The organism is Romboutsia sp. MSSM.1001216sp_RTP31141st1_G3_RTP31141_220114 (genome assembly GCF_039031195.1).
GTDB lineage: Bacteria > Bacillota > Clostridia > Peptostreptococcales > Peptostreptococcaceae > Romboutsia_C > Romboutsia_C hominis.
In genome coordinates this window covers 484,339-542,009 of the sequence record NZ_JBCIUO010000001.1, presented here as the reverse complement: position 1 = coordinate 542,009, position 57,671 = coordinate 484,339, and the positions used below count along the sequence as shown (strand labels likewise).

The 57,671-nt window shown below is 26.4% G+C and carries 65 protein-coding genes, 1 tRNA gene and 1 pseudogene; 15 read left to right on the top strand and 52 right to left on the bottom strand.

Annotated elements, in window-relative coordinates:
- Positions 1–154: 154 nt before the first annotated feature.
- A complete protein-coding gene (locus tag ABCP60_RS02820) occupies positions 155–826 on the bottom strand; it encodes a DUF4956 domain-containing protein (RefSeq protein WP_195581007.1) in 672 nt (223 codons plus the stop codon).
- A 15-nt stretch (positions 827–841) separates the two neighbouring features.
- On the bottom strand, positions 842–1,555 hold the full coding sequence (locus ABCP60_RS02815) for a polyphosphate polymerase domain-containing protein (RefSeq protein WP_240275970.1): 714 nt from the start codon (positions 1,553–1,555) through the stop codon (positions 842–844).
- Between the two features lie 359 nt (positions 1,556–1,914).
- Here ABCP60_RS02815 and ABCP60_RS02810 point away from each other — a divergent pair, with 359 nt between their 5' ends.
- The 3 genes from ABCP60_RS02810 to ABCP60_RS02800 all read left to right on the top strand — a co-directional run bounded on the left by ABCP60_RS02810 (position 1,915) and on the right by ABCP60_RS02800 (position 3,522).
- The gene (locus ABCP60_RS02810; RefSeq protein WP_330615387.1) at positions 1,915–2,304 is read left to right on the top strand and encodes a DUF2500 domain-containing protein; all 390 of its coding nucleotides are present in this window, start codon (positions 1,915–1,917) and stop codon (positions 2,302–2,304) included.
- A 106-nt stretch (positions 2,305–2,410) separates the two neighbouring features.
- A complete protein-coding gene (locus ABCP60_RS02805) occupies positions 2,411–2,854 on the top strand; it encodes a hypothetical protein (protein WP_195581006.1) in 444 nt (147 codons plus the stop codon).
- A 53-nt stretch (positions 2,855–2,907) separates the two neighbouring features.
- Positions 2,908–3,522 carry a hypothetical protein gene (locus ABCP60_RS02800; RefSeq protein WP_092926379.1) on the top strand — a complete coding sequence of 205 codons (615 nt, stop codon included), beginning with the start codon at positions 2,908–2,910 and terminating at the stop codon, positions 3,520–3,522.
- Positions 3,523–3,861: 339 nt separating this feature from the next.
- Here ABCP60_RS02800 and ABCP60_RS02795 read toward each other — a convergent pair whose 3' ends face one another.
- From ABCP60_RS02795 to ABCP60_RS02780, 4 genes are all read right to left on the bottom strand, one after another.
- Positions 3,862–4,275 (bottom strand): universal stress protein, encoded by a 414-nt coding sequence (locus ABCP60_RS02795; RefSeq protein WP_195237047.1) that lies wholly within the window; start codon positions 4,273–4,275, stop codon positions 3,862–3,864.
- Positions 4,276–4,726: 451 nt separating this feature from the next.
- Positions 4,727–5,254, bottom strand: coding sequence for an MBL fold metallo-hydrolase (locus tag ABCP60_RS02790; protein WP_343101193.1), 528 nt, complete (start codon positions 5,252–5,254; stop codon positions 4,727–4,729).
- A gap of 57 nt (positions 5,255–5,311) precedes the next feature.
- A complete protein-coding gene (locus tag ABCP60_RS02785; protein ID WP_243239967.1) occupies positions 5,312–5,461 on the bottom strand; it encodes a hypothetical protein in 150 nt (49 codons plus the stop codon).
- Between the two features lie 114 nt (positions 5,462–5,575).
- Positions 5,576–6,223: a VanZ family protein gene (locus ABCP60_RS02780; protein WP_207733510.1), complete on the bottom strand. Its 648-nt coding sequence runs from the start codon at positions 6,221–6,223 to the stop codon at positions 5,576–5,578.
- 238 nt (positions 6,224–6,461) lie between these two features.
- Between ABCP60_RS02780 and ABCP60_RS02775 the strand changes: the two are divergent.
- Positions 6,462–6,665, top strand: a pseudogene (locus tag ABCP60_RS02775) (helix-turn-helix domain-containing protein).
- Positions 6,666–6,927: 262 nt separating this feature from the next.
- Entirely contained in the window at positions 6,928–7,401 is a 474-nt protein-coding gene (locus tag ABCP60_RS02770; RefSeq protein ID WP_343101192.1) for a GNAT family N-acetyltransferase, read from the top strand.
- 107 nt (positions 7,402–7,508) lie between these two features.
- On the opposite strand, the gene ABCP60_RS02765 is transcribed toward ABCP60_RS02770, so the two are convergent.
- From ABCP60_RS02765 to ABCP60_RS02735, 7 genes are all read right to left on the bottom strand, one after another.
- Positions 7,509–8,144 (bottom strand): hypothetical protein, encoded by a 636-nt coding sequence (locus tag ABCP60_RS02765; RefSeq protein WP_092926391.1) that lies wholly within the window; start codon positions 8,142–8,144, stop codon positions 7,509–7,511.
- A gap of 48 nt (positions 8,145–8,192) precedes the next feature.
- Positions 8,193–8,552: a PH domain-containing protein gene (locus ABCP60_RS02760; protein ID WP_092926393.1), complete on the bottom strand. Its 360-nt coding sequence runs from the start codon at positions 8,550–8,552 to the stop codon at positions 8,193–8,195.
- A 311-nt stretch (positions 8,553–8,863) separates the two neighbouring features.
- Positions 8,864–9,220: a hypothetical protein gene (locus ABCP60_RS02755; RefSeq protein WP_092926395.1), complete on the bottom strand. Its 357-nt coding sequence runs from the start codon at positions 9,218–9,220 to the stop codon at positions 8,864–8,866.
- A gap of 258 nt (positions 9,221–9,478) precedes the next feature.
- Positions 9,479–9,805 (bottom strand): arsenic metallochaperone ArsD family protein, encoded by a 327-nt coding sequence (locus ABCP60_RS02750; RefSeq protein ID WP_092926397.1) that lies wholly within the window; start codon positions 9,803–9,805, stop codon positions 9,479–9,481.
- A 151-nt stretch (positions 9,806–9,956) separates the two neighbouring features.
- Complete coding sequence (locus ABCP60_RS02745; protein WP_195581001.1) at positions 9,957–10,700, bottom strand: metallophosphoesterase family protein; 744 nt, start codon at positions 10,698–10,700, stop codon at positions 9,957–9,959.
- Positions 10,701–10,711: 11 nt separating this feature from the next.
- The gene (locus ABCP60_RS02740) at positions 10,712–11,104 is read right to left on the bottom strand and encodes a metalloregulator ArsR/SmtB family transcription factor (RefSeq protein ID WP_092926401.1); all 393 of its coding nucleotides are present in this window, start codon (positions 11,102–11,104) and stop codon (positions 10,712–10,714) included.
- A 161-nt stretch (positions 11,105–11,265) separates the two neighbouring features.
- The gene (locus tag ABCP60_RS02735; protein WP_343101191.1) at positions 11,266–11,778 is read right to left on the bottom strand and encodes an ECF transporter S component; all 513 of its coding nucleotides are present in this window, start codon (positions 11,776–11,778) and stop codon (positions 11,266–11,268) included.
- A gap of 178 nt (positions 11,779–11,956) precedes the next feature.
- Between ABCP60_RS02735 and ABCP60_RS02730 the strand changes: the two genes are divergently transcribed.
- Positions 11,957–12,607 (top strand): N-acetylmuramoyl-L-alanine amidase, encoded by a 651-nt coding sequence (locus tag ABCP60_RS02730; protein ID WP_343101190.1) that lies wholly within the window; start codon positions 11,957–11,959, stop codon positions 12,605–12,607.
- Positions 12,608–12,816: 209 nt separating this feature from the next.
- Here ABCP60_RS02730 and ABCP60_RS02725 read toward each other — a convergent pair whose 3' ends face one another.
- From ABCP60_RS02725 to ABCP60_RS02705, 5 genes are all read right to left on the bottom strand, one after another.
- Positions 12,817–13,659 carry an SH3 domain-containing protein gene (locus tag ABCP60_RS02725; protein WP_195928418.1) on the bottom strand — a complete coding sequence of 281 codons (843 nt, stop codon included), beginning with the start codon at positions 13,657–13,659 and terminating at the stop codon, positions 12,817–12,819.
- A 146-nt stretch (positions 13,660–13,805) separates the two neighbouring features.
- On the bottom strand, positions 13,806–15,107 hold the full coding sequence (locus tag ABCP60_RS02720; RefSeq protein ID WP_343101189.1) for a serine hydrolase: 1,302 nt from the start codon (positions 15,105–15,107) through the stop codon (positions 13,806–13,808).
- Between the two features lie 345 nt (positions 15,108–15,452).
- Complete coding sequence (locus ABCP60_RS02715; protein WP_343101188.1) at positions 15,453–18,338, bottom strand: cell wall-binding repeat-containing protein; 2,886 nt, start codon at positions 18,336–18,338, stop codon at positions 15,453–15,455.
- A gap of 216 nt (positions 18,339–18,554) precedes the next feature.
- Positions 18,555–19,058, bottom strand: a complete 504-nt coding sequence (locus ABCP60_RS02710) for a CarD family transcriptional regulator (RefSeq protein ID WP_092926411.1) — start codon at positions 19,056–19,058, stop codon at positions 18,555–18,557.
- A 244-nt stretch (positions 19,059–19,302) separates the two neighbouring features.
- Positions 19,303–19,503: a cold-shock protein gene (locus ABCP60_RS02705; RefSeq protein ID WP_343101187.1), complete on the bottom strand. Its 201-nt coding sequence runs from the start codon at positions 19,501–19,503 to the stop codon at positions 19,303–19,305.
- 424 nt (positions 19,504–19,927) lie between these two features.
- On the opposite strand from ABCP60_RS02705, the gene ABCP60_RS02700 reads away from it, so the two are divergent.
- Positions 19,928–20,098: a flavodoxin domain-containing protein gene (locus tag ABCP60_RS02700; protein WP_334293981.1), complete on the top strand. Its 171-nt coding sequence runs from the start codon at positions 19,928–19,930 to the stop codon at positions 20,096–20,098.
- Positions 20,099–20,390: 292 nt separating this feature from the next.
- On the opposite strand, the gene ABCP60_RS02695 is transcribed toward ABCP60_RS02700, so the two are convergent.
- Entirely contained in the window at positions 20,391–20,771 is a 381-nt protein-coding gene (locus tag ABCP60_RS02695; RefSeq protein WP_166505179.1) for a DUF1540 domain-containing protein, read from the bottom strand.
- A gap of 241 nt (positions 20,772–21,012) precedes the next feature.
- Between ABCP60_RS02695 and ABCP60_RS02690 the strand changes: the two genes are divergently transcribed.
- Positions 21,013–22,197: a M20 family metallopeptidase gene (locus ABCP60_RS02690; RefSeq protein ID WP_195237037.1), complete on the top strand. Its 1,185-nt coding sequence runs from the start codon at positions 21,013–21,015 to the stop codon at positions 22,195–22,197.
- A 20-nt stretch (positions 22,198–22,217) separates the two neighbouring features.
- Positions 22,218–22,877: an HTH domain-containing protein gene (locus ABCP60_RS02685; RefSeq protein WP_343101186.1), complete on the top strand. Its 660-nt coding sequence runs from the start codon at positions 22,218–22,220 to the stop codon at positions 22,875–22,877.
- A gap of 247 nt (positions 22,878–23,124) precedes the next feature.
- On the opposite strand, the gene ABCP60_RS02680 is transcribed toward ABCP60_RS02685, so the two are convergent.
- Positions 23,125–23,937 carry an alpha/beta hydrolase gene (locus ABCP60_RS02680; RefSeq protein WP_343101185.1) on the bottom strand — a complete coding sequence of 271 codons (813 nt, stop codon included), beginning with the start codon at positions 23,935–23,937 and terminating at the stop codon, positions 23,125–23,127.
- A gap of 231 nt (positions 23,938–24,168) precedes the next feature.
- Here ABCP60_RS02680 and ABCP60_RS02675 point away from each other — a divergent pair, with 231 nt between their 5' ends.
- A complete protein-coding gene (locus ABCP60_RS02675) occupies positions 24,169–24,858 on the top strand; it encodes a YoaK family protein (protein WP_343101184.1) in 690 nt (229 codons plus the stop codon).
- A 175-nt stretch (positions 24,859–25,033) separates the two neighbouring features.
- Here ABCP60_RS02675 and ABCP60_RS02670 read toward each other — a convergent pair whose 3' ends face one another.
- The 24 genes from ABCP60_RS02670 to ABCP60_RS02555 all read right to left on the bottom strand — a co-directional run bounded on the left by ABCP60_RS02670 (position 25,034) and on the right by ABCP60_RS02555 (position 49,599).
- Positions 25,034–26,038 (bottom strand): sugar kinase, encoded by a 1,005-nt coding sequence (locus tag ABCP60_RS02670; RefSeq protein ID WP_092926424.1) that lies wholly within the window; start codon positions 26,036–26,038, stop codon positions 25,034–25,036.
- Positions 26,039–26,042: 4 nt separating this feature from the next.
- Positions 26,043–26,687 (bottom strand): bifunctional 2-keto-4-hydroxyglutarate aldolase/2-keto-3-deoxy-6-phosphogluconate aldolase, encoded by a 645-nt coding sequence (locus ABCP60_RS02665; RefSeq protein ID WP_092926426.1) that lies wholly within the window; start codon positions 26,685–26,687, stop codon positions 26,043–26,045.
- A gap of 92 nt (positions 26,688–26,779) precedes the next feature.
- Complete coding sequence (locus ABCP60_RS02660; protein WP_343101183.1) at positions 26,780–28,153, bottom strand: gluconate:H+ symporter; 1,374 nt, start codon at positions 28,151–28,153, stop codon at positions 26,780–26,782.
- A gap of 31 nt (positions 28,154–28,184) precedes the next feature.
- Positions 28,185–29,900, bottom strand: a complete 1,716-nt coding sequence (gene ilvD / locus ABCP60_RS02655; protein WP_195237023.1) for a dihydroxy-acid dehydratase — start codon at positions 29,898–29,900, stop codon at positions 28,185–28,187.
- 206 nt (positions 29,901–30,106) lie between these two features.
- Positions 30,107–30,793 (bottom strand): FadR/GntR family transcriptional regulator, encoded by a 687-nt coding sequence (locus ABCP60_RS02650; RefSeq protein WP_166505173.1) that lies wholly within the window; start codon positions 30,791–30,793, stop codon positions 30,107–30,109.
- Positions 30,794–31,652: 859 nt separating this feature from the next.
- Complete coding sequence (locus ABCP60_RS02645) at positions 31,653–32,030, bottom strand: hypothetical protein (RefSeq protein ID WP_195237022.1); 378 nt, start codon at positions 32,028–32,030, stop codon at positions 31,653–31,655.
- A gap of 23 nt (positions 32,031–32,053) precedes the next feature.
- Positions 32,054–32,683 (bottom strand): ABC transporter ATP-binding protein, encoded by a 630-nt coding sequence (locus ABCP60_RS02640; protein ID WP_343101182.1) that lies wholly within the window; start codon positions 32,681–32,683, stop codon positions 32,054–32,056.
- A gap of 11 nt (positions 32,684–32,694) precedes the next feature.
- A complete protein-coding gene (locus ABCP60_RS02635; RefSeq protein ID WP_343101181.1) occupies positions 32,695–34,038 on the bottom strand; it encodes an FtsX-like permease family protein in 1,344 nt (447 codons plus the stop codon).
- A 171-nt stretch (positions 34,039–34,209) separates the two neighbouring features.
- On the bottom strand, positions 34,210–35,661 hold the full coding sequence (locus ABCP60_RS02630) for a HAMP domain-containing sensor histidine kinase (protein WP_343101180.1): 1,452 nt from the start codon (positions 35,659–35,661) through the stop codon (positions 34,210–34,212).
- Positions 35,658–36,341, bottom strand: a complete 684-nt coding sequence (locus ABCP60_RS02625) for a response regulator transcription factor (RefSeq protein WP_166506232.1) — start codon at positions 36,339–36,341, stop codon at positions 35,658–35,660. Before ABCP60_RS02625 ends, ABCP60_RS02630 begins: the two co-directional genes overlap by 4 nt.
- A 62-nt stretch (positions 36,342–36,403) precedes the next feature.
- On the bottom strand, positions 36,404–37,288 hold the full coding sequence (locus tag ABCP60_RS02620; protein WP_195237017.1) for a 4Fe-4S binding protein: 885 nt from the start codon (positions 37,286–37,288) through the stop codon (positions 36,404–36,406).
- A gap of 9 nt (positions 37,289–37,297) precedes the next feature.
- On the bottom strand, positions 37,298–37,447 hold the full coding sequence (locus tag ABCP60_RS02615; protein WP_275890807.1) for a CD1871A family CXXC motif-containing protein: 150 nt from the start codon (positions 37,445–37,447) through the stop codon (positions 37,298–37,300).
- Positions 37,440–38,009, bottom strand: a complete 570-nt coding sequence (locus tag ABCP60_RS02610) for a TlpA disulfide reductase family protein (protein WP_195237016.1) — start codon at positions 38,007–38,009, stop codon at positions 37,440–37,442. The genes ABCP60_RS02615 and ABCP60_RS02610 overlap by 8 nt, the downstream gene beginning before the upstream one ends.
- A 426-nt stretch (positions 38,010–38,435) precedes the next feature.
- Positions 38,436–38,798 carry a hypothetical protein gene (locus ABCP60_RS02605; RefSeq protein ID WP_343101179.1) on the bottom strand — a complete coding sequence of 121 codons (363 nt, stop codon included), beginning with the start codon at positions 38,796–38,798 and terminating at the stop codon, positions 38,436–38,438.
- 356 nt (positions 38,799–39,154) lie between these two features.
- Positions 39,155–40,546, bottom strand: coding sequence for a PH domain-containing protein (locus ABCP60_RS02600; protein ID WP_343101178.1), 1,392 nt, complete (start codon positions 40,544–40,546; stop codon positions 39,155–39,157).
- Positions 40,547–40,561: 15 nt separating this feature from the next.
- Positions 40,562–40,954, bottom strand: coding sequence for a GntR family transcriptional regulator (locus tag ABCP60_RS02595; protein ID WP_343101433.1), 393 nt, complete (start codon positions 40,952–40,954; stop codon positions 40,562–40,564).
- A 281-nt stretch (positions 40,955–41,235) separates the two neighbouring features.
- Positions 41,236–44,349, bottom strand: coding sequence for an ATP-binding protein (locus tag ABCP60_RS02590; protein WP_343101177.1), 3,114 nt, complete (start codon positions 44,347–44,349; stop codon positions 41,236–41,238).
- A 79-nt stretch (positions 44,350–44,428) separates the two neighbouring features.
- A complete protein-coding gene (locus tag ABCP60_RS02585; protein WP_343101176.1) occupies positions 44,429–44,893 on the bottom strand; it encodes a DUF4231 domain-containing protein in 465 nt (154 codons plus the stop codon).
- A gap of 297 nt (positions 44,894–45,190) precedes the next feature.
- Positions 45,191–46,267, bottom strand: coding sequence for a hypothetical protein (locus ABCP60_RS02580; RefSeq protein WP_343101175.1), 1,077 nt, complete (start codon positions 46,265–46,267; stop codon positions 45,191–45,193).
- Positions 46,268–46,621: 354 nt separating this feature from the next.
- Positions 46,622–47,389, bottom strand: coding sequence for an ATP-binding protein (locus ABCP60_RS02575; RefSeq protein WP_343101174.1), 768 nt, complete (start codon positions 47,387–47,389; stop codon positions 46,622–46,624).
- Positions 47,292–48,164: a DnaD domain protein gene (locus ABCP60_RS02570; protein ID WP_343101173.1), complete on the bottom strand. Its 873-nt coding sequence runs from the start codon at positions 48,162–48,164 to the stop codon at positions 47,292–47,294. The genes ABCP60_RS02575 and ABCP60_RS02570 overlap by 98 nt, the downstream gene beginning before the upstream one ends.
- A gap of 8 nt (positions 48,165–48,172) precedes the next feature.
- Positions 48,173–48,562, bottom strand: coding sequence for a hypothetical protein (locus tag ABCP60_RS02565; protein ID WP_343101172.1), 390 nt, complete (start codon positions 48,560–48,562; stop codon positions 48,173–48,175).
- Positions 48,537–49,352, bottom strand: coding sequence for a phage antirepressor KilAC domain-containing protein (locus tag ABCP60_RS02560; protein ID WP_343101171.1), 816 nt, complete (start codon positions 49,350–49,352; stop codon positions 48,537–48,539). The genes ABCP60_RS02565 and ABCP60_RS02560 overlap by 26 nt, the downstream gene beginning before the upstream one ends.
- A 46-nt stretch (positions 49,353–49,398) precedes the next feature.
- Positions 49,399–49,599 carry a helix-turn-helix domain-containing protein gene (locus tag ABCP60_RS02555; protein ID WP_092926452.1) on the bottom strand — a complete coding sequence of 67 codons (201 nt, stop codon included), beginning with the start codon at positions 49,597–49,599 and terminating at the stop codon, positions 49,399–49,401.
- Between the two features lie 203 nt (positions 49,600–49,802).
- Between ABCP60_RS02555 and ABCP60_RS02550 the strand changes: the two genes are divergently transcribed.
- Together ABCP60_RS02550 and ABCP60_RS02545 are read left to right on the top strand one after the other, a co-directional pair.
- Entirely contained in the window at positions 49,803–50,207 is a 405-nt protein-coding gene (locus tag ABCP60_RS02550) for a helix-turn-helix transcriptional regulator (RefSeq protein ID WP_166505153.1), read from the top strand.
- Between the two features lie 22 nt (positions 50,208–50,229).
- Positions 50,230–50,667 (top strand): ImmA/IrrE family metallo-endopeptidase, encoded by a 438-nt coding sequence (locus ABCP60_RS02545; protein WP_092926456.1) that lies wholly within the window; start codon positions 50,230–50,232, stop codon positions 50,665–50,667.
- Positions 50,668–50,831: 164 nt separating this feature from the next.
- Here ABCP60_RS02545 and ABCP60_RS02540 read toward each other — a convergent pair whose 3' ends face one another.
- The 8 genes from ABCP60_RS02540 to ABCP60_RS02505 form a co-directional block, all read right to left on the bottom strand.
- Positions 50,832–51,272, bottom strand: a complete 441-nt coding sequence (locus ABCP60_RS02540) for an ASCH domain-containing protein (RefSeq protein ID WP_343101170.1) — start codon at positions 51,270–51,272, stop codon at positions 50,832–50,834.
- Between the two features lie 153 nt (positions 51,273–51,425).
- Entirely contained in the window at positions 51,426–51,905 is a 480-nt protein-coding gene (locus tag ABCP60_RS02535) for a GNAT family N-acetyltransferase (protein WP_343101169.1), read from the bottom strand.
- Between the two features lie 209 nt (positions 51,906–52,114).
- Positions 52,115–53,305, bottom strand: coding sequence for a dicarboxylate/amino acid:cation symporter (locus tag ABCP60_RS02530; protein ID WP_343101168.1), 1,191 nt, complete (start codon positions 53,303–53,305; stop codon positions 52,115–52,117).
- 209 nt (positions 53,306–53,514) lie between these two features.
- A complete protein-coding gene (locus ABCP60_RS02525) occupies positions 53,515–53,715 on the bottom strand; it encodes a hypothetical protein (RefSeq protein ID WP_166505150.1) in 201 nt (66 codons plus the stop codon).
- Between the two features lie 356 nt (positions 53,716–54,071).
- Entirely contained in the window at positions 54,072–54,710 is a 639-nt protein-coding gene (locus ABCP60_RS02520) for a hypothetical protein (RefSeq protein WP_343101167.1), read from the bottom strand.
- Positions 54,711–54,935: 225 nt separating this feature from the next.
- Positions 54,936–55,154 carry a hypothetical protein gene (locus ABCP60_RS02515; protein ID WP_242871338.1) on the bottom strand — a complete coding sequence of 73 codons (219 nt, stop codon included), beginning with the start codon at positions 55,152–55,154 and terminating at the stop codon, positions 54,936–54,938.
- A 141-nt stretch (positions 55,155–55,295) separates the two neighbouring features.
- The gene (locus tag ABCP60_RS02510; RefSeq protein WP_343101166.1) at positions 55,296–55,427 is read right to left on the bottom strand and encodes a hypothetical protein; all 132 of its coding nucleotides are present in this window, start codon (positions 55,425–55,427) and stop codon (positions 55,296–55,298) included.
- Between the two features lie 63 nt (positions 55,428–55,490).
- On the bottom strand, positions 55,491–56,111 hold the full coding sequence (locus tag ABCP60_RS02505) for a hypothetical protein (protein WP_343101165.1): 621 nt from the start codon (positions 56,109–56,111) through the stop codon (positions 55,491–55,493).
- Between the two features lie 270 nt (positions 56,112–56,381).
- Here ABCP60_RS02505 and ABCP60_RS02500 point away from each other — a divergent pair, with 270 nt between their 5' ends.
- The 3 genes from ABCP60_RS02500 (at position 56,382) to ABCP60_RS02490 (ending at position 57,671) form a co-directional block, all read left to right on the top strand.
- Positions 56,382–56,711, top strand: a complete 330-nt coding sequence (locus tag ABCP60_RS02500) for a helix-turn-helix transcriptional regulator (protein ID WP_092926477.1) — start codon at positions 56,382–56,384, stop codon at positions 56,709–56,711.
- Positions 56,708–57,328: a DUF2812 domain-containing protein gene (locus tag ABCP60_RS02495; protein WP_343101164.1), complete on the top strand. Its 621-nt coding sequence runs from the start codon at positions 56,708–56,710 to the stop codon at positions 57,326–57,328. Before ABCP60_RS02500 ends, ABCP60_RS02495 begins: the two co-directional genes overlap by 4 nt.
- Positions 57,329–57,601: 273 nt before the next feature.
- A tRNA-Asn gene (locus ABCP60_RS02490) sits at positions 57,602–57,671 on the top strand.

Genomic DNA, 57,671 nt, shown 5'->3' with positions numbered 1-57,671 from the left:
ATTTAATTAACTATATACTTTTTGTTATTGATAAAATGAATTTTGATAATGTCCCATTACATTACTAATAGAAGTTTCTTGATTTAATTTATTAATTTGTATATCATCCAATAAGTAAAAGCAGATATTTTAATAAACTATCTGCTTTTGTTCTTTATATAACTTCTGTACTTGGTGCTAATACATTTACACTATCTATTTTTTCAAACTTTAGTAAGTCATCTATCAATAAATTATCTTGATTATTTGATACCTTTATCTCGTAAACTAGTTCAAAGGAATCACTTAATATATTTTTGGCTTTTATATTATTTTTAATTTTATATTTATCAAGTATCTCTTGAATTGTATTTAAATTAACTTCTTTACCTCTTATTACTAGCAATAATTTATTTCCACACTTGCTTTCTTTTCCCGTAATAATCATAAATAAAGCTATTAAACAAGAGCTTATTAGACATAAAAAAAGATTTTGTGTGGCTGATGCAAGACCTACTGACATACTCCAAAAAATAAATCCTATATCTCTATAATCTTTTATATTTGTTCTAAATCTTACTATTGATAATGACCCTAGCATTCCTAGAGATATGGCTAAATTACTTTGAATTAAATCCATAAGAACAGTACTTAGAAAAGCTATCATAACAAGTGTTATATTAAATTTCTTGTTATAATTTAGCGTATCATATGAAAGCTTATATGTATAATAAATTATTGCAGAAAAAACAATAGTCATGATAATACTTTGTATAATAAATTTTGGTGTTTGTGCATTTTGAATTATTGAGTTTATATCTATATTTCCTTTTAAAATTTGATTCATAATATCATCTCCTGTCTAATAATAATATCTATTTAATAATTGTCTTGATGTTCCATACTTGCTTGGAGGCTTCCCAATAAAATTACATTTTGATAAAATTTCTTGTATCTGATAAAACAAGAATCTATCATATTTAACTTCAAGAATAGTTTGATCCTTAGGCATAGCTTGTTTGAAGTTTATATCTTCATCAAATAAATTATAATTAAAGTTTGTATACCTTAAATTGTTATCAAGAGTTATTCTTGTATTAAAGCTTTCATGTGTGAATGCTCTCCTATCATACTCAACCATAGAAACTGGTCTATAATTATGAGTTTTCATTAGATTAAATGCATAATGTGAAAGAGGATTATTATTATATTTTAATAGTACAGAATAATCTCCATTTATTAACTTTATTGCATCTTCTTTAGAAATTGTTATACTTTCTTTTAATTCTCTGTCTAAATGTTTTCGCTTAATTTCAAACTTAGCAAAAGTATCCGTAGTGTTGTATATTCTTAGTCTTACACGCTTTCTTTTTTCAGTTTTTACTAACTTTTGTGTAAAATCTTCATTATCAATACTATCAAAATATACACTTCTTGTTTTATAGCCATTATAATCACCATATTTATCTGGAGTTAATACTTTACTTAAATAATTTAACAAGTAAATTCTATCTATAAGAGAAACTAAAAACTTTACTTCTTTTCTTGATACAGATAACATGTCAATATTACTCATATTTTCACCTCCTAAATTATCTTTCGATATATAATACAATTTTTTTTAAATATTTAGGGACTTTTTTCTAATATTAAAGAAATTTTTAAATAAAAATATAATTAATTTAGAATATACTGATACTATGAATGCTCATTTAAGATTTATCAAATAAATATATTTATAGATTTTACATAAAGTTAAAGCCCTTAGAATCTATTTATTTAGATTTTAAGGGCTTTTTTACTATATTTCTTTAGGATGTATTTTTTAAGAATAATCAAAAATGTATCTCTTTTGTTACCACATAAATGAATCTATAGTTTAAAATTAGCATAAATTACATTTTTAAAATATATACGAAATGAGGGGTATCTATTATGGATATGTATTTTTTTGATCCAACTTTTGACTTATTTAATGTCATGTTTTTTATAATCTTTTTTATTATTTTAGGTACAATTCTAATTAATACTATTAAAGGTGTTAATCAATGGTCTTACAATAATAAACAACCTATATTAGATGTAAAAAGTAAAGTTGTTTCTAAAAGAAGTGAAGTTATAAGACACGCTGGACATGTTGACTCAAATGGAGTACATCATAACGGAGGTTCATCTACAAACTATTATATTACATTTGAGTTTGAAAGTACTGATAGAATGGAGTTTAGTGTTTCAGGAAAAGAATTTGGTATGATTGTTGAAGGAGATGTAGGGACTTTGAAATTTCAAGGGAGTAGATATCTAGAGTTTAAAAGAGATATTTAATCTCCAGAATATGTTTATTTATAAATTTTTATACAGGTTTTATTGAATAGTATTTTTTTATAACAGCAACGAAAACATCTGTTTTAAAGGAGTGGGGGTAAGTTATATGAAAAAGTATATTATAATATTATGCTGTATTATATTTGGTTCTGTATTAATAATAGGATGTAGTAAAAATGAACAAGATGTAAAAAATAATTCTCCTATAATTAAAACATCTACGGCTAATAAAACAGAGATAGGGGAATTATTATTTGAGAAATATCTAAAAGATAGTTATGAGAATTATGTAAATGATGAAGGTGAAACTATAAATATACTTAATGACTATAATATAATTAGTTCTGAATTAACAGATACCCAAGGAAATGATACATTTTTGGTTGGAATACACTATGAAGTTCAAAGTATTGACGGATACTCAACTGTATTTATTACAGGCAATGGTGTTGAATATGAAGATAACTGGATAAAAGAAAAATATCAAATTGTAGAAGTTAAGAAAATAAGAAAAGATAAATATACGATAGTAGGTGTATATACTGGATAATAGGATTGGTGTTAATATCTACTTTATTCGATTATATATTGGGAGGTTATCACATGATAAAAACTAAAAACAAATTATTTGCTTTTTTACTAGGGTTATCAATTATTCTTGTTTTTAGTATATATATATATATGCACACTATATTTGAAAAAGATTCTATAAAAGAAGTATTAGAAACGTTCATCAAAGATGATTACAACTATAGTGGCGGAAAGAATGATTTTTCAACAGTTGGCAATGAAAATTTTAAAAAATATCTAATAGCAAGAAATACAGCAAAATCTACTAATTATAAAAGAAATTACACAAAAGTTCTTTCACAAAATTTTGAATTTGACTATAAAGTTTTTGTGAGGTCTGGTGATTGTGTAAAAGTTAATGTTTATATGCTTGAAAATTGTTCATATGAAGATGAAGATACTGGAGAAATATATGATGCTGGAGCAGGAAATGATTATGTAGTATATCTTTCCAAAATAAATGGAAAATGGAAGGTTATGTCTGCAACAATTAAAGTTGATGCTGATGCAGTAGATGATGAATTTGATGTAAATAAAGAATTAGGTTATGAAGGAAAAGAAACACATGAAAGTGTTGATAAAAACTTAAATAAAATGCTTAATAGACTTAATTATTTAAAAGAAGTGTATTCTAAGCCTCTAAAATAGAATATCTAATTATAAGTTAGATAATATATAGCTTTAACTCTTGGAATTTTAGTAGTAAGCTTTTGTTCACTTACTTTATTTATAAAAACTCTAAAGATATATATAATAATTCTTCATACATAAAGTTTATAACAAGTTTCTAAATTTAAATTCTCAAAAATAGTAAAAAAAGAGTGTATCTATTGAAATTGCTACATTTTAGTAAATACGCTCTTTTTTCTTTTTTATGAAATTTTATTTATTAATTATTATACTACTTTTGATTTATTTTTATCTATATTATTTGCATTTATTATATATTTTCTTTAATTATATAATCTTTAAAATTTAATCCTCTTACTATTCAGGTACTATAGTAACTGTACATTTAGATTTTTTTACCACATATAAAGTTACAGAACCTATAGAATCAATAAAGTTCTTTTTAGTAGATTTGGTCATTATTATTTCATCAAATTTACCATCTATTGATTTTGATATAATTTCTTTGCCTGGATCTCCCAATATCCAATATTTTTCTACTTTATATCCTTGCAATTTATTCTTAAACTTTTCTAACATAATACCTGCTTCTTTTTGAGATTTTTCTATCTTCATGTCTATAATCATTGGATTTGTAATATTAGTTAAGCTAATATCACTAACAGTTATCAATACTATTTCAACTTCATCTTTAGAAAAATTATTTGATACAAAATCTAAAGATTTTTGGCTTCTTTCTGTTCCATCAATAGGAATTAATATTTTTTTCATTTCTCAACACATCCTTTTTAAGAAATATTAACTGTATAATTAATATATTATCAGAAAATATTGTAGAAAAATAGTCTTTTTTGGAAAACATTTCCCAAATTATTATAAAAATTTAAAAATTAAAAGGAATGGTTATTATGCCAATGATTGAACTTATTGATTCTATTATAACTTCTAGAATAGGAGGATTTAGCTCATTGTTTTATAAGTATTTTATAAATAATAAAAATGATAAAATTTAAGAATGCAAATTTCAACTATTACTTAATTTTGTATTTAGGTAATAGTTTTAAAAAAATCTAATATCTTCAACCCTTGTAAAGCCTCTCAGAATAAAGAAATGTCAAACTTAATTTTATTAATTCATCTCTAAATGTATTTAAACCATTTTTAACTATATATATAGTATGCATACATTTAATAAAAATACCTATCCCATTACAATTACTAATTAGATTTCAATTTCTTGACCTGTTGATAAATATTTAATTTGATTTTTAAGGCGTTGTTTTAATATATTAAATGGCTTTATACCTGTACAGTGGTAAGTATAAAAATCCATATTTTTATTTGATAGTTTCTCGCTCATTAACTCAATAAATTCAAATCTCTCACTTTTCATTGATACAGGATTGAACAAGTGAAATCCAGCAATAGTCATATCTAAATTGTTACCAATTATCTTCTCTGCTGTTTCTATAATATTAGTTATACCACGATGAGAACAATCTGCAATAAGTGTATATTTATTGTTTTCTTTTAAAATAAGATTTTGCTCATGATTAAAATTATCTTGAACATATCTATCTTCTTCTTTTTTTAGTAGTGATTTATTTGAATTTGGAATTAAATTATTTCCTTTAACATTTGAAAATAAACATATACTATCATCTAATTTATAATTACCATCAATTAAAACAATTCTATGATTATTCTTAATTTTAGCATCTAGCCCTACATAATATTTTGCAAACTTCATTATTGAAGTATAGCCCGTGAGAAATAATAACTATATCAACATCAGAAATATCAATGTTTAGCTTTCTAGCGTTTTTATAAATGTATCATCTGGACCTACATCAAACAAAATACTATGTTCTCTAGTTTTAATATGTAAGCACAATCCATGTTTTTTCTTATATTCTTTTGATATTGTAGTATTCTCAACTAAAGTTGTTATTATCAAATATAATCCCCCAATCTTTTCCCCAATAAATTAGTATCTAAATTATTTAACATATAACCATCTGATTTATTGATATTATACAATACAAAAGTTATCTTTTTAATATATAATAGCTTAGTTAGGGAAAATATACCAATTGTACAAGAAAAATTCTCCTAAAACAGATAATATAAGATATATGATAGCCTCATTTTTAGATATTGACATAGTGGTTTTATATGTATCCATAGTATCTTCACTTTTAGATATAAAAGCAATTTCTTTATTTATGCTATTAAATAAATTGCTTACAAATATCCATATAAAATACCCCAAAACAGCACCTAAAGAATTCATTACTAAATCATCAATATCTGTAGCTCTATGGTTGAATAGTTGACAAATCTCAATTGCTAATGAAAAGCCTACTCCAGTTAGAAATACTCTAATAGGATTTCTAAATCTCTCCCAAATCAAAGGAAGTAAAAATCCTAAAGGCATAAACATAATAATATTTAAAATATAAGTCAAAATACCATTTGAGTTAAATAAAATTAAATTTATTTCTTCTAATCTAATAATTCCACTATATTGACCTATATCCCATACACTACCAATCCCTGCTACACTAATTGCTAAATAAATATAAATTAAGAAAATATATACCCATATTAAATGTGGTACTAGATATGTTTTTTCTTTTAAATCTCCCTGTTTTATAGCAAATATTTGGTATATTAAACAAGGTAATATTACACAAATAAATGGATAAAGACTCGACATAATTATAAGTTATCTCCTTTCAAAATTTGATTTGTTTATTAATATAAATACTAGCATAATAGTAATTTTTAAATATTAAGAAAATATTAAGAAGCTCTTAATATTTATTAAGATGTATTTTTTAAATTTAAGTCATAATATAAAATGAGTGTGATATATATGTAATATAGAGATATCAATATATCACATTAACAGGTGGCATTTTTAACTTATAAATTTGATACAGGAAACTAAAATTATGGCAAAGTTTATTAGTAATTAAAAAAAGTATCGTCAATTTAATGAATTAACCCAAGAAGAATTAGCTAATAAAGTTAATGTTAGAAGATAAACTATAGCTCGCTTAGAAAATGCAAAGTACAATCCTTCACTTGAATTAGCTGTTAGAATTTCAAAGGAGTTAAATACTCCCCTTGAAAAACTATTTATCTTTGAATTTTAAATAGTATTGAAAAATATTGTAATTAACCAATTAATAACTTAAAATATAAACTTGTTATACTAAATAATATATAAAATTATAAACAATAAAAAGACTAGAAAAAACTGGTCTTTTTTTATTTTGCTCTATTTTAAATAATTGTTGATAATTAATTACTTTTTTTAAATTAAGTTGTAATATAGATATATAAAGTTTTAAAAAGATATTTAATAAAGACCAAGTATGTATTTAAATTAAATAGAAATTTCGGAGGAAAAGAAATATGAAGATAAGGGAATATAAATCAAGTGATTGTGATAAAATAGCAGATTTGTTTTATAATACTGTTCATTTCATTAATGCAAAAGACTATACACAAGAACAATTAAATGTATGGGCTACAGGAAATATTGATATTTATAAATGGGATAAATCTTTTTTAAATAACTATACATTGGTTGCAGAAGAAAATAATATGATAATTGGCTTTGGTGATATTAATAATGAAGGATATCTAGATAGATTATATGTACATAAGGATTATCAAAACATTGGTATTGCTACTGCTCTTTGCGATAAATTAGAAAAGCGATACCATGTAGAATACATTATAACTCATTCATCCATAACTACAAAACCATTTTTTGAAAAGCGTAGATATAAAGTAATAAAAAAACAATTTGTTGAGAGAAATGGTATAAGGCTAACGAATTATATAATGAAAAAATATATAAATTCCAGTTTATCTGCATATTAAATGAATAATCTTAAATTTATAAGCATTTTACTCCTACTATAAATTTTATCTCTAGTATATAACACATCCAAATAAAAAAAGAGGAACGATTCGTTCCTCTTTTTTTATTAGTTATTTATAACGTACCCATCATCTGGAACAAATTTTATTGTAACTCCCTTTAGCTCTATATTAGTGCCATCCTTTAATACTACATTTTGTTCTTCTCTTTGATAAAAATCATCATTTCCACTTACGCCCATTATTAGATTTACTCTAAAGTCAGATGACATTACATTTCCTCCACCTTTTACAGCATATAAATCATATACACCTTCTGGTATATCCTTACCTACTAAATAAGTTCCATTTCCTAAAGTTATACTTCTTGCATCTAATTCAGCTTGTTTTTTTGCTTCTTCTTCTTTTTTCTTCTCTTTGGCTATTCTTTCTTGCTCTTTTTTATTTTCTTCTTCTTTTTTATGAGTTTCTATTTTCATAGCCTCTTTTTCTGCATCTTTCATTTCGAAAAATGGCTTTGCTTCATCTACTTTTGCTTGTAATTCATTTACTGTGTTCTTTGAGCTTTCTAGTTCATTACTTACTTTATCATACTTTGATTTTAATTCGTCATAGTCAGCTTTTGATACCATACCAGATGCTCCCATACCTATTCCTAGGAAAATTGCTACTACAAATGTAACTATATAGCTTATTACTTTCTTTGCACCCATTTCCCTAATTTTAGTTAAAAACTTATTCATATAATTGCTCTCCTTAATACAAAATTTATTATTCCTATTTAAAAATTTTTATACTGCATCACTTATTAATCTACCTATAGCCATTACATCTATGCCTTTGCCTAGTTCAAACTCATATTGAACACTACCTATTACTAACTTAACTTCACTATCTAAATCAAAACTTCCAGAACTCTCTATTGCATAGCTGTTTATTTTGTTGTAATGGAAAAACCTAAATTCTTTTTTCTTTCCTGTTAATCCTTGGATATTAAGCATTATTACTCTTTTGTCTGTAAATACAAGTTCATCTCTTATTCCTTTAAATGAGTATATTATTTCTTCATTAGTTCCTAAGAAGTGATTGAATCCTTCATGTTCTTTTCCCATATTTTCATATCCGAAAAATCCTAATTTTACTATGTTCATACTTTATCTCCTTTTCTTTATTGAATACCAGATATTGTTATTTTGATTTTCACCATATTAATTATACATATCTACCTTGTCGAAATTTGCCATTTTTAGTCGTCTTATTAATTTTTTTATATTTTTTTGGTAGAATTTACAGTTAAATATATTAATATATTAATTTTTTCATTTAATATATTGTAAAATAAGACCTTTTAAAAATGTTTAGTTAAATAAAAAAAGTGACTAGAAATTATTCTAAATCACTTTTTATTTATGTTATTAAGTTATAAAAATATATAAATAATTTAATTACGATTCACAATTATTTATATACACCCTTTTAAAGACTCAATATTCTCGTTAAGAGTATTTAAATATTTTATTCTTGCTTCATATTGTTTAATTGTTAATGACCCTAACTGTGTTTGACTGTACATAATAGATGAGTTTTGAACCTCATAAAAATTATCAAATTTTATATCTAAATTATTTTCTTTACAATAATCATTAAGGATACTTACATATTCTTCAACTTTATTAAAGTGTTTCTCATGAAGTTTAACAAAAGGTGTCATTAGCATAAACATAATTGCGTTAGTTGTATACATAAATACACTTAGATTAGACTTTGATTTTTTTATATGATTTTGAATAATATTACAATCATTTTTAATATTTGACATATAAATCTCCCCTTTTATTTATAATTATATAATAGATTAGGTTAGATATAATAGTTACGATTTATATCAAATATATACACATATATTAATTTTTAAAATTAATTAAACAAGAATATTATTTCTTTTTCCATAATACTTTATATACCTTTCATATATTGCTTTTTTAATCTTTCAATTATATTTTTACATATTATGCAAATAAAAATAAGGAACGAATCGCTCCTCCTTATTCTTATTTTTCTGATTTTATATTTAAAACTAATTACTAGCTTGTATATACGCTTTAATTTCTTCTATATTTGGATATTCTCCACATTTGATAATCTCATCATTTATAAATATTATGGGTAACTTTTTATTGCTCATTTCCTTGACTAATTTATTTCCACCTGTATTTATTAAAAAATCTATTTTTTTAGGTCTAGCTCCATATACATCCACCTTATAAGTTAAAACTTCTATATCGTTATATTGAGACTTTAACATATTTAAATCTTGATAAAATTTTGAAGCTTTCATATCCTTAGATGTATCCGTTAAACCTTGTATTCCATAATTCATTGATTCAAAAATCTCTATTCTCACAATTATTCACCTTCTATATAATTTTATTTTACAAACTAGTATCTGGTTTTATTTGCTACTTCAACAAATACTTCTTACTTATATAAACATATTCAAATTTATGAATATGTTTACTTATATTTAATATAAATATATTATCTTAAATATAGATTTATTTTGAGTTACCCTCTCTTATAAGTCTTGCAAATTTATTTGGAAGTATTTCATTTTCCTCAATTTCTTTTGCTAGTTTCTCAAAATTATATTCTACTTCAATTATTTCAACTTCAACACTTGAATACGTTTTTGCTAACTCATCATCATTTTTTATATCTATAATTACATAATTTGCATCAGGTCTATTAGTTTTTGGCTTTCCTACACTTCCTGCATTTACAAGTAATTTTTCTCCATAATACTTTGCATATGGTATGTGCGTATGACCACAAACTAATATATCCTCTACCAACTCGTTCATAACTTCATCTGCTTCTTTAGAGTTTTCCTTTAAGTATTCATTTATTACTCTAGTACTTCCATGAACAAATCTTATAGTTTTATTGTTAAAAATTAATACTACTTCTTTCGGAAGATTTCTTAAATATTTTTTATTTTCTTCAGTTATTTCTTTCCCTGTAAAATGCATTGAAAGTCCAGCATTATGAGCATCTTTAGGATCTGGATAATCACATCCACATACTATTTTAGAGTTTCCTATAGCATCATCATAATTTCCCATTATAGTAAGTATATTTTCTTCCTTTATCCTATGTATAACTTCATTTGGTCGAGTTCCATATCCTACTAGATCACCTGTGCATACTATCATATCTACATTTTTTTTGTCAATATCTAATAAAACTTTATCAAGTGCATATATATTACTGTGTATATCTGATATTACTGCTATTCTCATGTTCTTCCCTCCTAAAGTGATTTTCTTTTGTTAATTTTACAAATTATATCTTTAACTTTAGATACATTTTCACAATTTAATCCAGCATCTTTATAGGCTGTTAAAATATCATAGTCATATTTTAATTTTTCCTCTTTATCTAATTCATTTTCTAAAAAAACTTTTATAAAGTTATATTTTTTTAAAGTTTTTTCATCTAATTTATAATACACATATTTTGCCTCTTTGTAATAAGTAACTATATTAGCATTCATTAACTTATTCAAATGCCTAGATGCATTAGATTGTGTAATTCTAAGTATTGATTCAATTTCACAAACGCATAATGGACCTTCTCTTAAAATATTGACTATTCTTATTCTAGTTTCATCTCCTAGAGCCTTTAACATTCGTATTATCTTCATAAAATCTCCTTCATCAAATTATCATATTCACTTTTAATCATATGGTATGCTAAAAAATTAATTTTGTAAACTATTATATCAATTCTTTTTTATATCCTTCTTCTTTATAATTAGCTTAATATAATAAAAATAGCCAAGGATAAAAATCCTTGGCTTTATTTTTAGTGTTGAGCATTAAGACGCTTTACATAACTTGTTTTTCTTAAAGAGCAAGTAATAGGAACTGCTATAACTATACTTGTTATTCCTTGAACTATGTTTGCTGGTATAGAACCTGCTGAAACTAAAACACCTCCATTTAATAATATGCCTGCTAAAAAGTAACCAATTACCATAACTATACTTCCTAGTAAAGTTGAAGAAACCATATTTATTATTGTATGTCTTTTTAATATAGTAACACCTACTATATATCCTTCTAAACCTTTTATAATAAGAGTAAATAATGCCCAATGAGAATATCCACTTAAAATATCTGCTAGTGCTGAACCTACTCCCCCTGCAATCATTCCTGTAAATGGTCCAAATAAAATTGATGAAATAAATATTACACTATCACCTACATTTACATATCCTTGTGTTCCAGGTATTGGAATTTGAATAGTCATTGTAGCAAGGCATACTAAGGCTATCATAAGTCCATTTATTACAATTTTTTTAGTTTTATTATCCATTTTACTCCCTCCAAATTTTTAGTATCTTATAAGTTAATTATATTTGTGTTTATAAAAATTCTCAATATTAATTGTAACCATACAATTTGTTTTTTAAGGACAAACTAAACTCATACACATATATTAATTTAACTTAAAGACTCTCTCTAATAGAATCTAATAAAAAGGAGTTGATAATATGAAATGGTACTTAGACTTTGGTCATGGTGGCAAAGACCCAGGAGCATTGGGAGAGTTTTCAAAAGAAAGCGACGTAGTCTTAAAGCTAGGAAACTTAATAAAAAATACATTAGAAAAATCAAATGAAACTATAATAACAAGTAGAACAAATGATACATACCACACACTAGAAGAAAGAGTAAATAAGGCAAATAAAGAAAAATGTAATTACTTTATAAGTATCCACCTAAATTCATCAATCAATAAATCAGTAAGAGGATGCGAAGTATGGGTATACGACAAAAATTCAAAACTATATAACCTATCTAAAAACATTTGTAATTCTCTATCAAAATCAATAAATACTAAAAATCGAGGAGTGAAAATATCAAAAGACTTTTATGTACTTAGAAAAACAATAATGCCTGCACTATTAATAGAAATAGATTTTATATCAAATATAGAATTTGAGAAAAATCTATCTAATAGTTATTTCCTGGAAAATATAGCAAATACAATATCTAATGAGCTTTTGTCTTTTGTAAATAAGGAAATGAATAATAAAAAACTATATCGTGTATGTATAGGAGCTTTTGAGGATAGTGAAAATGCTATAAATTTTAAAAACAAAGCTATATCAAAAGGATTTAGTGATACTTATATAATATAAGAGATGGATGTGTAAAAAGTATAAAATATATTATCTAACTATATTTATTCTCAATTTTTAATGACATATAAATCAAGGAGGAACGATTAGTTCCTCCTTCTTATAAATATTAAGCCTTATACTTAATCTATATTCAAATATATCTTATATTGATAATATTATCTGAAAATTATAGACTTAAAGAAATTAAAATGAATTTAAATTATCAGTTAGTTTATAATTATAGTAGTTTTATCTAATACATTATTATAAATCCACCTAGCATTTTCTGTAGCTAATCTAACACATCCATGGCTCAAAGCCATACCAAGTCTATCATCAATTATTTCAGTTCCTGCTGCATTAAATAAAATTGAATGATAATAGTAGCTACCTCGGATTCTAGTAGCGTATTTTACCCTATAAATATCAGAACCAAAGTAAGGCTTTCTACCGCTAACATAAAAAGTTCCCTTAATAGTTGGTGTACTAGGTTTTCCTACTGTACATGACCACTTATACAGTAATTTCCAGGAACCATCATAATTTTTTTCAAATATATAAGTAAGCTTATTTTTTAAATCTGTTGTAATTAAATTTGTAGTGGGGCTTTTAATTTTATTATCATTTACAAACTTTGTCATATCTGTGTAAAAGTACTTAAAATCATATTCTTTAGGTGGGTTTCCATCATCAGAAAGGAAATAGCTAAATATATATCCTTCTTGATTATTATACATAACATGACTCCAATCTCCATTTACAGACAGAACTTGTACTATAGATTTTGGAGGAATTGTAGTTACTGGATTTGATTCAGCAGATGGATAAGATCTTAAAGTAACATCTGTCCATGTATATTTCGTTTTGGATAAATAATCACTATATATATATCCTCTTTTTCCATTATATAATACTTCATACCAATATTCTTCAGCTTCAATAACTTGAACCTTAGACCTTGCAGGTATTACAGTGATTACATTTGAAGAAGTAGACTTTTCTTCTCTTAGATTAGTGTTAGCTAAGGTATACTTATATAAATTTTGTTGTTGTCTTTTATATTCTTTCATACTTCACCTCTAAATTTACTTTCTTATAATATCCTATGAGGCTTTTTCTTTATTTGGCACCATTATACTCAATACTAGCTAATACAAAATTTTTATTCTTAAATATAAAAAACACATTGACTAATTAATCAATGTGCTTTTTATATTTATTTTTTATAAAATATATATCCTTTTCTTTTACGCATTCTATTTGTAGATATTTTCCTATACAATATTATAGACACTGCTAAAACAACTCCTACAACAGCAACAAAAATACCATATGGTACTATATTAGCTTTAATTAAATCAAATAATGATATATCCACTTTTCCTGGTACCTTTGCTTTATAATTTGGTAATGAAAATGTTAGCTCTACTTCTTTATCTGCTAATTTCCATGCATTTTTATCTTTAGTGTTATATTCTATTTTTGCATTTTTATCATTGATAGGATTTTTATAATACATTATATCTTTTGATACTACAATTGGAGCATCTACAGTCTTTTTAGGCCCGAATAACCCAAATAACTTGTACTCTAATTTTAGAGTATCAATCTTTTCTCCAGCTTTTTTAAATATTTGCTTTTTAGCATTATATCCATCATCTGCAATTATCTTTGTATCATTAAATACATCTACATCATTTGCCCCATACACAGAATTAAGAGCAACTGTAACTAATTTTCTACCATCTCTTTCAAAGAAACCAACAAAGCAGCGACCTGCTTTAGCTTCATTTCCTGTCTTTCCACCTATATTGCCATGTTGGCCAAGCATTTTATTTCTTGTTTCAATAATAACAGATGATCCTGCTAGGTTAACAGTTACCTTTTTATTTTTTTCTGATATTGTATCTCTAATCCATTCATTCTTAAAAGCTTCTCTTGCAATTATTGCTATATCATATGCACTTGATAAGTTTATTTCTTTATTTTCTGGATTTAGAGCATTGCTTTCTAATCCACATGGATTTACTACATGTGTATCTTTTAATCCCATAGACTTTGCTCTGTCGTTCATCATCTTTACGAAATCTTTAGTATTTCCAGCTACAGAGTCTGCCATTAAATATGCAGCATCATTAGCAGAAAAAATCATAACGGCTTTCATAAGATCATCACTTGAAATTTTATCTCCTGGATTAACTTTTTTAAAGTTATTTAATGCAGTTTGAGTAGTTTTAAGTGCATCTTCAGTAAACGAAATCTGCTCTGACTTTGAAGTATTTTCTGCATAAATTAATGATGTTAGTAATTTTATAGTACTTGCTACAGGCATCTGCTTATCGGCATTTTTTGATGCTATAATTTCACCAGTATCCATATCCATAACTATTGCTGACTGAGCAACTATTCCTTGGATTTGACCTGTGTTATCTTGGGCATTAGCTAAACTACTAACAGATGTTAGTGCTAATATTAAAATTGTTAGAATTATTGTCTTAAAAGACTTAAATTTTTTCACTTTAAACCTCATTTCTATCGTATATTATTAGTTGCTACTTTTAAAGTTTTATAGCTTTTTTCTTAATCTTAGTCTAAATATAGCCTTCTTAGACGTAAGAAAGCACTCTTACTAATAGAATAAGAGTGATTTAATCGATTTCTTTTTAATTATACTATATTAATAATAAATAAACAAAAACTTATTTATAATGTGAAAAATAACAACTATCTTCTATTATCTAGAGATATATTTTTTATATAAAATTAAAAAGCTATTGATAAATTATCAATAGCTTTTTCGTAAATTTCAATGTTAAAGACGATTCGTAGGAATAATACCCTCGATTATAATATTATCTCCAAATTAATTCTTAAACATATTTACTAATTTATTAAATGCATTTTCATTTCCATTTCCACCAACCTTAGTTATTTTGCCTGGTTGTTTTTTGGATAGTATACTTTCTTGCTTAGCATTTAAATCATTTCCTACTATAACTACTGGTGACTTTTCTTTAGATGCTAGCACCCCTACTGAAAGTGCATCTATTAAATCATCTGGCTTCTTCATTCCATTTTTAGCAATAAATATGTTATTTAATTCTTCATTTGTATAAAACTTTTCTAATATAGCTGCATTAGTTTCATTTCTATCTATTCCACCTAATCTTTCTGGATTTGGTAGTTTATTAGCTATCTCATTTGATATAGATGCTTCACTTCCTATAACGTAAGATTTTGATACCTCGTTATCTTTTATATATTGATCAAATACCTTAGTTCCTTCATTTGGTGATGCTAATACTATTGGCATATATCTATCCCCTGCAACTGGAGCAATACTTATTGCATCAGGAAGTCCGGTTACTCCATTAACAACTGCTATTTCTTGTATATGTGATGACCACTCATTTAATTTTTTAGCCACCGCTAAAGATGTCTCATATCTATCTTTTCCACTTATCCTCTCTACACTAAGGTTCATAGACTTTAGTTCTTTTATAACTGAATTTGATACAGAGCTTTCTCCACCTATTACATAAATATTTTTAGCTTTAAGTCTTGATATTTCTTTTTTAGTTTCACTATTTAATTTATCTGGTCCTGTTAGAAGTATTGGTGCATCTTCACATTTTGCAAATGGTGTTGCACTAAGTGCATCTGCTATTGAATTTGAATTTACTATTACTACATCATTTGCACTAGTCCACCCTTCATTACTTACTTTTACAGCTGTTTTATATCTATCATCTCCAACCAGCTTATTTTCATATACGACAGACTGTGGTTCTTTTCCTTCTCTATTTTTCGTACTATAATAAGTATGTGACCACTTATCAATTACTTTTTTTATTTTATTATCATCATAATATACCTTAGTATATTTACCTTCATCTTCTGCCTTTATTGTGTATGTATCTCCCTTTTGCTTTATATCTCCATCTATATATAGCTCTACTGGATTATCTGTACTACTATTATCGCCTTTTTTCAGAACTATTGCATCTTTTTTTGCACCATCTATCTCTAATGTTCCTTTTATTCTTATTTTAGCCCTAGCTTCTTGTCTTCCCTTTGCATATATTGCATGATTTTCTGGATTTATCATTTTTACATTTTCTAATTCTACACTACCTCCACCTAATTTTATTGGTGCATCAGCATATATCTCACTACCACTTATTTCAGTACTGATTATCTTCGCTATTCCAACTTTTTCTTTATAAGCTGATATTGAAATCGAGCTATTTTTTAATTTACTTGAATTCACAGCTAAATTTCCAGTACCATATATTGATGTGTTATTTAGTTTTACATTTTTTAATGATACATTTCCATCCAAATCTATTGCTAAATTGTTCATTTCACTATTATTTACTATATCTACTTCTTTTCCTTCTACAGTGAATATTCTTGCTCTATCTAGCTTTAAATTATCTATTTTTGTATTTGCATATGCATAGAAGAAGTTTGATCCTAGGGTATTCCTTACTGTGAATCCATTTCCTTTTATTTCTTTTTCATTTCCTTTTATATTAAAATCGTTCCAACGGTTTGGATATCCATCTATGACTATATCATTCCCTATGTATACTGATTTTACATCTGGATCTTCTAATGCTCTTCGTAATTCTACTTCATTTGTTACTATTACAACTTGATTTTCATGATTCGGAAGCTGTGGCTTATTTCCTTCTCTATTTTTCGTATTGTAATACGAATTTGACCATTTATCAGTTCCTTTTTCTATTTTGCTATCATCATAATATACCTTAGTATATGTACCTTCATTTTCTGCCTTTACTGTATATGTACCCCCTTTTTGCTTTATATCTCCATCTATATATAGCTCTAATGGTATATTTTTACTACTACCATCTTCCATCTTCAACAATATTGCTTCTTTTTGTGCACCATCTATTTCTAATGTTCCTTTTATTCTTATCTTTTGTTCAACTGTATATGGTGAGTGACTTCCTGCTGCATATATTGCGTACTTTCCTGGATTTATTATTCTTACATTCTCTAATTCTATATTACCTCCTCTTGAATATATTGAGGTTTTATCGATTTTATTCCCAGCTTCTACAATATCCTTACTACCATTTATTTCAGTATTAATTATCTTTGCCATTGTACCCTTAGAGCCATAATGTTTAATTGAGCTATTTTTCATTTTACTTGAATTTATAACTAAGTTTTCGTTACTATTTATTATTGTGTTATTTACTTTTACATTTTCTAATGTAACGTTCCCATAAAAACTTGTACTTCCATTGTTTATTTCACTATTGTTTACTATATCTAAATTAACTCTATAACCATTAGATATTCCTACTTGATTTAGTTTTAAATTATCTATTTTTGTATTTGTATATGTATTCAGTGATACACCTGTTTGGCTACCACTTACTGTATGTCCATTTCCTTTTATTTCTTTTTCATTTCCTTGTATGTCTATATGGAATGCATACTCTGAATCTCCCTTTATGAATATATCATTGTTTATATCTACTATTTTTATATTTTCATTTCTCAATGCTGCTACTAACTCTTCTTCATTTGTTACTTTTACAACCTCTGATTTTGCATAATCAGAAGATTGTGTAACTTTTTCTTCTATGTTTTTTTCTAGTTTAGTTTGGATTTTATCGTCTTCTAATGCATATGATAGTGTTGTGATTTGTGTAGTCGTAGCTATTACTACTCCCGATAAAATAATCCCCATATTTTTATTATATTTTCTCATGTTACTTCCCCCTATTTGTAATAAATGCCCTTAAAATTAATTATACTATTTTTTTAAAATCTTTATACACTAAAACGAAAATACATTGACAAAATTGTCAATGTATTTTCGTGGATTTCAATGTTTAAGATAATTCTCAACAATCAAATCTACAATTGTATTATTAAATATAATATTCTAGTATATATATCTATATAAATATTAATAGTTATATTTTTAGTTATTGTATTGTCTATCTCTAACTTTTTCTTTAATATATTTTTCTACTTCTTCTCTAGATATTCCTAAGGCAATTGAAAATTCATCATTAATTAATCCTTTAGCTAATTTCATAAACTTTTCATCTACTTGACCTAGTTTTTTTCCATTATATTTCTTCTTATAAACACCTAATATTACAGCTAATAAATCTACACACTCATAGTTTTTAATAAAACGTTTATATTTAGATTGCAATAAATTTACATTTTTCTCATTACAATCCATTTCCTCCATGGAAGAAATACCATCTATTAATTGTTGAACTTCTTCATACGTAGAAATTGCTCTCATAAATACATCTGTATCTATTGGTATGAATATTTTTCCATTTTCATATATTGGTTTTAGCGTGTAATAATCCTTTTTATTGTTAATACCTGAAATATTAAGTGGACCTATATCCTCTACTTCACATAATCCACAATTACTATAAATAATAAATTCTCCAATTTTGTACATGCTTTTATCTCTCCTCTTTTATTTTATATATGAAAATAAAACTTAGCCTATTTAACTAGATTTATCTTTCTAAAGATGTACTGTATACTAATATAGTATTTTATTTAAAGTTTGCTAGTAATGTAGATTTTAAGTTTAAATTATTTTCTATATTAAATATTATTAATATTATATTCAACTCTTTATACTGTTATAAATATAAAAAAGACCCCACTAAGGAATCTTTCTAATAACAATGTATATATTATAATATAGTTATATTTTCTGCTTGATGACCTCTAGCCCCTTTAACTATATTAAAGCTTACTTTTTGACCTTCTTCTAATGATTTGAATCCATCTGATTGTATAGCCGAAAAATGAGCAAAAACATCATCTCCACCTTCAACTGATATAAATCCAAAACCTTTTTCATTATTAAACCATTTTACTATTCCGTTATTCATATAACTTCTCCTATTGAACCTGCATCAAGATATTCTTGACTTGCTTTTGTATCTCTACAATATTTATTATAGCATAAATATATAATAATAGATACTATTATATATTTTTTATTTTAAATCTGTCTTATTTATTTTCTATTAGTATATATTTTTAATTTGTTAAATCTGGCTCAGCTGTTAAAGGTATCGCTTAGGATTAACAGTGTATACTCACATTTTAATATAAAATCTATACAACCTAAATAGGCATTAAAATTTAATGGTAATCAAATTCTTTACCAATAAATCTAAAAAATATTAATGTGCTATAATTTTTTTAAACTAGTAAATTTTATATTTATTAAAATACAATCTATGGATAAATTACTTTATTAGAGAAAAAGGATTAATATTTAAAATAAAAAATAGTTAGGGAGATATAATTATGATTTTATATTTTAGCGGTACTGGTAATAGCCGATATGTAGCTCGCAAAATTGCACAAGAATTAAATGATGAACTGATATCACTAAATCAACTTATAAAAGAAGGAAAAACAGATGAATTAATATCAACAGATAAACCATTCGTATTCGTATGCCCTACTTATGCATGAAGGTTGCCAATAGTTGTTACGGATTTTATAAAAAATACAAAATTTTTAGGAAGTAACAAAGTTTACTTTGTAATGACTTGTGGAGGAGATACAGCAAAAGCCATAAACTATATTCAAAGGCTATGTAAATATAAAGAGTGGCAACTAAAAGGTATGGCAGAAATTAAAATGCCAGAGAATTATATAGCTTTATTTTCTGTACCAGATAAAGAAACATCAAAACAAATTATTATAGATATCTACTTAAAATACGCTTCTATAAATATTTTTAAGAAGCGTATTTTCTATAGTATTAAATATGTCCTCCATAATCAAAGGAATTACAATATACATCGACTTTATCTATTTCAACATATTCTGCATAGCACTTTTTATTTTCATTATATCTACAATTATGAGCCTCACATTTTATATCAGATGGTTTTGTAGTTGAATCACCTGTACTATTTACAAAACTGTTATTAGAACTATTAAAAAATGACTCTTTCTCATTAGGACTTCCAGCTAAACTATTTACTAAACTACTACTCTCTTTATCTACAAAGCTTGTACAACTAGTCCCTTTAACCTCTACTGCACCAAGCCCACTTACATGTATGGCACCTGCCTTACAGTCATAATTTATGTTATGTATACAATCAGTTGCATTACATTTTAAATTCCCACTTTGCATTTTGTTTTCCTCCTTAATAAATATCTATTTTATTATTTCCAAAATACAAAATATAATTCGATTTGATGTGTTTAACTTTATCTAAAAAAATAAATAATATCTATAAAACAGACTATATATGTCCTATTTAAGGTTTATATTAAAAAAAACACTTTATACATTAAGGAATTTTTTACTGTATATAGTGAAAAATATGATATAAGCAAATTTTTTATCAAAATTAATAAAGAGGTGCAAATATATGAATAACTTTATAAAACAAGCAGATTTAATAAAAGATGAAATAGTAAATTATAGAAGAATAATTCATAGTAATCCAGAAGTTGGAGCTAAATTACCTAAAACAAAAGCTTTTGTAATAAATACATTAAAATCATTTGGATATAATCCAAAAGAAATTTGTGAAAGTGGTATAATAGCTACTATACAAGGAAATAAACCAGGAAAAACATTTTTATTAAGAGCAGATATGGATGCACTTCCAATGAATGAAGCTACTGAGTGTGATTTTAAATCAACAAATGGATGTATGCATTCTTGCGGTCATGACATGCATACTGCAATGCTTTTAGGAGCAGCTAAGCTACTTAAACAAAACCAAAATCAAATTGAAGGTACAGTTAAATTAGTATTCCAACCAGATGAGGAAGGATTTACTGGGGCTAAAAATATGTTAAAAGCAGGTGTACTTGAAAACCCTAAAGTTGATGCTGCTATGGCTATGCATGTTCACTCTGGAACACCTTCAAATGTTGTATTATATGGATTAGGAACTAGTATAGCAGGATGTATTAGATTTAGAATAGTTGTAAAAGGAACTGGATGCCATGGTGCTCTTCCTGAAACAGGTGTAGACCCTATAAATATTGCTTCTCATATATATTTATCTTTACAAGAGATAATTAGTAGAGAAATATCTCCAACTAAACCAGCAGTACTAACAATTGGTAAATTTGCTGGTGGAGATGCTCCAAATATAATACCTGAAGAAGTTGTTATGGAAGGTACAATAAGAAGTTTAGATAAGGAATTAGGAGAATTTATATTTAATAGAATGAGTGAAATAGTAACTTCAACAGCACAAATGTTTAGAGGACAAGCACAACTTATAGAATTATCTTCTGTTCCACCTCTTACAAATGATACAAATTTAGCTAATGAACTTGGAAACTATGTAAAAGATTTAGTTGGAGAAAAATCTGTTGTTTCATTTGAAGGTGGAGGTATGGGCTCTGAAGATTTTGCATCTTACTCATATGAAGTTCCAAGTGTTTACTTTATGCTAGGTGCAGGTACTGAACAAGAAAATCCACTATATGGACTTCCTATGCATAATAATAAAGTTGTATTTAATGAGGATATAATGGTTACAGGAGCAGCAATGCATGCTTATTGTGCTATTCAGTGGCTAAAAAATAATAAGTAATTGATTAAAAGGAGAAAGATATGAGATTATTAGAAATACTTTTTTATCTATTAAAAATCAACTCTAAAACTACAATAAAAAATTTAGCAGAGATGTTTAATGTATGTGAAAAAACTATACAGAGAGATTTAGATAAATTATCACTATTGGGTATTCCTATAATTTCATATCGAGGTGTAAATGGCGGAGTAGAAATAGATAAAAATTATATAATAGCTAAATATATACTAACTGACAATGATTATAAAGATTTAATATTATCACTATATATTTCTCAGCATATAAAACCAGACTTAAAAAAGACAGATCTTATTGAAAAATTTAGGCTAGTTGACTCTGATAGATGTAATAAAATATTAGAAAAATTAAAAGAAATATTTATAATAGACTTAGATGAAGACCAAAGTGTTAATAAAAAAGATATATATAAAGTAATTGAGGATGCTATAGATGAAAAGTCTTTTGTAAAGTTACAGCTTGAAAATACTGTCATGGAAGTATTTCCTATTTCTTATGTTTTAAAAAAGGAAGGATTGTATTTATATTGTTATGATGAGGAGTATAAATTAGTTTTAATGAATATGGTATTTAATGCTTTAAAATGTGATAGATATTACACCGGGCCTATAATTAAATACAATGATAACAAGAGTAAATTAAAAATTATCTATAATTTTTAATCAATGTAAATGGTATACCAAAATTGATTTTTACCAAAATACTGTCATCATACCTAAAACTTGGTAAATTCTATTTCCCACATAAATAAGGAGGAACGAATCGTTCCTCCTTGTTTATCCTATAATTTAATCTCTTCCCTTACTCATCTTAAATAGTCCTACTACCAATAGACTCATCAATATTAATAATCTCATTAAAGCTATATATATTTTTACAATACCATACTAGATTTAATTCTACAAAACTTTATTCTTCAATAAATTTTACCAATTCTTCGTTAAATCTCTCTTGCTGATCATAAAAGGATGCGTGACCGCTAAATTCAAATGGTACAAGCTTTGAGTTTTTAATACTTTGATTTTGTACTTTGCCTAGTGAAAATGGAACAACCTTGTCATGAATTCCATGAATAATTAAGGTTGGAACATTAATTTCTCTTAGATCAGTAAATAACACTTCATTTATCCAAGTATTTGCAATAGCTGCTGTTGACCAACCTGCTGCCTGTAAACCTAATTGCAAGAACCAATCAGAGAATGGTTTAGTTATATACTGAAAGAAAAAAATGTCACCAAAATCACTCAACATTTTTGGACGATCAGTATATGTTCCCTCAATAATTTTAGTAACCTCCTCTTTTTCTAAACCATATGGAAAATTTGGACGTTTGATAAGGCTAGGAGCTGCTGCAGCAAAAAGAGCAAGTTTAGATACTCCGTATCCTTTATGTCGAGACATGTATCTGATAGCTATGGCTCCTCCAGTTGAGTGTCCTGCTAGTGTAAAATTATGTAGCCCTAATGCATTAACCACACATCTAACATCGTCTGACAATCTATCGTAGTCGTAACCTTCATAAGGCTTATCTGATTTACCAAATCCTCTCTGATCTATACCAATACATCTATATCCCATTTTAGGAAGCTGATTAAACTGATATTCAAACAATTTATGACTACCAGGCCACCCGTGTAGAAACAAGATTGTCTTCTTCCCCTCTGGGTTAAGATCTTCCACGTAAAGTTTTACATTTGATTCTACTTTAACATAATATCCCATACAAATACCTCCATTAATAGAAAGTCTTTATTAGTAACTTATTCTTATTGATATAAATATGTAAGTTGTCTTTTGCCTTTTTATCCTGTATTTTAATTTTCAAATATCGTAAGTTAAAATACTAAATGCTTTTAATCATACTAATAATTTATTTTTAAAGAACTATCATAATTTAGGGTATAATATATATGTAATTAATAGTGATATTCACATGTTAAGAGGTAAAATTATATGAAAAACAATGAAATAAAACAGAAAGTCCCTCCTTGGGAAAAGCCTATATTTATAATGATAGTAACCATTGTTGGAGGGTATATGAATGGATATACCTACATTACAAGGCATCATATATTAGCTAATATGCACACTGCTAATATGTCTAAATTAGGAATTAACATAGCACTTGGTCAGTGGCAAGGTGCACTAAGCTACTTTATTCCAATTGTTGCTTGTATATTAGGTGCTGCATTTAGTGAACTAGTTAAAGCTCTACTTGTAATACATAAATTTAAAGGAGATTGGAGAAAACTAGCCCTAATCTTAGAAGCAATTGCACTATTCTTTATAGGACTCATACCTACTTCTTTCCCGGATATTATTGTTACTAATCTAGTTTCTTTTTTTATGGGATATCAGCTGTGTTTATTTAGAGAATGCCTTGGTATTGCATTTAACACAACTATATGTACAGGAAATATTAGAAATGTTGGTCAATTATTATATAGTGCATTAGACGAAAAAAGTAAAGATTCTATAAGAAAGTTAATTATTTTTACATGTCTTACTTTCTCTTTTGCATTAGGAGCTATTCCAGGGACTTTAATATCTATTGCTATAAGTACTAAGGCTGTATGGGTTTGTAGTTTTATATTATTAACACAAGCAGTTTGGATAAATATCTATGAATGTAGTGTTGTTTAATTTTATAAGAAACTTCCATACCCAAGAGATTCATCTTAGGCATGGGAGTAAAATTTACTTTTATTTAGTCATATAATCATTCTTCCATTGTCATCATACCATATATACAATAGTTATTTTTCAACTTTACTTTGCTATACAATAATACCCACGATTCTCTATATAAAAATATAGATTATCTAGCTATTTTTCCAGCTCCATATTGCATTAAGTTTTCTACATCATCTACATTAACTAAGTTTGCATCTCCATATATACTATGCTTTAAAACTGATGATGCGGTTGCAAATTCTACCAGGTACTCAGCTTCTTTATTATTTAATATAGAATATAGTATTCCAGCAGTTAAGGCATCCCCTCCACCTACTCTATCTACTATATCATCTATAATATATTCTTTAGATGTATAAAACTTCCCTTCAGTATAATAATTGCACTGTAAAGTATTTACTGATACTGACTGTATAGTTCTTATGGATGAAAACATATGATTTATATTTGGATAAATCTTATTTATTTCATTATAATAATGACTTAACTTTTCATACTTATCTTCATATTCACAATTCATTTTTAATATATTTTCAGCATCTAATATCCCTGCTGATAGTATATTTACGAAAGGCAATATCTCTAATGTAGCTTGTCTTGCTTCTTCTATAGTCCAAAGCTTTGCTCTATAATTTGAGTCATAACTTACTAATATATTGTTCTTTTTACAATGCTTTAGTATATTCATAGTTAATTCTCTTAGTTCTTTAGATAAAGCTAAAGTTATTCCTGAAAAATGAAATAAATCTACATCTTCTAAAGCTTTTTCTATATCTAAATCAGTAACTTTCATATTACTAAATGCTGAGTTTGCTCTATCATAAATTACTTTTGATGCTCTATTTCCACTTCCTACTTCTAAAAAGTATATTCCCGTTCTTTCTTCACCTTTTTGAACTTGGCTAGTATTTACTCTATGGCTATTTAAATAATTTATGATTCCTTCTCCAATGTCATTATTAGAAACTTTTGTTATCATTTTTGTATCTATTCCAAACTTTGATAAAGATATTAAAACATTTGCTTCTCCACCACCATAATTTGCATTATAGTTGTTTGTATTAGATATCATAAAACCTTTATTAGTTGCTAGTCTAAGCATTATTTCCCCAAATCCAGCTACTCTCATTCTATTATCCTCTTGCTTTGTTTAATTTTTCTATATATTTTTTGCATATTGATGTTATTTCATCAAATTTACCTTCTTCTCCGATAGTATTTAACTCTCCACCTATTCCTACTAAATCAGCTCCAGCATTTATCCATGCATCTAAGTTATCTATGTTAACTCCTCCAGTTACCATTACATTTGCATATGGGAGTGGTCCTTTTATAGCTTTTATATAGCTTGGTCCAAATGCACTTCCTGGGAATAATTTTATAACATCGACTCCACTTTCATGTGCTAAAACTATTTCATTTATAGTCATAACTCCTGGTATGTAAGCTACTTTATATCTATTACATAAAGTAGCAGTTTCTAAATTAAATGATGGTGATACTATATATTCAGCTCCTTGTAATATAGCAAGTCTCGCAGTTTCAGGGTCTAGTACTGTTCCTGCTCCTATTACTACATCGTCTTGAGTTTTAAATTCTTCACTTAATTCACGTATTATTTCATTTGCAAATTTATTAGTATACGTTACTTCTATTGCTTTTACATTTCCTTTTATACAAGCTTTTGCAATGTTTATTCCTGTTTCTTTTGTATTTCCACGAACAACAGCAACTACGCCACACTCTTGTAGTGCTTTTAAAACTTTCATCTTTTTCATAATAAATTCCTCCGATTAAATTTATATATTTAAAAAGAGAATCTCAAATAATTATATATTAATTTTGAGATTCCCATTTATTTAAAAACTAATTACAAAAGACCTGGTAAAACGTTTTGGAATAAAGATAGTATAGATATAAATGCAAGTGCTGATAAACCTGCTATAAATCCACCTACTGTCCAACCTCTTATAGTGTCTTGAACTGATATTTTAAAGAATCTACTTATAGCCCAGAATCCTGAATCATTTGGAAGTGATAAACCTATTCCACCTGCACATATTGCTATTGCACATAATATAGGAGATACAGAACTTGCTGCTATTGTTCCACTTAATATAGATGCTGTTGTCATAAGCGCAACTGTTGTTGAACCTTGTGCACAACGTATAATTTGAGATATTAAGAAGCAAAGTAGTAATATTGGTATACTAAATTGTGATAATGAACCAGCTATATAATCTGCTATTCCTGTTGCTTGTAAAACTTTTCCGAAAGCTCCACCTGCTCCAGTTATTAGTAATATAAGACCAATTTGGTCAGCTGCGTCATTCATAATATCAGATATACTTCTAGTTATATATGGTTTTGATATAAGCGCTGCATATATAACACCTATCAACATTGCAACATTTTTATCTCCTAAGAACTTAACTAAAGGTACTATCGAATTGTTATCTCCTAATGCTAAAGGTACAAAACTACCTAAAAGTATAAGCATTATTGGAACTAATAATATTGATAAAGACTTCATAAAAGATGGCATAGGTCTAGTTTCTTTAGTTGCTTCTAATTCATCTTCTATCTCTTCTATATCTTCAAAAGTATAGAAATGTCCATTTTTCTTATCTTGCTTATCTAAAAACTTACCATATAATATACCACCTGTAATTGTTGCTACAAAAGCTGTTAAAATTGCATATACAAAGAATATTCCTACATCAATTCCTAAACTTTCTGAAACAACAAGTGGTGCTGGTGTAGGTATTACTAATGAATATGTACAAGTTGTTGCTACTGATATTGCACATGCAAATGTTACCATTGATATATTAGTTTTTTTAGATAAAACTCTTAACATAGGTGCAAACATTATATACACTACATCCCCAAATACTGGTATACCAGTTAAAAATCCTGATATAGCTATTGCTGCTGGACTATTTTTCTCACCAAACTTATTAAGTATTGCATTAGATATAGTTTCTATTGCTCCACATTCAAACATAAACTTTCCTAACATTACACCTAATCCAGTTACTATCCCAATTCCACTTAATGTAGATCCAAATCCACCTGAGATAGTAGAGGCTATATCTCCTATTGGCATTCCAACTAAAATAGATGTTACTAATGATGTTATTAATAATGCTATAAATGCATTAAGTCTAAACTTTATTATTGAAACTAGTAATATAGCGATTGCTAATAAAAATACACCTATTAATAATGGTCCAGTTAACATATTTTTCCCCCATTTTATAATTAATTTTTAATTATTTCATATATCCACCTAACATTGGATCAACTGCATTTTTAGAATATATGCTTAGTATTCCTGATTTGTATTTTTCCTCTTTAGGAACCCAATTTTTTCTACGTTCTTCAAATACTTTTTCAACTTCTTCTAAGCTACATTCCTTGCCATTAATTCCTATAACTTGTAACGTTCTACTTTGTATATCAATTTCTATTAAATCATTTTCACAAACTAAAGCTATTGGTCCCCCTACTGCAGCTTCTGGTGATATATGCCCTATTGCAGGACCTTTAGATGCTCCAGAAAATCTTCCATCTGTTAATAATGCTATACTCGCTGATAATTCTTCATCTGATGATATAGCTTCTGTTGTATAAAACATTTCAGGCATTCCACTTCCTTTTGGACCTTCATATCTTATGATAACTGCATCACCTGGCTTTATAGCTTTTGTTAATATTGCATTTATAGCTTCTTCTTCACTATCAAATGGTCTAGCTTTTAATATAGCTTTGTGCATTTCTTTTGGAACTGCAGAGTGCTTAACAACGGCTCCTTTTGGTGCTAGATTACCTCCAAGTATAGCTATTGCACCATTGTCACCTATTGGATTTGTATTTTTACGTATTACGTCTTCTCTTTTTAATCCAACTTTACTTAAATACTCATCACACTTTTCATAATACCCATTTGTTTTTAAATCTTCTAAGTTTTCACCTAATGTTTTTCCTGTAACTGTCATAACATCTAAATGTAAATAATCTTTTATTTCTTCCATTATTGCAGGAACTCCGCCAGCATAGTAGAAGTACTCTGCTGGCCATTTTCCAGCAGGTCTGATGTCTAGTAAGTACGGTATATTTCTATGTATTTTATCAAATTCATTTGCATCAAGGTCTATTCCAAATTCACGTGCAATTGCTGGTATGTGTAATAATGAATTAGTTGAACCTGAGATTGCTGCATGAATCATAATAGCGTTTTCAAAAGATTTATAAGTTACTATATCTCTTGGCTTTAAATTTAACTTAGCTAACTTAACAGCATAACGTCCTGCTTCTTTAGCTACATCTTCTAAATCTTTGCATGTTGCTGGCATTAAAGAACTTCCTGGTAACATTAATCCTAATGCTTCTGCCATAACTTGCATTGTTGAGGCTGTTCCCATAAATGAGCATGCACCACATGAAGGACATGCATTATGCTTGTAATATGTTAACTCTTCTTCTGTTATTTCTCCCCTTTGATACATAGCACTATACATTCCTATTTGCTCTAATGTAAGTAAATTAGGCCCAGCTTCCATAACACCACCAGTAACAACTATTGATGGGATATTTACTCTACCTATTGCCATTAAATGAGATGGAACACCCTTATCACAACTTGAGATAAATACTCCACCATCAAAAGGTGTTGCATTTGCATGTATTTCTATTAACGCTGCTAGTGTATCCCTTGATGCTAAAGAATAATTTATTCCATCATGGCCTTGTGCTTGACCATCACATATATCAGTTGCATAAAATCGAGAACCTTTTCCTCCAAGTTCATTAACACCTTTAATAGCTTGATTTACAAATATATCAAGGTGTGCACTTCCTGGATGACTATCTCCAAAAGTACTTTCAATTATTATTTGTGGCTTAGATAAATCATCTACACTCCATCCCATACCTCTCCTTAAAGGATCCATTTCAGGAGCTATTTTTCTAACTTCTTGACTAATCATATCCTACTCTCCTTATTGGTTTTTATAATACGTCTGACGTCTTTCTTTACTTAATATTAACACGTCTGACGTATTTTTACAATATTTTATCTATTTTTTTCGTAAAAACTTTTTCCTAAGGTATTTAAGTAGTTTTAATCAGCATATAATTAAATATAAAAACAAAAATACATCTGATTAATCAGACGTATTTTTGTTTTATTTATTTAATTTTTTTCAGCTACTATCCTATTTATATTTCTACGGTTGTATGCTAAGTGAAGTAACATAGCATCATGTGCTTCATTTGCATTCTTATTTTTTATTGCATTTAAAATCTCTTTATGAGTTTCTATTGTTTCATTTTTTAATTGTGTATTTGTAACGTCTATAAATACTGCTATAGATTTATTTATTATTGGAACTAAACTTGTTGTTACTAAGTTTTTACTGCTTCTAGCTATTGCTGTATGAAATTCTATATCTTTTTCCATATGTGGTATTCCATTTAATATAAGTTCTTCAACTTCATCACATAATTTTGATAGCTCTTCTATATCTTCTTTAGTTGCATTTATAGCTGCTAAACTTGCTATTTTAGGCTCTATCATAAATCTTATTTCTAATAAGTCAACTGCTAGTTTTAGTTTGTCTTTTACAAACATTAATCCTAATGGATCATCTGCTACCCCACATTTTATAAATGTTCCTGAACCTCTTTTTATTTCTAGTATATTTCTTGATACTAATGCTTTTATCGCTTCTCTTATTGTACTTCTACCTACACCTAATTTATCTGCTAGTTCATATTCATTTGGTAATTTGTCTCCTATTTTTAGGTTTTCATCTACTATTAACTTTATTATTTTTTCTGAAGTTGTTTCTCCTAATGGTTTTGTTATTTCTTCCTTCATATTTTACTCCTCTTGTTTTTTGATATGTTTTTTGTAGAGTCTTTACGCTTAATTATGTAATTGCTTATTCTAAGTTTTTATGTCTCCTTATAAAATAAAAAACCACTTATCTATTAACCGTAGAAAAAGTGGTTTAAAGTTTTACTTTAAATTAAATAAAAATAATTTATACTAGAAATCACTACTCTACATGACTAGATTGTGATTTCTTTTTATTTTTCTTACAACTATATTATACTATATTAACTTTAAAAATAAATAGCAAATTTATTCATTCTATAAATTCTTTTTTAGTATAATTCACTATTATACAATTCATTTAATAATTTACTTTTAAAGTAGCTATCATGATTTAGACTATAATATATATGTCATTAATAGTGATATTCAATTAGCATAAGCAGTTTGGATAAATATCTATGAATTTAATGTGGTTTAATTTCATGAGAAATTCCCATGCCCAAGAAATTCATCTTAGGCATGGGAGTTAAGTTCAATATAGATTAATTTTTAGTTATCTGACTCTGTCCATTTATTTAAAATTTTATTTTCAATTAATATATCTATAAGTAATATATGTCCATTAATTACACTTTCAATAATATGTTTTTCAAGTACATCATCTTCTATATAATCTAATATAGTTGTTACAAAGTATAGCTCATTATAGACTTCAATTTGTATTATTTATAATAACTAAAATAAAAAACGCATTGACAATTAAGTCAATACGTTTTTCGTGTATTTCAATGGTAAAGACGATCCTCATAAATCATATCTACTATTTTCTTAACTATTATTTATTTCTTGTATATGATCTTACATTCATTATTTATATGATTTATTAGCTTTTCATTTATTATTGAATGTTATCGCTTTTCAATTCATTTATAAAAGAATCTAAATCTTCCTCACCTCCTTCTATATTAATATCCTTTTCTACCTGATTATCTTCACTATTTGTCTCATACATTTTTAAGTTATCTAGCTTATATATAATATAACCTATCCCCCAAATAGCTATAGTATAAAATACATATGGCATAGATGCATTTATATAATAAGATACAACACTCATTAACTGTTCACTTATAACTAAACCATTGTTGTTTACAAGTCCCGAAATGTATATATATGAATTATATATACTAAATAATGTATATATAGCTGTAATTGAAGATATAACATATAATACTACAACTATAAAATTCTTATTTTGTTTACTATATTTTCTCATAATTAATCTTCCTTTTTATAAATTTAAATTTCTACTAAATCTCTATTTTTTAATCTTAATATCACATCAGCCTCTTTAGCCATGTCTTTGCTATGAGTTACAACAATTACACACTTTCCATGTTCATGTGCACTTGATTTTAATATTTCTACAATCTCACTTGCCGTATCACTATCTAGATTTCCAGTTGGCTCATCTGCTAATATTATAGGTGAATTAGCAACTAGTGCCCTTGCTATTGCAACACGTTGTTGTTGCCCTCCTGATAATTGTAAAACATTTCTATTTATCTCTTCTTCTTTTAGTCCAAGTACCTCTAAATCCATTTCGGTAGCTTTAGGGTTTACTATTTTTATATTTTCTAATGGTGTTAAATAATCTATTAAATTATAATTTTGAAAAACTAAAGATACATTATTTTTTCTATGGTATTCATATCCTTTTTCTTTTATATCTGTATTTTTGAATAAAATTTGACCATTTTTAGGTTCATCTAATCCTGCTAATAAGGATAATAATGTACTTTTCCCAGCTCCTGATGTACCTAAAATTGTATAGAACTTACCTTGTTCAAACTCCATATTTATATTTTTTAATACATTTTTTCCATTTTTATATGAATAATCAATTTGATTTAATTTTAAAATAGACATATCCTTCACTCCTAACTCATTTTAGATAATATTTCTTTTGGTTTTAAACGTATTATAGATAATGATGATATAGCTACTGATGCAGTTATAACTGCTGATCCTACAGCCCATACATAGACCATTTCTTTAGGAGTTATTTTAACTTCTATATCTTTTGATGTGTGAGTAAGCATCTTAGTGTCAGGGTCATTTCCTAAAGCAAATCCAACTTCTTGTTTTATACTTTGTACAGTTTCATTTGCTGCCTTTTGCATTAATGAATCCCCAACATTTTGAGCTATTAATTGTCCTGAGAAATATGATAAACTAAATGCTAATACACTAATTATCAATAATTCGCTTATATATTGTGCTATTATCTTAAACTTCGAAACTCCAATAGATAATAATATTCCAGTTTCATGAATTCTTCCTTGAATCCAGAATGTTAATATTAGTGATAATATAACTACACCAATTACTGTACTTCCGATTAACATCATATTTACAATCTTATCCATTGTCTCAAATGACTTAGATAATGCAAGGAATATATCCCCGCTCTTGTCGATTCTTGCACCATTTAAGTTTATAGGTAATTGTTTTACCTTAGATATAACAGAATCTATATTAGTATTCTTATCTGCATAGAAACTTGTTGTATAAAATACATCATCATTATCTGTATATCCATAAAACTCTTGTATAGAATTATTATCAGTTAATAAATAATTTTCTATTAAATCTAAATAAGTACCTTCTCTTTCTGCTTCTTCTATTACATTATCAAATATACCAACAATTTCAAGTGTCATTTGATCTTGACCTTTTCCTGGAACTGCATGACTATCTCTTCCATGCATTTTATTTATAGTTAATTTATCGCCTATCTTTAAATTATTAAGTTTAGCTAAACTCTTATGTACTAGCACTTTGCCTTTATCTCCAGGCTTTATGTGCCTTCCTTCAACTAATTTAATACTCTTATTAACAAACTTAAGATCTGATTCTGTATTATCATTTCCAGTTGCTATAAAAGTTTTTTCTAATCCTTCATAGTCATATGGTGCTTCTTTAGTTGGCTTTACTTTTTTAAGCCCATCAATATTTCCTCCACCATCTATTGATGCATTATAGTTTTTAATGTCCTTAATTTTTAATATCTCTTCTATAGTTTTTCTTGAAATTCTTTGCGAATTTATACTAAAGAAGTTGCTTAACCCTGAGGTAGCATTCTCTTTTGCTATATTTGTAGCTTTTTTTACTGCTATACCACTTAATATAGCTGTAGCTATTGCAAATAATATAAATAGCATTATTAAACTTTTCTTCTTCTTCCTAGTTATATATAACCAAGCTCTCTTTAGTACGTCCATTATTTCTCCTCCTTAAATAATATTTCTTTTGTTTATAGCTAAATAATATAATTCCAATGTGAAACAAATATAAAATTAAATAACTAATCATGTGTATTTTATATATTTCTTCTTCTATTTATAAAAAAAGAACACTGCTAAGTGTTCTTTAATAGTTTCTATACGATTATATTATTTAAAAGTCATAGTAAATTTCATACCTGTTTCAGTAGCATCAAATGAATATGGTATATCTAATGTATTTAATATCTGCTTAACAATATATAGACCTAATCCATTTCCTCCAGTATTTTTATTTCTATCAAATTCCGCTCTATAAAAAGCTTCAAATATTCGCTCTAAATGTTCTTTTGAAATTGGCTCACATTCATTTTCTATAATCAATGAATTGTTGTTAAAGTATATATTTATATTTTTTCCTGAATCTGTATAGTTTACTGCATTAGAAATAATATTTGATAAAGCTTTCTTTAATAAACTTTCATCTGTATTTATATTTAATGAATTAGAATAATCAACGCTCATGTTAATATTCTTATATTTTGCTGTGATTTTATATGGCTCTATAGTTTTCTCTAATACATTTTTTATGTTTATAATTTTATATTCACTATGCTCACTTAAAGTATTTAGCCTTGATGTATCTAGTATCTCTTGAACCATGTTACTTAAATCAACCACTGCATCCTTACATTTAGGTAAATAAACATCATGATTTTTATATTTCCCAATATTAAGCATCATATTTTCTAACATTATATGAATACTCATAAGAGGTGTCTTAAGTTCATGAGAAGCACTTCTTAAAAAATCTACTTTACTTTGCTCAGATTTACTTACATTTTCAATTTCTTGTTTTAAAGAATGTATAGTATTCCAAAGGGTTTTATATAAACTATTTATATTGGTTGCTAATAATTCTATTTCATCACCTGTATTTATATTACAATAAACATCTTTATTTAAGTCCTTCATTTCTTTTGTTATTTCACATATTTCTTTTATTGGATCAGTTATTATTTTTACATAAACGTATGATGCAAATAGTGAAATAACTAAACTTATCCCTATAGAATATGGTAATATCATAAATACAACACTTCTAGCTTCTTTAAAAGACTGTAAATCCATTACAATTTTTACGGATCCATTTATATTATCTAATGTATTAAATTTTTTATTAGTAATTATTGAGTTGCCTTTTGCCTTTAAGTAATTAGCATTTTGTTTTATTTCATTAGGTAAATTCTTTAGTCCTTCTGAGTTTATATCTTTTTCTACTTCAGGAATTATTAAAGATTTTTCATTAATTAATTCTGGCTCTATATACACATCAGCTTGCTTAATACCTTCAAATACGGAGGTTTCATCTTTTATGGTTAATGAAATATTAACATTATATCTATTAGCAAAATCTTTTGCTATACTCTTACTAGCATTTTCATCACTGTCTTCTAACTTTTCTATCAATTGCCTACTAATATTCTCTAAGTCTTGTTGCTTTTTATTAATATAAAATGTAGGTAATAGCATATATAGTAAAGTATGAGAGATAATAATTATTATCCCCATTAATATCATTGTAAATAAATAAGTTTTTTGAAATAGCTTTAATTTTTTCATATCTGCTCCTCAAACTTATATCCAATTCCTTTAACTGTTACAATACAGTCTATCAACAACTTCTTACGAAGGTTTTTAATATACACATCTATTACACGATCAGTTGGAGCTTCATCAATATCCCATAAATTATCTAATATTTGACTCCTAGTTAATACTTGATTTTTATATTTTAATAATAGCTCCAATAATTTAATTTCCTTTGGCTTTAAATCTACTGATTCTCCTTGCTTTTTTGCTGAAAAACCTAAGAAATCTACCTCTATATCTTTATACACCCATTTGTTTGTATTTTCTACATCTTGACTACGTCTTAATAGTGCCTCTATTCTTTTATGAAGTATTATTACAGAGAAAGGCTTAGTTATATAATCATCCGCCTTTTCATTAAAGCTCATAATTTGAGTATAATCATCGCTCATAGCAGTTAACATCATTACTGGCACATTACTTATTTCCCTAATTTGATTTAAAACACCAAATCCATTTAATTTTGGTAGCATTATATCTAATACTACTAAGTCAAATTTACTTCCCTTAAATAAATCAATTCCTTCTTGTCCATCTTCGGCTACCATAACTTCATATCCAACCTCAGATAAATATTCACTTATTCCTTCCCTTATATCTCTTTCATCTTCTACAATTAATATCTTTGCATTCACTTTTAATAACCTCATTATTATTTTAATTAATATAGACAAAACATAATCTAATATATTATACTTTCCATTAGTAAATTTTAAATATTTAACTTCTCATTTAAACCTTTAGATTTAGAAAAAGTAGTTGTTATTGCATTTTTAGGACATACGTCTATACACTTTCCACATCTTATACATTCTACACTATTTGGTGTCTCATGCACAATTACATTCATATCACATTTTTTATGGCATAAATTACATTTAGTGCATTTATTGTAGTCTATTTCATATCTATAAATAGAATATTTATTAAATAAACCATATATAGCTCCTAAAGGACATATATATTTACAAAATGGTCTGTATATCTTAATCGATAAAACAATAATACTTATTAAAATTAGCATTTTCCAAGCAAATAGAGGTCCTATTATACGTCTAAGTGAACTATTCATTGATATAAGCGGTATACCTGCAAGCAGTGTCCCAGAAGGACAAATTAATTTGCAAAACCATGGCTTCCCATCACCTGAATAGTTAGATATGGATAATGGTAATATAATTACAAATACTACTAATATAATATATTTTAAAATCCTTAGATACTTATCATTAGGTACCTTTTTTATTTTCTTAATTCCGGGAATCTTATATAATAAATCCTGGACTAATCCAAATGGACATAGCCAACCGCATACAAATCTTCCGATAAATGCACCTATAATCATTAAAAATCCAATTATATAAAATGAAATTTTAAAATCTCTACTTCCAAGTACTGCTTGAAGAGATCCAATTGGACAAGATGCTATTGCACCTGGACATGAATAACAATTTAGCCCAGGCACACATAGTTTTTTACTATCCCCTTTATATATCTTACCATTCATATATCCTAGTAAGTAACCGTTAGTTAAAGCTGTAAATACAATTTGAAAAATTAGTCTAAAATTAGATTTTATTTTGATTATTAAATTCATAGCTATCCCCTATCCAATTCCTATGCATTCAAGACATATAATATTAGATTTTTTGGCTACAGTTAAGTGCTCACCTCTATGAATGCCAAGAAATAATGATAACATGCCTAAAGTTATTAAAGCTAAGCCAATTTTATTTTTTTTTATAAATTTACTCATTTACATCAACCTTTTTTAATACATCTTCTATTCTAGATTTCCATCCTTCATAATCATTAGAACCATCTATTTGATCTACAATATTGCCATCCTTGTCTATAAAAAATGTCGTAGGAAATGCATCTATATTTTTAAAAATATCATTTTCTAACATATTCTTTGACATAGTAATTTGTTGATAACTTGATTTAGATTTACTTAATATTTCCTCTACTACTGATTTTTCTTGTTCAGTTAATCCTACTCCTGACTCTAACAATAATCCTTTTATTGAAACACCTTTTTTCTCATACTCTTTATTTAATTTATCTAATATTGGAATTTCATCTATACAAGGGGTACACCCTGTATTCCATACATTAACTAATGTAAGTTTCTTTTCTGAGAAAATAGAACTATCTACTGTATTCCCATTAATATCTTTAGTCTTCATTTCTTTAAAAATATTACTAGATGAAATATTTTGATTACTATTTTCTGAATTTGTACATCCCACTATTAAAAATATAGTTATAGCTGATAATAATAGTGTAACTCCCTTTTTTAATTTACTTTTATTCATATATTCCCCTCCTAATATTTGTCTTTATAAATATTATAATGTTTTAATGTAAAACCAATATGAAATTAAATGCTTATCTTTATAAAATATAAATTTTTTCTTGTAAAATATTTTTCTATTTTCTATTGCTAAATATATATATATTTACGCTAATATTATTAAAATAAAAAAAGATATTAGCAAATTACTAATAACTTTTTTATTTCATACCCACGATTAAGTTTTTCTAAGTACCATTATTAAAATATTCATTTTATCACTGTTTAATATCTTAATAATGGCTGTGTACTACATCTAAATGATCCTCCTAAGGCTTCTTGAAATTTCAAAATCAATATATTCAACAGTTATCCCCTTACTAATTAGTTATTTTCCTATATATTCAAACTCCGGATCTAAAATATATACTGAATCATTAACTGGCAATCAATTTACAGCTAATCTTGATACATCACTATAAGGCACTGATATCTTATCCCAATTTTTTAACTCCTCTGGAATACCATTTATTAAAGCTTCCTCACATACAATCATTAGTCCATCTCTTACCAAACTTAATGCGCAATCTAAATGTAGCACATTATTTTTTAATGGAACTTGAACTACATTATAACCAAAATGTCCTAAAAATGATTTTAACCATCTATATCCATTGTCATTTGATGCTTGTCCTGAATTTCCTACAAAAACTGTTTTGTAAAGAACTAAAACATCTCCACCTTCTAAAAATGGTCCTAATTCTGAATTTAAACCTTCTGAAGTATCTACCATAGGTAATGATACATACATGGCATTACTAGAAAATGCAATAGTTTCTAAAATACTACGTATAGGTAAAATTTCTTTCCTTCTATGATATTATTTCCTATTGTAAAATAACTTTCCATAATAACCTCCTTTTATAGTCTTTATATTTTTACATTATAAGCTATATATATTTTTCTAAGTTATTAGATTGGTAACGATTCTTAAATAAACTTTCATCATTATGTTATCATCTATACTATGAACATATAAATTTACCGCATAAACAAAGAGGAACGAATCGTTCCTCCTATCCATATATCCTATAAATTATTTTGTAGTTTTATATTATTAGCACAAGCAGTTTTGATAAATATCTATAAATTTAGTGTGGTTTAATTTTATAATTTTTCTATTAACTGATGATATACATCCATAGTCTCATCTTTAGTTTTTTCGTTATATATAAAATAGTTATTTTTCAATTTTACAATGATATATGGTTTACTATTATTGTAAATATACACTCTACACTTTCCATATTCTCTAGATTTAAAATTGCCTCTACAATATTCATCAGTGCCTATACCATTAGTTCTCAGTTTAAAACTAACTTCATCGACTAATTTAATATCTTCTATATCATTAACACTAAATTCATAATCATAATAAGGGTAATCAATACTTATACTTTCACTTGATATATTAATCTTATGATCAGTAAGTTCCATACTTGATAAATTAAAAAATAATGGTATAAAAATCACTGCATATATTATAAATCCTGAATAATATGATATTTTACCTTTTTTAGTAGCTAAGTTGTAAGTATATGTATTAAATCCAAATCTAGGATTTACTTTTGAGTTATAATCATTTTCATTATAATATTTATATCCATCTATCCAATACTCATCATCATCTGTATAAATAACTTCCTTATCTATTTTAAGTAACTCTTCTTCTAAACTTTTTATTCTATTATTAGTATAAATATATACTACAAAAGTAACTATAGCCCCTAAAATAGCTATAATAGTTATAACGTAATAACTTACATTAATAACTTCATAAATTACTAAATATGTAAACAAGAAAACTATACTTGAAGTTAAAGATGTAATAAACCAAGCAATTGAATTTAAATATTTTTCTTCTTTATTCAAAATATAATTAATATCACTATTTTTGCTATACACTTTTAATCTAAGCTTATTACTACCTCTAAATCCTACAAAATATAATAATGCTAATACAGCCATTAATATAACTGCTATAAAAGTTGCATACTTTAAATCTTCATCATATTTAACTATAGATATAATAAGTGGAATCAAAGATATACCAAAAGGTATAAGAATATACTTATTAGATATAGGCATCTTATCTTTTAACCTACTAATTTTAGTATCCATACTTACAACTCTTTTTTCCCCAATAAACCATTCATTATCTTTCTTCAACTTTTTAAGCTTTCTATTCATATTTATATAAGGTTGCTTAACTAGCCATTCTGCCGTAACTAAACTCCAAGCAAGCAAATATAAAACTGATAAAAGTTCCTTATTTATAAAAGCTATTGGTAATCCAGTTAATATGATTACTAAAATAAATATATTTATTATTCTCTTATAATCATCAATCATCTTTAAAACAGCATCATTACTTAAAGCTTCAGTTGGAAGAGTAACTCCAAACAATATATTTCTTCTTGGTTTAGCTGCACTCTTCATTGTAAAATAAACCACAATTGTAATCATAATAAATGCAGGCATTAAGATAAAATTCTTCATATATTTTCTTTCCCCCTATTTGCTATCTAAAGACACACATTTCATCATACTAAATATATTCTCACACATATCCATAAACTCTTCTTTTTTTACACCTTTGATACTCGCCTCTGATATAACCAAATTCAAGTCTTCCTCTAACTTTTCCTTAAACTCCAACTTTCCACCAGAAAGTAAATTAACCTTAGCCCCATGCCTTCTATCAATTGTGATAAAACCTTCTCTTTTTAAAAGTCCGTAAGCCTTATTAACCGTCATAGGATTAATCCCTAAATCCTCAGCCATTTGTCTAACAGTAGGAATACCTTCTCCCTGAATAAATTCCCCCTTACCAATTCCTATTACAATCTCATTTCTAAGTTGTAAATAAATAGGAACTTCACTTTCAAAATTTAAATTAATAATCATCAAAACCACCTCGATTTTAAAATAATTTTAAACTAAAATAAAGTATCATTTGTATTATATATAGTAATACAAATAATACTTTATTTCAATAATTTTCAAAATAAAAAAGATATTGACTAAATATGGTCAATACCTTTTTCGTGGATTTAAATGGTGGAGAGAATTCACAAGAATAATACCCACGACTTTAATTTTAATAATAGCATTCATACTTAACTTGACAGATAATTTCAAGTTCCGCACGTTCTGAGCAAGTTATGATATACAAAGTCGATTAATTGCTATTGGTTTAATATATCAAAATATTCACCTATTAATTTTTCATATTCTATGGATATATCCTCCACTGTAATATTTTCATTTGATATGTTATTATTTAAAACAAACTTAACTAAGTTTTTATAGTCCTCTCTGTTTATTATATCTGCTATAAATGATTCTTTATTTCTATAATTTTTAATTTTGTTCATATCTTTTGAGGTTATAGGTGATATTATCTTATAGCAGTTAGATATTTTACAATATATATTACCATAATTTCCTTTAATTAAATTTTCATAGCCTTCAATTGCTGGTATAGCACACCTTAAATAGGATAATCCCACCCTTCTGCTACTTAATTTCTCCTTATCAATTGCTAAATTACTTATAAAATATTTTCTAGTGTTTTTATCAACGCTTATACTCTTATATTCATTATTATTTGTTGTAATTAATATATCATTATTATTTTCCTCATCTTTTTCAATTACATATATATCACTTAAATTTTCCTTAAACTTCAAACATTCTATAAGCGTTTCATCTATTACAATAAAATCTTTAGATTTTAAATATTCTTCATCTATCTTTTTATTTATTCTATCTCTTATTTCTTTGTATCTATATTCTTCACCATCTTCAGCATATATATTTCTAAAATCTTCAATTAAATTATTTATATATGTTAATTTAGGGTAAGATAATAAAATATCTACAACACCTTTACCAGCTATTTCAAACTTCTCATTTTTTTTATTTAAGACTTTAAAATTATAGAATTCATTATTTATATATTCTTTAAAATCCTCTATCTTAAAATTGTTTAAATATCTATCAGCTAATATTAAGTAATTTATCACATTAATATTTTTAATTTTTTTGTCCTTTATCTTTTCCTTCAGTATATTTAAATACAATTTTATAATACTATCTAGAATTTCATATACTTTATCTTTTCCTAAATCAGTCAAATCACTTCTATCCAACTTAAGCGTATTTTTTGTATTAAGCCCATATATATCTAAATAAATATTAAACCCTGAATTTAGATGAATTTTAGCTTTATTCACTGCACATCCTTTAAAACTTATATTTACTGTACCTCTATTTATAGTTCCTAAATGTTGGCCCATTGTAATTTCAGCATATATACAATGTTCTTTATCCCAAGCCTTCATAATTCCATTTTCACTAGATATATTATACATATAATTTTCGTAGTTATATATCATCTCCTCTAACTTATATTGATTGTAGTTATGAAGTTCTAATTCTTTTCTACTATTCACATATGTTTCTATCGGAAATATATTTGTGTCAACATTATTTTCTATATAATGTAATATATAATATATAGATGATTTATCGTTGCTAAAAGGATCATAGTCATTCTCCATATAATTACTTAATCTATTTTTCCTAATAACATCAAACTTAAATTTTTTAATTTCATCAATTTCTATATGCATTTCTGTGCCACTTTTTATTTCGTAATCACTACTTCTTACACTAATATATCCTGACCTAGCATCCTCAAACTCTATTTCTAATATTGAATTTTTATCATTTTTTGTATAAGCCTTAAATTTATCTGCCACCAAAAATGCTGATTGCATACCTATTCCAAAATTACCCGTGGGTCTTAACCATTTAGGCATTTCATTAATTTCATGCTTTAGATCTGCATTACTCTTACCTACTTTACACATTGATTTTAATGTTTCTATATTTATGCCAATGCCATTATCTTTAACCATTATTCTAATTTTATCACTATTATTACTATCAATATTTATTACAACCTTGTAATTTTTATAAATTCTTTCATCTATATCGCATGGCATTAGATTTGATAAAATATCTAAACTAATCTCATCCTTTTTTAATTTTTCTAATAATAAGAAATCATAAATTCCTAGTTTTAAATCTCTCCATAGTTTAATTTTACTAGCATCTAATGCATTTTGTATAAATTCCCTTAAAAAGACTATCTTATCCTCATATAAATTTGACCCTTCTATTATATCAAATGCTTTTTCTTGTGAAATTCTAAACTTTAAATCAACCAAATTATCTATATCTGATTTACCATTAACCAATAATTCTTTTCTAGTTATTTTAGGAGCATATCCTCCTAAGCTTCTAGGTACAATATCAGACCAATTAATAGCAATATCTTTTATTTCATCCTCTAACCATTTTATCCAGCTTCTTGTTTCTCTATAAATTTCATTTGAAAATTCACCCCTACAATCTGCCCTAAACTCTATGCTTATAGGAGTTATTAAAACATGACTAGTTGCTTTATGTTTTTCTTTGTGAATTTTTGATAACTTTGGTAAATCCCCTATAACTAATTCTATATATTCATTAAATCTCCCATTGTCTAAATCTAGTAAATCACCTATTCTAATCATTTCAGCTACAAATCTCGGATGAATATAATCAGAGTTATATCCATTAGATCTATAATCTAATTTCATTACATCCTCAAAATTTTGATTATGCAAAAAAGATATATCACCTATTAAATTTATAAGCCTATTGTGTATAAGACCATTTTGAGATAAATCTAAATTCCATTCCTTTAAGTTATTTAAATATTGTCGAGTTAAACTAGAGTGTCTTCCTCTATAATAGGATGATACAACTTCTGTAACATACTTTTTAATTTTTAGTAAAAATAAATCATCTTCAATATTATCTTTTATATTTTTTATATATAAAACTGCTTCTTTCAGATCCCTATCAATAGAATTCTTTGATTCGCATAAGTCATCAATGTATTCTTTGAATTCATTGCTTAACCATTCATTCTCTATATTTGAATGCAATAAAACCATACCAAAATCATGTATATATGCACAGTTTAATATTAGCCATGTATCTGTTGGAGATAATGTTTTTATTCTGTCTTCACCTAATAACATCTCTATATTTGTTATAATATTTTCAGAATGACTTTTTTCATGTAAGCTATAATGTGGATAGTACATTTGGACTGTACTTAATATATTTGAATATGTTTTCTTATTTATTTCCCAAGAAGAATATAAATTTATATATTCTTTATTTGTATCACACAAACTTTTCAAATGTGATTCTAATTTATATTTGTACTTATTATTGTTCATTTTTTACTCCAATTATAATATATTTTTTTATTATTAATGACTTTTTTATTAAAATATTATTAACGTACGATTTTAAATGCTATTCATTCTCTATCTCATGTTCAAATCTATTTATAGCCCATAAATCTCTTTCATCTAACAATATTTTTTCAAAATTTATTATAAATTTATTTTCTCTATCTTCATTTTCATATTCACCATATCTACAACTTAACATTATACATTCTCTTTTTATACTTTCCGTTGTTGATCTATATCTATACCATACATCCTTAAAATTAATTAGTGCTATAATCCCTGTTATTACTGTACCTATACTTGATATAGCAGTTACTATTGCAGGATGTCCATTTAACTGATTTACAATAGGTATAGACGCATTTAAAACTAAAACTAATATATTTAAGATATAAAATGCTATTTTATTATTTGTAGATTTCTTTATATTCCACTCTAATACCTGTTGTACTCTGCTCTTAATTATTTCATCTTGTATCGATCTTGTAAATATATCTATAGACTCTATTTCATCTTTTAATTTCATAATTTCACCTCTAGATATATTTTACCATATTTTTACATTTTTTATTTTTGTATATTAAAAATACTCATATCCATTGGATATGAGTATTCGTAGATTTCAATGTTGGAGACGATTGGCAAAAATCATATCCACGATTGCTTAATTTTAGTTTACTTATTTTAAAATAATAATATTATTTTACATGTCTATATAGCTATAAGTTTCTTACCATATATATTCTATCGTTTCATTCTCAGTCAATGATAGTTCTCTGTTATTTATTACGGTTCCTTTATAGTATTGATTTACATCATTTTATTAATCTTCGTTATCTACATCTATTAAATCTTCTTCTTCCTCATAAAGTAATGAGTTTAAATGAATTGTTATTAAGGTTGAATTACGAGCTTCAAGTTTTGCTAAACTTTTACTAATATCATAATCTAACATCTTATCACAACACCTATTTACAAACCTTTCAAATTGTACTGTTGATTTTTTAAATAATTTCATTAGCTTAAATCCATATTTCATTTTTAAATTAACTTCCACTTCTTCACAATTATCCAAGTCTAAAAGTTCTAAAGCTGATAGCAATGTAGTTTCTTCACTTATACTTCTTCTTACAATATCCCATTCAAAAATTATAAATCCATACTTAGATTCTAGTTTTATATTACTCTCATTTACTTCTTTTATTTTAAACCCTTCTGGCAAATATATACCCACTGGCTCAATTTTTACTAAAATATCACTTTCGTGTAAATTTGATTCATCCTCCATAAATTTTGAACAACATCCACATGTACATCCTACTTTATCGTATGTGCCTAGCAAGTTATCAATATCAATATATCTAAATTTATAGAGTAACTCTTTAAAATACTCACTATTTATATCCATCTTCTGCATATCTGTTTCAAAGTCACTAATCTGAAAAAATCTAGTGAATATTAATGTAATTACCGCAGATATACAAAATTCATCAAAGTTTCTCTGCCCTTGTATTCTATTTTCTGGTTCTATTGTATTGCACCATATAGGCATAAATTTTTCAGAGATACTCTCTCTCTTTTTATCTGATAAATTATAATAGGCCATCCTGGCATTTACACTAGCAGGATTGTATGGTATATCTATAAATCCTTTTTCCTCAAAATTATACACAAACTTTATTATAGCCTTCTTTTCACTAATACTAGATAAATTGCTAATATATACTAAAATAGTTAAATTAATAAATAGTACTAAAAGTACAATTGTTATAAATAATTTTTTATTACTATCATAAAATATATCAAATAATATATTAGCTACCAGTGATATCACTACTCCAAGCAAGAATACAGCTAACAACAGTGATAATAAATCTTTTCTTCTTGATTTAACTTCCATAACCCCTCCTATTTTATTACAATAAATTCCATAAAATTATATCATATTGTTGTATATGCTGTAATACATTAATTATATTTATTTTACAAAACAATATTTTTTATAATAATATTGTTTAAATTTCAACTACAATTCCGGACACATATAAAAATACTCATATCTAAAGGATATGAGTATTTCGTGGATTTCAATGGTGGAGACGAGAGAAACCGAACCCCTATCCACAATTTAAATACATCTTATATTAATGTTAATCCTATGTAAATACTAGTTATTTACAACCCCAACATAAGTAAATAACCATATTTTCATATAAATTTACCACATAAACAAAGAGGAACGAATCGTTCCTCCTTATCCATATATCCTATAATTTAACCTCTTCCCCTTGACACTCACCAAATAATCCTTACTCATCTCAATAATCCTACTACCAATAGCCTCATCAATTTCAACAAGCTCATCAAAGCTCTTTTCCGTACTAACAATCATTGGCAAATTATTAAAATATCTATAATTAACAATCTCAAATACAATATTTATATCACTTTTGCTAATACCACCCTTAAACAAATCATCAATAAGTAGTACCCTAGCCCTTTTATACCTACCAATAGCTTTTCTATAATACTCCTCATCCATAATATTTTGCTTAAGAGATATAATAACATCTCTATAAGGCATATACAAAACACCTACCCCACTATCCATTAAATCATTACTAATAGCAAGTGATAAATGAGTCTTTCCACTACCTACTTGACCCATAAATATTATAGAGTTTTGTCTAGTCTTTTCTATATTTTTAAAATTCTTTTTATAGCTTAAAGCCTTGTGATAAGCATCTATTGTCTGAACATCATAAGCATAATTAAAGTTTTTAAAAGTCTTTTTCCTAAATTCATCACTTATGCCACTATTTTTTAATATATCTTCACACTCTCTTAAAGCCCTACATTCACAAGGTATAGCAGTATTATCTTCTATTATAAATTTTAAATCTCTACACTTAGAACATCTATACTCATTGTAGGAGTCTTTGTATTTCTCTAATTTGTTCTTTACTTGGCTTTTGATATATTGACTCGTCTTCAAGTTCTTTAATGTATCTACTCTTTCCATTTTTCCTATCCCCTTTGTTTTTAGAACTTACTTCATAAACATTTAAATCTTTTAAGCTTCTTATATTGTTATCTATCCACTTATTTATAATGCCATTTATATATCCTTTATTAACATGTCCTCTATCAATAGCTACTTCTATAGCTCTTTTAAATAGTCCTATATCTATATTTTCACTTATATAAATTATCCACTCACTAACTAATTGATTTATAATCCCTACATTTTCTTCATATAATTTAGCATACATACCTATATCATTTGCTTCTTCTTCTTTATATTCTTCTTTTTCTTCTTCTTTTTCTTGTCCTATATTTTCATACGACTCGTTATACGTATGGTGGTACGAGTCGTCATTAATATACATATCAAACAAATCTTTTATTTCTTTTTTAGGTATACTCTCACTTACATATTTTATAAGTGATTTATCTTTTACTTCTTTTAGCTCTTTATTTATACAATCCATCATTGGCTTTCCAGTTCTATCTAGGTTGTACTTTCCCCAATTTTTAATGGCCAATTCCCTAGTTTCTTCATTGTACCTTATAGTTTTGTATTTATTTATAAATATGTCCATTAAAGTATTTATAGTTTCAACAGAATAGCCTAGTTCAAAGGCTATCTGTTTTTTAGTTATTTTATATATTCCAATTTGAGTAGTATTTGGATTGCTAAGAATATAGACCATAAATATTTTACATTCTGGAGTATATTCTTCTAATACTTTATCGTCTCTCCAAAACTGTGTATGTATCTTTCTAAATATTGCCACAACCTCACCTACTTCATTCTAAAAGTTCTAGATGTACTTGTTTTTGTATAATTTTTAATTATTTCTGGGTAATCTATTTTTAATTTTTTAGTGTCTATACTATTTTTAATTACTTTTTTCCAAGTTATTTTTCTATCTTTACAAAATGCTGTTTCATATTCTTTCATTTCACTTTGAATAATATGTTCTATTATCTTTTTTTCTTTTTCAAGCTTGTTTATATTATCTACTATGCTATTGTACTTTTCTATTTTTTCATATAGCCCATCATCTAGCACTACTACTTCATTTAAAGTATCTTTATATGTTTCTTTTAAAAACTTCCCACACTCATCACTTCCAAATGGTAGGTTTACCTCTTTTTCTTTTTTCTTAATGAAGTCTGTAAACTTTCTCATATCCAAATTCCTCCCCTATAATTTTTATAAAATATTTTTGACCTTTCCCTGTTATATAAGTAGTTACTTTTATCTTTTGACCATTATTTGTATTTACTACATACTGACGAGTTTTAAATAGTCCTTGTTCTACATACTTTTGCTTTGGTTGGTTTTCATTTCCCTGATTCATAATATATCCATTTACTCTAAACCAATAAAAAAGTCTATTTCTTCCAATATCTATTCCTAGTGAATTTAGCATTTTAGCAAATGCTCCTATACTTATAGCATCTTCACATTCTCCTACTACTTGTCCTATTTTTATATATGGTTCAAAATCTTTTATAGCTTTGTTTAGTGCTTTTACCTTTTCTTTTTCACCTTTTAATTTTTGAGCTAGTTTTAATAGAAATTCTGGATTTTTAAGTATTTCATCTACTGTTTCATCACTCATATATCCCCCATTTCTTCTTATACTTGGTAAAATCTCTTCTACTACCCACTTTTCAAATTTCTTTGCACTAGGTAGTTTAGATTTTAATACTAGCCTATATAAATTTGCTTCATCTATAAATTTTTTATTTATATTTTTAGTTTTTAAACTTCCATCTTTATTTTTTCCAATTATTACTTTTGCCCTATAAATTGTCCCCATATCTTTATCACAATGATCTCTTATTGCTTTTCTAGGATTAGTATATCCTAGTATTTGTGCTACTTTAGTTGCTTCAAAGTATTCTTTGTTATTTTCAAATACTACACTTATTTCTCCATATTCACTGCTTTTAAATACCTTTAAATCAAACATTTTATCCCCCATTTTTTAATTAAAATTTATTTCATATTTAGATAATTTATTTGTTACCTAAAAATATGCTTTCCACACTAACTCCAAGTATTTTAGCTAAATCTAATGCTTCATAAACTGTAAATGAGCTTTTCTCATTTTCTTTTTTTACATAAGTTACTTTTGACATATGTATAAGTTTAGCTATCTCCTTTTGTGTAAATCCTTTACTTACCCTTAACCCCTTTAAGTTTCTTTTATATCCCATATTTACTCCTTTATATATTTTATGATTATTTTTATTTAAACTTTGGTAACTTCCCTTGATAATTTAATAGTATTACCCTTTAGGTAAAATATCAACATGTTTTTATCTAAAAGGTAAAAATATGGTAACAAGTTGTATTTTTAGATAATTTTGTTATACATTTGGACTACTTCTGCTATAATTAAATTAAGGTGGGTGAAAAAATGGAAACTTTATCTATGAGATTAAAAGCTTTAAGAAAAGAAAAAGGGTTGACTCTTGAAGAGTTAGCTAAAGAATTAGATACCACTAAGGTAACTCTATCTAGATATGAAAATGGAATAAGAGAACCAAAAGGTGAAACTTTAAATAAATTAGCAAATTATTTTAATGTTTCTACTGATTATTTGTTTGCTAGAACTGATGATAAAAACTACATATCAGATGAAGGAATAGCTGATGTTAAATTAGAAATGGATAAAATGCTTAAAAAGATTGGAGCTCATGGTAGTTTAATGTTTGATGGTGAGCCTATGACTGATGAAGAACTAGATAGTTTCTTACAATCAATGGAAGTTGTTCTTACTTTAGCTAAGAAAAAGCAAGAGTCAAAACTAAGGGGAAAATAATTAATGTTATTGGGGAGATTTTATGAATGCTAAATATGAAGCTAAAAAGCTTATAAATAAATATAAAACTAATAATCCTTTTGAGCTTATGGATTATTTAGATATAATATATTTTCGTTATCCTCTTAAAGGAAATCTTAGAGGATATTATACTAAAGAATTTAATCAAAAGGTAATTTGTATTTCTAGTCGTCTTTGTGATGAGGAAGTTAACTTAGTAGCAGCCCATGAACTTGGTCATGCTATACTTCATGAAGATAAAAATATATTATTTATATCTAGAAATACACTTCAATCTAAGGATAAACTAGAAAAACAAGCTAATAAATTTGCTGCTGAAATACTTTTAGATGATAATATATTTAGTGAGTATTATGGTTATTCTTTAGAGGAAATTTCAAAGTGTGAATGTGTTTCTTATGAATTAGTTGAGCATAAGTACAATAATCTTAATAAGTAAGTTTTTTAAATATTAAAGAGGGCTAATTTTAGCCCTCTTTATATGTAATATACTTAAATATATTGTGTAATTTAATTATTTAATATAAAAATAGGAGCATATTTATTTGCTCCCTTTATATTTCCAATATATTAATATTATTAATTTAATCAACAAATTAGAATTTAAATTTTAAATACTACTTTAAATTCTTCACATACAACTTTTATATCTTCATTAAATTCTTTACCAACTTCATTCATACATATTGTAAAAAACTTTTCATGACACCTTCTCCAATAGGATAACGATTTATCCCCTTCACCTTCCTTAAATGCATGTTCACTACTTATTTCCCTAAATTTTTCTATGTAAACTTTTGTTGTTTGAATAACACAAACAGCTTTATTTTCAGAATTTAAAATAATGTTATATTCCCCTACCTTAGGTAAAGGTTCATTCTCTATTTCATATAATTGATACGCAGAAGCCGTTGCTGTTTTTTCACCCTTTAACACTAAATCAGCTAGTAAATCAGCATCAACCCCAAATGCCCACGCTTTATATTCATCTTTAATATTATCATTAGTCTTTTTATATTCACTCCACATTTGTTCTGCATTCATAATAAATCCCCCTATAAATCCCTATTTATCTATATTATATCAAAACTTATAGTTTATCGGTATTCCCACTAAAACATATGATCTTATGGACATATTTTTTGTATAAATACTTTTTATCTTTCTAATGAACTTGAAAATAATGTAATAGAGATATCATTCTACCCCTTTTGTATAAACATAAACTTCACTTTGTAATTTATCTATCCATTCATCATATATAAAACCTAAGTTAAGTAATAAATTTTTTGATGGAATATTTTCTTTTTTTGTCATTGCTATTATTTCACATTCCGGATATTTTTTTCTGATTACTGGAAGTATAGCTTTTAAAGACTCCTTTACATATCCTTGTCTGGAGTATATAGGATTAATAGTATATCCTATTGAAATAGTTTTTGCTTTCTTTATAATATAAATATCACCTAAAAGAGTATCTGTAATTCTGTCACTAATAGCAAGTCTAATGCCTTTATTAATGTCTTTATTACCTAACAAATCTTTTCTATAATCATCTTTTGTTAAAGATTTCGTGCTTTGATATTTCATCCATTTTTTATTATTTCTATAGGACATAAATAACTCCAAATCATGTTCCTTAAAATCTCGTAATATACATCTATCAGTTTCAATCATTATATACCTCACTTAAATTAAATTTCAAAGTGTGAATGTGTTTCTTATAAACTATTTTATAGTTATATTATAGTTGTATTACAATTAAGTTAATAATAAATAATTAAGACTTATAATTTTTGTATAAGTCTTAATTAATATAAAAAACAAGCCTTATACAAAATTACATGTAGTAAGACTTGTTTATATTTATAAAATAATTAAATTAACTATAAATTAAAAGATTTATCATCACTCTTTATATTCTTCTTATCAGCAACCCCAGTAAGCATAAGAGTCAACGCACCATCTCCAACAACATTACAAGCTGTTCCAAAACTATCTTGAAGAGCAAATATAGTTAATATAAGAGCTGTTCCAGTTTCATTAAATCCAAGAACACTAGTTATCAGACCAAGAGATGCCATAACTGTTCCCCCAGGAACACCAGGTGCACCTATTGCAAATACTCCAAGTAATAATATAAATAAAACCATATTCCCAACACTTGGAAGATGACCATAAAGAATTTGAGATACAACCATTACAAAGAATACTTCAGTTAAAACAGAACCACAAAGATGTATATTTGAACAAAGCGGAACAGAAAAATCTAATATATCTTTTCTTAAAACTTTAGACTTATTAGCACATTCTAGTGCTACAGGTAATGTTGCAGCAGAAGACATACTTCCAACAGCTGTTAAATAAGCTGGACCATAATATTTTATAACTTCCATTGGATTTTTTCCTGACATGATACCTGCAATAAGGTATAATACTGACATCCATATAAAGTGACCAATAAGTACAATAACTATAACCTTTAAGAATACTGGAAGATGATTAGTTATAGAACCTTCATATGCTAAACTAGCAAATGTTGTAGCTATAAAGAAAGGTAATATAGGTATTACAACTTTATTAACCAAGCTTAAAACTATATTTTGAAACTCATTTAGAAATTTTTCAACTAAATCAGCTTTAGTCCAAGTTACAGCTAAACCAACTATTATAGATAAAAATAAAGCACTCATAACAGGCATTACTTGAGGTATGTCTAATTGAAAGATAAGTTCTGGTAATTCACGTAAAGACCCTGTAGTTGAAGCGATTGATAACTTTGGAATTAATATATAACCAAATATTGCAGAAAATGCTGCTGCACCTACTGATGATATGTAAGCAAAACCAATTGCAAATCCTAATAATTGAGAAGCATTATGTCTTAATTTAGCTATGGATGGAGCTATAAATCCAATGATTATTAATGGAACTGAGAAGAATATAACCTGACCTAAAACGTATTTAAGAGTAACTATTACGTTTATTACGGACTCTGAAGATATAAATCCAACTATAAGACCAATAGTAACTGCTAGTACTAGCTTAAATATTAAGCTATCGAAAATCTTTTTCATAATAAATCCCCCTTTTAATATGAATAAAATTTTAAAATAAAATATTTAGTATGACAAATTATTATCATCATCAACACAAATGATAGCAAACTAGTACTTAATATTCAACAAAATTTAAGTATTTCTATAATCTTAAATCAGATACACAAAAACAGAGTAATAAATTTAGATTACTACCCTGTAAGCTCACAATATATTAAATAAATAAACTACTTAATTTTATCTAATTTATCAAAAAATATTGAAATCTCACCACAATTTGGACAAACAGTAGCCTTTACTTTTCCTTTTGTATCTGAAAAAACTCCACTTCCCTTTCCTAATAACACTGAAGCTTGAGCTGTAAAATTTTCAGTTTTCAACATATAATCTTCAACCATAGTTTCATTACATCTTAAACACTTTCTCATACTATCTCCTCCACAAAAAACATATTTTTGAGCATCATTTACTTTGTTTTGCCCTTTTTAAAATATATTTTAATCTATCATAAAATGTAAACTTATGATTACATTCAGTACAATTTACCACAATAGTTTCCCCTTTCAACCTTTTATTATAATATATAACAATTGTTAATTTAATTATAGCAGAACTTATAGTTAAACAACTGTCCACTAAAAGAAATAATTTGTTAATGATTTAGTATTTATATCTCCATATGCTTTTTAATATTTTATTTTTAACTATCTTAAATAATTACATGATAAATAAGCAATAAAAATAGCTAGACCTATGGGAATTGCCCAATATCTAGCTATTTTAACTATATAAATAATCTGATTAAATATGCCAATACTATAGAAGTCATTAAACTATATATAGATCCCTTTGGGGTATCGTACAAAACAACTAATATAGTTATAAAAAACACTGTATTTATTATACTTTTAAAATCAAAATACCACATTCCTATACTAAAAGAACATAATATCATAACTGTAATTATACATACCTTAATCATAAATGGTACAATTCCATTCCCTTTAGCATACCAACAAACAAATGCCAATAATGGAGAAATAATTGTTACTGCATACCATATCATCATGTAATTCATAGGATTAAATCCTGCAAAAATAATACTATATAGATGATAGCTAACACACATCCCTAAAAAGAATAAAAATACATTAATGCCTGCTCGTAAAGGTGTATTACTAAAAATAGATATACATGCTGCTATTAAAATCCATACTCCAAGTAAAGAGAATACATTTCCTAAATCTAGTATACCTAAAATATGTTGCCACCAAATACCATCATCTATAGCTAAAGTATCTAGCCACTTTGAAAAAGTTCCAAGTCCAATTCCAAGAAGAAAAATTATGATTGAATTTATTATCTTTTTTGAAGTCGTCAAATCATTCTTAGGAGTTCTTATTTGTTCTAAAAATTTTATCACTGTCTAACTCACTTTCTTATGTAAATTCCTATTTATATATATTATTTAAAATATTTCCTAAATGATAATCCCTAAGGATGAAAATATTTTAAATCCTCTATTAGTTTACTTTTTATGCTTATTTTTATTATATAAAAATAAGCCAACTCCAGCTATCAATATCCCAAATACTGCAATTGCCCCGTATGGAATTGTAAAAAAATATGTAGTCATTTTATCCCCCCTTTATTTAACACCTTGTCCACTAAAACTCCATTCATCATAAAACTCATTTAAAAACTCTTCCATAAATTTATGTCTTTTTTCTGCTATTTCTTTTTCTGCTAAATATTTAGCTAAGTTATATACCCTTTCTATGTGAAACCAATCGTGTCCACTTCCCTCACCATATAGTTTGTTCTTTACAAACTTCTTAGTTTTTTCTATCATTAAAATCTTATTCATATCTCTTAGCCCTTCATTTAATAATAAAGTTTATAATAACATACATTTAATTTTTTATGGATAGTTTTTAACCTATATATTATTATTTCTTCTTAAATTGATTAGGTTTTAAAACTCTCATGGATATTATATATCCACATTCTATACTACACTAGCTACTACTTCTTGTGTTTTAGGAATTAAACTATTCGAATTAATTAATCCACCATAACCTACAAAACAACCTTCTCCGATTTCATTACATTCGCATAATGGACATTTTTCTAAATCCATTGATAATCCCCCTAAAATATGTCTTATTTAAATTAGCATTATGTTAAAATTTTTTAGTAATTATTATGCTAATTTAGCTAATTTTCTCATCCACCAATCCTTAGTTAAATACATATATCCATTTGGAGTTATTACAATATATTCATCATTTACATCTAGTACATCTGGTACTCCCGTATATACTATATCTATATAAAGATTAAATCCCTTAACTTTTCTATTTAATTCACGTCTTAATTCATCTATATAATCACAAAATCTATTTTCTACCATAATTTCATAGTAAGAAATCGCACTTTTACCTCCAGCTTGCATATCCCACCACTCAATGAAGTATGGATATGCTTTTTTACAGCATTCCCTAAGCTCAATATATTCCAACTCTAAAAAATTATCTACATTATATATTTCACTAACAAGTATACTCATTCTATTATGGTTAATATTATTACACCTTTCTTCTATAACTCCATTAAACCATAGTTTCCACTGTGATTTTAGCTTTTCAATATGTAAATCATCGAAAACTAGATTTGATAGATTAGTTGGCCAAGGTGTATTTGATTCATTAAAGTTTTCATTATCAATTAAATTATACATACACCCAGTAAATATAATAAAGTTTAATAACTCATCCTTAGATGTTCTAATAGACCAAGATTCATTAGTATCTTCACTTATCATTTTAAATACCCCCTTACTATTATTTTTTATTTTGTGTTATATAATAATTGTAAACAAATAATCTACATAATTATACTATAGGTTATAACTATTTGTATATTTCAACATAATTGACTTTAACTTGTTATCTTATATCTTTAAAATGATAATATACATAAGATTAATGTAAACCTTAATAAAGATATAATTTTATTGTCAATTATTACGTTTACTGATATAATTTTATTACAGTAAACGTAATAAAGGTTACTGTAATAAAGGAGAAATAAAATGAGAGATAATGTAAAAGGTGGTGCTTTAACAGAAACTACACTTTTTATTCTATTGGCACTTTACAAGCCTAACCATGGCTATGGGATTATGCAATTTATAGAATTAAAAACAAGTGGGCGTTTATCATTAGGGGCTGGGACTCTCTATGGAGCAATTAATACTTTGTTAAAAAAAGAATGGATAGAGCCATATGAAAGTAAAGATGATAGTAGGAAAAAGGAGTATTTAATAACATCTAAAGGTAAAATCGTAGTTGAAAATGAAATTGCACGATTAAATGATGTTCTTAATATTTCTTTAAAAATAGTAGGGGATGATAAAATATGAAAAAAATAGTGTTTAAGTATTTCTTTGATTTTTTAGAGGGGCAAGAAAAATGGTTAAATAAAATGGCTAAACATGGATATAGACTTGTTAAGGTAGGAAAATTAACCTATGAGTTTGAAGAATGCAATCCATCACAATATATATACTGTGTTGAATTTGTTGCTGATAAATCAAACTCTGAAATAAAAAAATATAAGAATTTTTTAGAAGATGATATTGGATATAAAAGCTTTAAAAAAAATATAAATATAAACTGGTCATTTGGAAAAATGAAATTTAGACCATGGAGTAATGGCGGTAAAATTGCAACTTCCCCAGGAAGTTTTAACAAAGAATTACTAATATTAGAAAAGCAAAATGATGGAATGGATTTTAACCTACACACAAGTAATGATGATTTAATAAAATATCTTACTCCAATACGAAATATGTATTTATTTACAACTATACTTCTTACAATAATTACTTTTGTAAGTAAATACAAAACTTCTAATCATTTATTATTAAATACGCTATTATGGGGATTAATTTTAATTACTCTATTTTTAGGAATACAAACTGTAAAATACTTTAACTTGGTAAATAAATATAAAAAAGATAAAAAGCTTTATGAATAATTCAGCATTAAAAGAGTTATATTATATAAGGTTTAAACTATATAGAATTAAATTTATCATATAGCTATACCACCATGGCTAAATTAATTTTAGTTACTGTGGTATAGCTACTTTTATTGTTTTTTCAGCTTTTTCCACTTTCGTATTTTTATTAAAAATTATTTAAATTCTTATATAAATAATTTTTAATAAAATATTAATAAAATTTAATAAACTGGTTAAAATAATAACTGTAACGGACAGGTTAAAAATTTCTACCTATCCAAAATATATGGGAGTATGGCTCAGTTGGTAGAGCAATTGACTGTTAATCAATGGGTCACAGGTTCGAGCCCTGTTATTC

What these genes read in the sequence shown, in the direction of transcription:
- ABCP60_RS02540 (WP_343101170.1), bottom strand. Translation starts at nt 51,272, where the DNA reads ATGAATGCAGAACAAATGTGGAGTGAATATAAAAAGACTAATGATAAT.
- ilvD (WP_195237023.1), bottom strand. Translation starts at nt 29,900, where the DNA reads ATGATTAGTCAAGAAGTTAGAAAAATAGCTCCTGAAATGGATCCTTTA.
- ABCP60_RS02820 (WP_195581007.1), bottom strand. Translation starts at nt 826, where the DNA reads ATGAATCAAATTTTAAAAGGAAATATAGATATAAACTCAATAATTCAA.
- ABCP60_RS02675 (WP_343101184.1), top strand. Translation starts at nt 24,169, where the DNA reads ATGAAAAACAATGAAATAAAACAGAAAGTCCCTCCTTGGGAAAAGCCT.
- ABCP60_RS02795 (WP_195237047.1), bottom strand. Translation starts at nt 4,275, where the DNA reads ATGAAAAAAATATTAATTCCTATTGATGGAACAGAAAGAAGCCAAAAA.
- ABCP60_RS02685 (WP_343101186.1), top strand. Translation starts at nt 22,218, where the DNA reads ATGAGATTATTAGAAATACTTTTTTATCTATTAAAAATCAACTCTAAA.
- ABCP60_RS02585 (WP_343101176.1), bottom strand. Translation starts at nt 44,893, where the DNA reads ATGAAATTAAAAGATGAAATAGAGTCTATAGATATATTTACAAGATCG.
- ABCP60_RS02700 (WP_334293981.1), top strand. Translation starts at nt 19,928, where the DNA reads ATGATTTTATATTTTAGCGGTACTGGTAATAGCCGATATGTAGCTCGC.
- ABCP60_RS02665 (WP_092926426.1), bottom strand. Translation starts at nt 26,687, where the DNA reads ATGAAAAAGATGAAAGTTTTAAAAGCACTACAAGAGTGTGGCGTAGTT.
- ABCP60_RS02590 (WP_343101177.1), bottom strand. Translation starts at nt 44,349, where the DNA reads ATGAACAATAATAAGTACAAATATAAATTAGAATCACATTTGAAAAGT.
- ABCP60_RS02740 (WP_092926401.1), bottom strand. Translation starts at nt 11,104, where the DNA reads ATGAAGATAATACGAATGTTAAAGGCTCTAGGAGATGAAACTAGAATA.
- ABCP60_RS02705 (WP_343101187.1), bottom strand. Translation starts at nt 19,503, where the DNA reads ATGAATAACGGAATAGTAAAATGGTTTAATAATGAAAAAGGTTTTGGA.
- ABCP60_RS02770 (WP_343101192.1), top strand. Translation starts at nt 6,928, where the DNA reads ATGAAGATAAGGGAATATAAATCAAGTGATTGTGATAAAATAGCAGAT.
- ABCP60_RS02650 (WP_166505173.1), bottom strand. Translation starts at nt 30,793, where the DNA reads ATGAAGGAAGAAATAACAAAACCATTAGGAGAAACAACTTCAGAAAAA.
- ABCP60_RS02625 (WP_166506232.1), bottom strand. Translation starts at nt 36,341, where the DNA reads ATGAGGTTATTAAAAGTGAATGCAAAGATATTAATTGTAGAAGATGAA.
- ABCP60_RS02600 (WP_343101178.1), bottom strand. Translation starts at nt 40,546, where the DNA reads ATGAAGAATTTTATCTTAATGCCTGCATTTATTATGATTACAATTGTG.
- ABCP60_RS02575 (WP_343101174.1), bottom strand. Translation starts at nt 47,389, where the DNA reads ATGGAAAGAGTAGATACATTAAAGAACTTGAAGACGAGTCAATATATC.
- ABCP60_RS02580 (WP_343101175.1), bottom strand. Translation starts at nt 46,267, where the DNA reads ATGGAAGTTAAATCAAGAAGAAAAGATTTATTATCACTGTTGTTAGCT.
- ABCP60_RS02715 (WP_343101188.1), bottom strand. Translation starts at nt 18,338, where the DNA reads ATGAGAAAATATAATAAAAATATGGGGATTATTTTATCGGGAGTAGTA.
- ABCP60_RS02635 (WP_343101181.1), bottom strand. Translation starts at nt 34,038, where the DNA reads ATGGACGTACTAAAGAGAGCTTGGTTATATATAACTAGGAAGAAGAAG.
- ABCP60_RS02810 (WP_330615387.1), top strand. Translation starts at nt 1,915, where the DNA reads ATGGATATGTATTTTTTTGATCCAACTTTTGACTTATTTAATGTCATG.
- ABCP60_RS02680 (WP_343101185.1), bottom strand. Translation starts at nt 23,937, where the DNA reads ATGGGATATTATGTTAAAGTAGAATCAAATGTAAAACTTTACGTGGAA.
- ABCP60_RS02505 (WP_343101165.1), bottom strand. Translation starts at nt 56,111, where the DNA reads ATGATAAGTGAAGATACTAATGAATCTTGGTCTATTAGAACATCTAAG.
- ABCP60_RS02530 (WP_343101168.1), bottom strand. Translation starts at nt 53,305, where the DNA reads ATGAAAAAGATTTTCGATAGCTTAATATTTAAGCTAGTACTAGCAGTT.
- ABCP60_RS02535 (WP_343101169.1), bottom strand. Translation starts at nt 51,905, where the DNA reads ATGATTGAAACTGATAGATGTATATTACGAGATTTTAAGGAACATGAT.
- ABCP60_RS02765 (WP_092926391.1), bottom strand. Translation starts at nt 8,144, where the DNA reads ATGAATAAGTTTTTAACTAAAATTAGGGAAATGGGTGCAAAGAAAGTA.
- ABCP60_RS02500 (WP_092926477.1), top strand. Translation starts at nt 56,382, where the DNA reads ATGAGAGATAATGTAAAAGGTGGTGCTTTAACAGAAACTACACTTTTT.
- ABCP60_RS02545 (WP_092926456.1), top strand. Translation starts at nt 50,230, where the DNA reads ATGAATGCTAAATATGAAGCTAAAAAGCTTATAAATAAATATAAAACT.
- ABCP60_RS02620 (WP_195237017.1), bottom strand. Translation starts at nt 37,288, where the DNA reads ATGAATTTAATAATCAAAATAAAATCTAATTTTAGACTAATTTTTCAA.
- ABCP60_RS02690 (WP_195237037.1), top strand. Translation starts at nt 21,013, where the DNA reads ATGAATAACTTTATAAAACAAGCAGATTTAATAAAAGATGAAATAGTA.
- ABCP60_RS02495 (WP_343101164.1), top strand. Translation starts at nt 56,708, where the DNA reads ATGAAAAAAATAGTGTTTAAGTATTTCTTTGATTTTTTAGAGGGGCAA.
- ABCP60_RS02745 (WP_195581001.1), bottom strand. Translation starts at nt 10,700, where the DNA reads ATGAGAATAGCAGTAATATCAGATATACACAGTAATATATATGCACTT.
- ABCP60_RS02510 (WP_343101166.1), bottom strand. Translation starts at nt 55,427, where the DNA reads ATGGATTTAGAAAAATGTCCATTATGCGAATGTAATGAAATCGGAGAA.
- ABCP60_RS02805 (WP_195581006.1), top strand. Translation starts at nt 2,411, where the DNA reads ATGAAAAAGTATATTATAATATTATGCTGTATTATATTTGGTTCTGTA.
- ABCP60_RS02695 (WP_166505179.1), bottom strand. Translation starts at nt 20,771, where the DNA reads ATGCAAAGTGGGAATTTAAAATGTAATGCAACTGATTGTATACATAAC.
- ABCP60_RS02630 (WP_343101180.1), bottom strand. Translation starts at nt 35,661, where the DNA reads ATGAAAAAATTAAAGCTATTTCAAAAAACTTATTTATTTACAATGATA.
- ABCP60_RS02800 (WP_092926379.1), top strand. Translation starts at nt 2,908, where the DNA reads ATGATAAAAACTAAAAACAAATTATTTGCTTTTTTACTAGGGTTATCA.
- ABCP60_RS02760 (WP_092926393.1), bottom strand. Translation starts at nt 8,552, where the DNA reads ATGAACATAGTAAAATTAGGATTTTTCGGATATGAAAATATGGGAAAA.
- ABCP60_RS02595 (WP_343101433.1), bottom strand. Translation starts at nt 40,954, where the DNA reads ATGATTATTAATTTAAATTTTGAAAGTGAAGTTCCTATTTATTTACAA.
- ABCP60_RS02710 (WP_092926411.1), bottom strand. Translation starts at nt 19,058, where the DNA reads ATGTACAAAATTGGAGAATTTATTATTTATAGTAATTGTGGATTATGT.
- ABCP60_RS02755 (WP_092926395.1), bottom strand. Translation starts at nt 9,220, where the DNA reads ATGTCAAATATTAAAAATGATTGTAATATTATTCAAAATCATATAAAA.
- ABCP60_RS02605 (WP_343101179.1), bottom strand. Translation starts at nt 38,798, where the DNA reads ATGTATGTATCATTACCTATGGTAGATACTTCAGAAGGTTTAAATTCA.
- ABCP60_RS02725 (WP_195928418.1), bottom strand. Translation starts at nt 13,659, where the DNA reads ATGAAAGAATATAAAAGACAACAACAAAATTTATATAAGTATACCTTA.
- ABCP60_RS02790 (WP_343101193.1), bottom strand. Translation starts at nt 5,254, where the DNA reads ATGAAGTTTGCAAAATATTATGTAGGGCTAGATGCTAAAATTAAGAAT.
- ABCP60_RS02550 (WP_166505153.1), top strand. Translation starts at nt 49,803, where the DNA reads ATGGAAACTTTATCTATGAGATTAAAAGCTTTAAGAAAAGAAAAAGGG.
- ABCP60_RS02515 (WP_242871338.1), bottom strand. Translation starts at nt 55,154, where the DNA reads ATGAATAAGATTTTAATGATAGAAAAAACTAAGAAGTTTGTAAAGAAC.
- ABCP60_RS02730 (WP_343101190.1), top strand. Translation starts at nt 11,957, where the DNA reads ATGAAATGGTACTTAGACTTTGGTCATGGTGGCAAAGACCCAGGAGCA.
- ABCP60_RS02555 (WP_092926452.1), bottom strand. Translation starts at nt 49,599, where the DNA reads ATGGGATATAAAAGAAACTTAAAGGGGTTAAGGGTAAGTAAAGGATTT.
- ABCP60_RS02645 (WP_195237022.1), bottom strand. Translation starts at nt 32,030, where the DNA reads ATGAGAAAATATAGTAAACAAAATAAGAATTTTATAGTTGTAGTATTA.
- ABCP60_RS02735 (WP_343101191.1), bottom strand. Translation starts at nt 11,778, where the DNA reads ATGGATAATAAAACTAAAAAAATTGTAATAAATGGACTTATGATAGCC.
- ABCP60_RS02815 (WP_240275970.1), bottom strand. Translation starts at nt 1,555, where the DNA reads ATGAGTAATATTGACATGTTATCTGTATCAAGAAAAGAAGTAAAGTTT.
- ABCP60_RS02615 (WP_275890807.1), bottom strand. Translation starts at nt 37,447, where the DNA reads ATGAGTAAATTTATAAAAAAAAATAAAATTGGCTTAGCTTTAATAACT.
- ABCP60_RS02780 (WP_207733510.1), bottom strand. Translation starts at nt 6,223, where the DNA reads ATGTCGAGTCTTTATCCATTTATTTGTGTAATATTACCTTGTTTAATA.
- ABCP60_RS02640 (WP_343101182.1), bottom strand. Translation starts at nt 32,683, where the DNA reads ATGTCTATTTTAAAATTAAATCAAATTGATTATTCATATAAAAATGGA.
- ABCP60_RS02525 (WP_166505150.1), bottom strand. Translation starts at nt 53,715, where the DNA reads ATGAGAAAGTGTTTAAGATGTAATGAAACTATGGTTGAAGATTATATG.
- ABCP60_RS02670 (WP_092926424.1), bottom strand. Translation starts at nt 26,038, where the DNA reads ATGAGAGTAGCTGGATTTGGGGAAATAATGCTTAGACTAGCAACTAAT.
- ABCP60_RS02560 (WP_343101171.1), bottom strand. Translation starts at nt 49,352, where the DNA reads ATGTTTGATTTAAAGGTATTTAAAAGCAGTGAATATGGAGAAATAAGT.
- ABCP60_RS02610 (WP_195237016.1), bottom strand. Translation starts at nt 38,009, where the DNA reads ATGAATAAAAGTAAATTAAAAAAGGGAGTTACACTATTATTATCAGCT.
- ABCP60_RS02660 (WP_343101183.1), bottom strand. Translation starts at nt 28,153, where the DNA reads ATGTTAACTGGACCATTATTAATAGGTGTATTTTTATTAGCAATCGCT.
- ABCP60_RS02565 (WP_343101172.1), bottom strand. Translation starts at nt 48,562, where the DNA reads ATGAGAAAGTTTACAGACTTCATTAAGAAAAAAGAAAAAGAGGTAAAC.